This is a genomic window from Cryobacterium sp. TMT4-31 (genome assembly GCF_004403385.1).
Taxonomy (GTDB): domain Bacteria; phylum Actinomycetota; class Actinomycetes; order Actinomycetales; family Microbacteriaceae; genus Cryobacterium; species Cryobacterium zongtaii.
In genome coordinates this window covers 1-57,053 of record NZ_SOGI01000061.1, presented here as the reverse complement: position 1 = coordinate 57,053, position 57,053 = coordinate 1, and the positions used below count along the sequence as shown (strand labels likewise).

General features: G+C 69.5%; 52 protein-coding genes (1 of these 52 running past the window's edge). 19 read left to right on the top strand and 33 right to left on the bottom strand.

The window, feature by feature from the left end; translation table 11 throughout:
* Positions 1–134, top strand: partial view of a phosphotransferase gene (locus tag E3T19_RS14260; RefSeq protein ID WP_134409144.1) — the 3' portion only. Its footprint begins 1,333 nt before the window's first position; 134 of the gene's 1,467 nt are visible here — the last part of the coding sequence; the start codon falls outside the window, past its left edge; it ends in the stop codon at positions 132–134.
* A 19-nt stretch (positions 135–153) separates the two neighbouring features.
* On the opposite strand, the gene E3T19_RS14255 is transcribed toward E3T19_RS14260, so the two are convergent.
* Complete coding sequence (locus tag E3T19_RS14255) at positions 154–1,863, bottom strand: AMP-binding protein (RefSeq protein ID WP_088455917.1); 1,710 nt, start codon at positions 1,861–1,863, stop codon at positions 154–156.
* Positions 1,864–1,973: 110 nt separating this feature from the next.
* Between E3T19_RS14255 and E3T19_RS14250 the strand changes: the two genes are divergently transcribed.
* Positions 1,974–3,020: an ATP-dependent DNA ligase gene (locus E3T19_RS14250; RefSeq protein WP_088457950.1), complete on the top strand. Its 1,047-nt coding sequence runs from the start codon at positions 1,974–1,976 to the stop codon at positions 3,018–3,020.
* 55 nt (positions 3,021–3,075) lie between these two features.
* Positions 3,076–3,657 (top strand): dihydrofolate reductase family protein, encoded by a 582-nt coding sequence (locus E3T19_RS14245; protein ID WP_134409143.1) that lies wholly within the window; start codon positions 3,076–3,078, stop codon positions 3,655–3,657.
* 38 nt (positions 3,658–3,695) lie between these two features.
* Here the strand turns inward: E3T19_RS14245 and E3T19_RS14240 are convergent, their stop codons facing one another.
* Entirely contained in the window at positions 3,696–3,911 is a 216-nt protein-coding gene (locus E3T19_RS14240) for a PLDc N-terminal domain-containing protein (RefSeq protein ID WP_088455915.1), read from the bottom strand.
* A gap of 174 nt (positions 3,912–4,085) precedes the next feature.
* Between E3T19_RS14240 and E3T19_RS14235 the strand changes: the two genes are divergently transcribed.
* Positions 4,086–4,499: an ASCH domain-containing protein gene (locus E3T19_RS14235; protein ID WP_165787912.1), complete on the top strand. Its 414-nt coding sequence runs from the start codon at positions 4,086–4,088 to the stop codon at positions 4,497–4,499.
* Positions 4,500–4,538: 39 nt separating this feature from the next.
* Here the strand turns inward: E3T19_RS14235 and E3T19_RS14230 are convergent, their stop codons facing one another.
* A complete protein-coding gene (locus E3T19_RS14230) occupies positions 4,539–4,817 on the bottom strand; it encodes a hypothetical protein (protein ID WP_134409142.1) in 279 nt (92 codons plus the stop codon).
* A gap of 27 nt (positions 4,818–4,844) precedes the next feature.
* Entirely contained in the window at positions 4,845–6,335 is a 1,491-nt protein-coding gene (locus tag E3T19_RS14225; protein WP_166788887.1) for a PspC domain-containing protein, read from the bottom strand.
* A 113-nt stretch (positions 6,336–6,448) separates the two neighbouring features.
* Between E3T19_RS14225 and E3T19_RS14220 the strand changes: the two genes are divergently transcribed.
* On the top strand, positions 6,449–7,795 hold the full coding sequence (locus E3T19_RS14220; RefSeq protein WP_240632435.1) for an ATP-binding protein: 1,347 nt from the start codon (positions 6,449–6,451) through the stop codon (positions 7,793–7,795).
* A complete protein-coding gene (locus E3T19_RS14215) occupies positions 7,792–8,445 on the top strand; it encodes a response regulator transcription factor (protein WP_088455911.1) in 654 nt (217 codons plus the stop codon). The genes E3T19_RS14220 and E3T19_RS14215 overlap by 4 nt, the downstream gene beginning before the upstream one ends.
* 4 nt (positions 8,446–8,449) lie before the next feature.
* On the opposite strand, the gene E3T19_RS14210 is transcribed toward E3T19_RS14215, so the two are convergent.
* On the bottom strand, positions 8,450–9,184 hold the full coding sequence (locus E3T19_RS14210; RefSeq protein WP_088455910.1) for a glutamine amidotransferase: 735 nt from the start codon (positions 9,182–9,184) through the stop codon (positions 8,450–8,452).
* Positions 9,185–9,264: 80 nt separating this feature from the next.
* Here E3T19_RS14210 and E3T19_RS14205 point away from each other — a divergent pair, with 80 nt between their 5' ends.
* Both E3T19_RS14205 and E3T19_RS14200 read left to right on the top strand, forming a co-directional pair.
* A complete protein-coding gene (locus tag E3T19_RS14205; protein WP_088455909.1) occupies positions 9,265–10,089 on the top strand; it encodes a thymidylate synthase in 825 nt (274 codons plus the stop codon).
* Positions 10,079–10,603, top strand: coding sequence for a dihydrofolate reductase (locus tag E3T19_RS14200; RefSeq protein WP_241980246.1), 525 nt, complete (start codon positions 10,079–10,081; stop codon positions 10,601–10,603). Before E3T19_RS14205 ends, E3T19_RS14200 begins: the two co-directional genes overlap by 11 nt.
* Before the next feature lie 159 nt (positions 10,604–10,762).
* Here E3T19_RS14200 and E3T19_RS14195 read toward each other — a convergent pair whose 3' ends face one another.
* The 5 genes from E3T19_RS14195 to E3T19_RS14175 form a co-directional block, all read right to left on the bottom strand.
* The gene (locus E3T19_RS14195; RefSeq protein WP_134409139.1) at positions 10,763–11,770 is read right to left on the bottom strand and encodes a CPBP family intramembrane glutamic endopeptidase; all 1,008 of its coding nucleotides are present in this window, start codon (positions 11,768–11,770) and stop codon (positions 10,763–10,765) included.
* A 67-nt stretch (positions 11,771–11,837) separates the two neighbouring features.
* Positions 11,838–12,860 (bottom strand): non-homologous end-joining DNA ligase, encoded by a 1,023-nt coding sequence (gene ligD / locus E3T19_RS14190; protein ID WP_088455906.1) that lies wholly within the window; start codon positions 12,858–12,860, stop codon positions 11,838–11,840.
* A gap of 202 nt (positions 12,861–13,062) precedes the next feature.
* Positions 13,063–13,623 carry a hypothetical protein gene (locus tag E3T19_RS14185; protein WP_134409138.1) on the bottom strand — a complete coding sequence of 187 codons (561 nt, stop codon included), beginning with the start codon at positions 13,621–13,623 and terminating at the stop codon, positions 13,063–13,065.
* Between the two features lie 239 nt (positions 13,624–13,862).
* Positions 13,863–14,297 carry a VOC family protein gene (locus E3T19_RS14180; protein WP_134409137.1) on the bottom strand — a complete coding sequence of 145 codons (435 nt, stop codon included), beginning with the start codon at positions 14,295–14,297 and terminating at the stop codon, positions 13,863–13,865.
* Positions 14,298–14,425: 128 nt separating this feature from the next.
* The gene (locus E3T19_RS14175) at positions 14,426–16,156 is read right to left on the bottom strand and encodes a bifunctional diguanylate cyclase/phosphodiesterase (RefSeq protein WP_088455903.1); all 1,731 of its coding nucleotides are present in this window, start codon (positions 16,154–16,156) and stop codon (positions 14,426–14,428) included.
* A 221-nt stretch (positions 16,157–16,377) separates the two neighbouring features.
* Here E3T19_RS14175 and E3T19_RS14170 point away from each other — a divergent pair, with 221 nt between their 5' ends.
* A complete protein-coding gene (locus tag E3T19_RS14170; protein ID WP_088455902.1) occupies positions 16,378–16,674 on the top strand; it encodes a hypothetical protein in 297 nt (98 codons plus the stop codon).
* Between the two features lie 47 nt (positions 16,675–16,721).
* Positions 16,722–17,750, top strand: coding sequence for a glutathione S-transferase family protein (locus tag E3T19_RS14165; protein WP_134409136.1), 1,029 nt, complete (start codon positions 16,722–16,724; stop codon positions 17,748–17,750).
* 71 nt (positions 17,751–17,821) lie between these two features.
* Here the strand turns inward: E3T19_RS14165 and E3T19_RS14160 are convergent, their stop codons facing one another.
* Entirely contained in the window at positions 17,822–18,583 is a 762-nt protein-coding gene (locus E3T19_RS14160; protein WP_088455900.1) for an SDR family oxidoreductase, read from the bottom strand.
* A gap of 153 nt (positions 18,584–18,736) precedes the next feature.
* On the opposite strand from E3T19_RS14160, the gene E3T19_RS14155 reads away from it, so the two are divergent.
* Positions 18,737–19,648, top strand: coding sequence for a 3-methyladenine DNA glycosylase (locus E3T19_RS14155; RefSeq protein ID WP_134409135.1), 912 nt, complete (start codon positions 18,737–18,739; stop codon positions 19,646–19,648).
* On the opposite strand, the gene E3T19_RS14150 is transcribed toward E3T19_RS14155, so the two are convergent.
* Positions 19,645–20,364, bottom strand: a complete 720-nt coding sequence (locus tag E3T19_RS14150) for an NAD(P)H-hydrate epimerase (RefSeq protein ID WP_241980245.1) — start codon at positions 20,362–20,364, stop codon at positions 19,645–19,647. The two genes, E3T19_RS14155 and E3T19_RS14150, sit on opposite strands and share 4 nt — an antisense overlap.
* Before the next feature lie 333 nt (positions 20,365–20,697).
* Between E3T19_RS14150 and E3T19_RS14145 the strand changes: the two genes are divergently transcribed.
* From E3T19_RS14145 to E3T19_RS14130, 4 genes are read left to right on the top strand one after another with little or no spacing between them, the layout of a single operon-like run.
* Positions 20,698–21,660, top strand: coding sequence for a 1-phosphofructokinase family hexose kinase (locus E3T19_RS14145; RefSeq protein ID WP_198418794.1), 963 nt, complete (start codon positions 20,698–20,700; stop codon positions 21,658–21,660).
* A gap of 32 nt (positions 21,661–21,692) precedes the next feature.
* On the top strand, positions 21,693–22,010 hold the full coding sequence (locus tag E3T19_RS14140) for a hypothetical protein (protein WP_134409134.1): 318 nt from the start codon (positions 21,693–21,695) through the stop codon (positions 22,008–22,010).
* Positions 22,011–22,050: 40 nt separating this feature from the next.
* On the top strand, positions 22,051–22,509 hold the full coding sequence (locus E3T19_RS14135) for a hypothetical protein (protein WP_088455896.1): 459 nt from the start codon (positions 22,051–22,053) through the stop codon (positions 22,507–22,509).
* Positions 22,510–22,512: 3 nt separating this feature from the next.
* Positions 22,513–23,112 carry a TetR/AcrR family transcriptional regulator gene (locus E3T19_RS14130; protein ID WP_088455895.1) on the top strand — a complete coding sequence of 200 codons (600 nt, stop codon included), beginning with the start codon at positions 22,513–22,515 and terminating at the stop codon, positions 23,110–23,112.
* 151 nt (positions 23,113–23,263) lie between these two features.
* Here E3T19_RS14130 and E3T19_RS14125 read toward each other — a convergent pair whose 3' ends face one another.
* Positions 23,264–25,504: a UvrD-helicase domain-containing protein gene (locus tag E3T19_RS14125; RefSeq protein WP_088455894.1), complete on the bottom strand. Its 2,241-nt coding sequence runs from the start codon at positions 25,502–25,504 to the stop codon at positions 23,264–23,266.
* Between the two features lie 200 nt (positions 25,505–25,704).
* Between E3T19_RS14125 and E3T19_RS14120 the strand changes: the two genes are divergently transcribed.
* Positions 25,705–27,879, top strand: coding sequence for a glutamine synthetase III (locus E3T19_RS14120; RefSeq protein WP_134409133.1), 2,175 nt, complete (start codon positions 25,705–25,707; stop codon positions 27,877–27,879).
* A gap of 76 nt (positions 27,880–27,955) precedes the next feature.
* On the opposite strand, the gene E3T19_RS14115 is transcribed toward E3T19_RS14120, so the two are convergent.
* The 7 genes from E3T19_RS14115 to E3T19_RS14085 form a co-directional block, all read right to left on the bottom strand.
* A complete protein-coding gene (locus E3T19_RS14115) occupies positions 27,956–30,520 on the bottom strand; it encodes an ATP-dependent Clp protease ATP-binding subunit (protein ID WP_134409132.1) in 2,565 nt (854 codons plus the stop codon).
* A gap of 191 nt (positions 30,521–30,711) precedes the next feature.
* Positions 30,712–31,320, bottom strand: a complete 609-nt coding sequence (locus E3T19_RS14110) for a hypothetical protein (RefSeq protein WP_088455891.1) — start codon at positions 31,318–31,320, stop codon at positions 30,712–30,714.
* A 56-nt stretch (positions 31,321–31,376) separates the two neighbouring features.
* Positions 31,377–31,694, bottom strand: coding sequence for a carboxymuconolactone decarboxylase family protein (locus E3T19_RS14105; RefSeq protein ID WP_088455890.1), 318 nt, complete (start codon positions 31,692–31,694; stop codon positions 31,377–31,379).
* A 199-nt stretch (positions 31,695–31,893) separates the two neighbouring features.
* Entirely contained in the window at positions 31,894–32,691 is a 798-nt protein-coding gene (locus E3T19_RS14100) for an ATP-binding cassette domain-containing protein (RefSeq protein ID WP_134409131.1), read from the bottom strand.
* Entirely contained in the window at positions 32,688–33,746 is a 1,059-nt protein-coding gene (locus E3T19_RS14095) for an ABC transporter permease (protein WP_240632432.1), read from the bottom strand. The genes E3T19_RS14100 and E3T19_RS14095 overlap by 4 nt, the downstream gene beginning before the upstream one ends.
* On the bottom strand, positions 33,743–34,744 hold the full coding sequence (locus tag E3T19_RS14090) for a sugar ABC transporter substrate-binding protein (RefSeq protein ID WP_134409130.1): 1,002 nt from the start codon (positions 34,742–34,744) through the stop codon (positions 33,743–33,745). Before E3T19_RS14090 ends, E3T19_RS14095 begins: the two co-directional genes overlap by 4 nt.
* Positions 34,745–34,847: 103 nt before the next feature.
* Positions 34,848–35,429 carry a DinB family protein gene (locus E3T19_RS14085; RefSeq protein WP_134409129.1) on the bottom strand — a complete coding sequence of 194 codons (582 nt, stop codon included), beginning with the start codon at positions 35,427–35,429 and terminating at the stop codon, positions 34,848–34,850.
* Between the two features lie 35 nt (positions 35,430–35,464).
* Between E3T19_RS14085 and E3T19_RS14080 the strand changes: the two genes are divergently transcribed.
* A complete protein-coding gene (locus E3T19_RS14080; protein ID WP_088455885.1) occupies positions 35,465–35,974 on the top strand; it encodes a DNA alkylation repair protein in 510 nt (169 codons plus the stop codon).
* Between the two features lie 18 nt (positions 35,975–35,992).
* On the opposite strand, the gene E3T19_RS14075 is transcribed toward E3T19_RS14080, so the two are convergent.
* From E3T19_RS14075 to E3T19_RS14030, 10 genes are all read right to left on the bottom strand, one after another.
* Positions 35,993–36,961, bottom strand: coding sequence for an NAD(P)-dependent alcohol dehydrogenase (locus E3T19_RS14075; RefSeq protein WP_134409128.1), 969 nt, complete (start codon positions 36,959–36,961; stop codon positions 35,993–35,995).
* Positions 36,958–37,206 carry a helix-turn-helix transcriptional regulator gene (locus E3T19_RS14070; protein ID WP_088455883.1) on the bottom strand — a complete coding sequence of 83 codons (249 nt, stop codon included), beginning with the start codon at positions 37,204–37,206 and terminating at the stop codon, positions 36,958–36,960. The genes E3T19_RS14075 and E3T19_RS14070 overlap by 4 nt, the downstream gene beginning before the upstream one ends.
* Entirely contained in the window at positions 37,200–37,628 is a 429-nt protein-coding gene (locus E3T19_RS14065; RefSeq protein ID WP_088455882.1) for a hypothetical protein, read from the bottom strand. The genes E3T19_RS14070 and E3T19_RS14065 overlap by 7 nt, the downstream gene beginning before the upstream one ends.
* A gap of 215 nt (positions 37,629–37,843) precedes the next feature.
* Positions 37,844–38,125: an alpha/beta hydrolase gene (locus tag E3T19_RS19085; RefSeq protein ID WP_166788886.1), complete on the bottom strand. Its 282-nt coding sequence runs from the start codon at positions 38,123–38,125 to the stop codon at positions 37,844–37,846.
* Positions 38,122–38,733 carry an alpha/beta hydrolase fold domain-containing protein gene (locus E3T19_RS14055; RefSeq protein ID WP_134409126.1) on the bottom strand — a complete coding sequence of 204 codons (612 nt, stop codon included), beginning with the start codon at positions 38,731–38,733 and terminating at the stop codon, positions 38,122–38,124. Before E3T19_RS14055 ends, E3T19_RS19085 begins: the two co-directional genes overlap by 4 nt.
* 35 nt (positions 38,734–38,768) lie before the next feature.
* A complete protein-coding gene (locus E3T19_RS14050) occupies positions 38,769–39,677 on the bottom strand; it encodes an alpha/beta fold hydrolase (protein WP_134409125.1) in 909 nt (302 codons plus the stop codon).
* Between the two features lie 49 nt (positions 39,678–39,726).
* Positions 39,727–43,191, bottom strand: a complete 3,465-nt coding sequence (locus tag E3T19_RS14045) for an ATP-binding protein (protein ID WP_134409124.1) — start codon at positions 43,189–43,191, stop codon at positions 39,727–39,729.
* On the bottom strand, positions 43,188–43,931 hold the full coding sequence (locus E3T19_RS14040) for a DUF4194 domain-containing protein (RefSeq protein ID WP_166788885.1): 744 nt from the start codon (positions 43,929–43,931) through the stop codon (positions 43,188–43,190). The genes E3T19_RS14045 and E3T19_RS14040 overlap by 4 nt, the downstream gene beginning before the upstream one ends.
* Positions 43,924–45,450 (bottom strand): DUF3375 domain-containing protein, encoded by a 1,527-nt coding sequence (locus E3T19_RS14035; protein WP_166788884.1) that lies wholly within the window; start codon positions 45,448–45,450, stop codon positions 43,924–43,926. The genes E3T19_RS14040 and E3T19_RS14035 overlap by 8 nt, the downstream gene beginning before the upstream one ends.
* A gap of 121 nt (positions 45,451–45,571) precedes the next feature.
* Positions 45,572–46,153: a hypothetical protein gene (locus E3T19_RS14030; protein WP_134409122.1), complete on the bottom strand. Its 582-nt coding sequence runs from the start codon at positions 46,151–46,153 to the stop codon at positions 45,572–45,574.
* A gap of 175 nt (positions 46,154–46,328) precedes the next feature.
* Between E3T19_RS14030 and E3T19_RS14025 the strand changes: the two genes are divergently transcribed.
* Positions 46,329–50,153 carry an SCO7613 C-terminal domain-containing membrane protein gene (locus E3T19_RS14025; protein ID WP_134409121.1) on the top strand — a complete coding sequence of 1,275 codons (3,825 nt, stop codon included), beginning with the start codon at positions 46,329–46,331 and terminating at the stop codon, positions 50,151–50,153.
* A 190-nt stretch (positions 50,154–50,343) separates the two neighbouring features.
* Here E3T19_RS14025 and E3T19_RS14020 read toward each other — a convergent pair whose 3' ends face one another.
* The 3 genes from E3T19_RS14020 to E3T19_RS14000 all read right to left on the bottom strand — a co-directional run bounded on the left by E3T19_RS14020 (position 50,344) and on the right by E3T19_RS14000 (position 56,175).
* Positions 50,344–52,026 carry an FAD-dependent oxidoreductase gene (locus E3T19_RS14020; protein WP_134409150.1) on the bottom strand — a complete coding sequence of 561 codons (1,683 nt, stop codon included), beginning with the start codon at positions 52,024–52,026 and terminating at the stop codon, positions 50,344–50,346.
* Between the two features lie 222 nt (positions 52,027–52,248).
* On the bottom strand, positions 52,249–55,482 hold the full coding sequence (locus E3T19_RS19245) for a lamin tail domain-containing protein (RefSeq protein WP_198418793.1): 3,234 nt from the start codon (positions 55,480–55,482) through the stop codon (positions 52,249–52,251).
* 99 nt (positions 55,483–55,581) lie between these two features.
* A complete protein-coding gene (locus E3T19_RS14000) occupies positions 55,582–56,175 on the bottom strand; it encodes a hypothetical protein (RefSeq protein WP_088455873.1) in 594 nt (197 codons plus the stop codon).
* Between the two features lie 121 nt (positions 56,176–56,296).
* Between E3T19_RS14000 and E3T19_RS13995 the strand changes: the two genes are divergently transcribed.
* Complete coding sequence (locus E3T19_RS13995; protein ID WP_088455872.1) at positions 56,297–56,959, top strand: histidine phosphatase family protein; 663 nt, start codon at positions 56,297–56,299, stop codon at positions 56,957–56,959.
* Positions 56,960–57,053 lie beyond the last annotated feature (94 nt).

Sequence of the window (57,053 nt, the reverse complement as noted above, 5' to 3'; positions counted from 1 at the left end):
CGTTCGAACTCGACAAGGCCGTCTACGAGAGCATCTACGAGATCCGCAACCGGCCCACTTGGTTGCCGATTCCGCTGCGTGCGGTGCGGCGCCTCGCCCAGGAGGCCAACGCCGCCGCCCACAGCCCGGGCTGACCTCCCGCGAGTTTCCCCGCTAGGACCGCTTTTTCAGCTCGGGGAACTGGTCGTCGCGCCACTCATCGGCCAGGCGCACGTTCGCTGCCGCGGCCTCGGTCTCCCGCGCCCGCAGCTCCACCCGGCGGATCTTGCCCGAGTTGGTCTTGGGCAGCTCGAAGAACTCCACCCGGCGCACCCGCATGTACGGCGGCAGGCCGTTGCGGGCGTGCCGCAGCACCGCCAGGGCCGTCTCGGCATCCGGCGCCCAGCCCGCCGCAAGGGCCACATAGGCCTTGGCGATGTTCAGCCGGGTGTCGTCGGGGGCGGGCACGACGGCGGCCTCCATCACGGCAGGGTGCTCGATCAGCACGCTCTCCACCTCGAACGGCGAGACCTTGTAGTCGGAGGACTTGAAAATGTCGTCGGTGCGACCGATGAAGGTGAGGTAGCCGTTCTCGTCGCGGATGGCGACGTCGCCGGTGTGGAAGTACCCGTCGCGCAGCACCTCGGCGCTCCGCCGGGTGTCGCCGTGGTAGCCGGACATCAGGTTCGCCGCGGGCGTGCTGAGGTCCAGGCAGATCTCGCCCTCCTCGGTGAGTGCCCCGGTGACCGGGTCGACGAGCACCACGGCAACACCGGGCAGCGGCAGCCCCATCGAACCGGCCTTGAGGACCGAGCCGGGCACGTTGCCCACGATCGCGGTGGTCTCGGTCTGGCCGTAGCCATCGCGGATGGTCAGACCCCAGGCGCGCTGAATCTGGTTGATGACCTCGGGGTTGAGCGGTTCACCCGCCGAGAGGATCTCGCGCAGACTCGCCGGCTTGGCGCCGACATCCGCCTGGATCAGCATGCGCCACACCGTCGGCGGCGCGCAGAAGGTGCTGACGGCGGCGCGGTGCAGCTGGTGGGCCAGCGCGGCGGGGTTGAATCGCGAGTAGTTGTAGATGAACACCGTGGCCTCGGCGATCCACGGCGAGAAGAAGCAGCTCCAGGCGTGTTTGCCCCAGCCCGGTGAGCTGATGGCCAGGTGTACGTCATCGGGGCGGAGGCCCAGCCAGTACATCGTGGTGAGGTGCCCGACCGGGTACGAGGTCTGGCTGTGCACCACCATCTTGGGCTTGCTCGTGGTGCCGGAGGTGAAGTAGATCAGCGACGGGTCGGTGGAGGACACCGCGACGTCGACCTTGTCGGCTTCGGCGCGGTGCGACTCGGCGTAGTCGGTCCAGCCCGCTGCCGGCTCACCGACGCAGATACGTGAGTACTCCCCGGGCACGTCGGCGAACTTGGCGGTGTCCTGGGTGTTGGCGATCACGTGCTGCACGCCGGCGCGCAGCACCCTGTCGGCCAGGTCGTGGCTGCCGAGCACCGTGGAGGTGGGCAGGATGACCGCGCCGACCTTCAGGATGGCGAGCATGGTCTCCCACAGCTCCACCTGGTTGCCGAGCATGAGCATGACGTGGTCGCCCCGGGTGACGCCGTGCTGCACGAGCCAGGTGGCGACCTGGTCGGAGCGGGTGACCATCGCGTCGAAGCTGACCTTCAGTTCGCGGCCGTCTTCCTCGACGATCCACAGGGCGGTCTTGTGGTTGCCGGTGGCGATCACGTCGAACCAGTCGGTGGCCCAGTTGAAGCTGTCGCCCACGTCCGGCCAGACGAAGGCGGCGGCGGCGCCCTGGTGGTCGGCCCGCAGCTCGAGGAGCTGGTCGCGGGCGCGGCGGAAGTTGGTCGTACTCGGGCGCTCAGTCATGGTTCCATCTTCCTCACCCTGGATGCCTCCACGGGCATGGACACCCATCTGGCTGGGAATATGTGCACGAAGGGGTGTTCGGCCAGGCCGAAGCGGGCCAGACTGCGGGCATGGCAGTCGCAACAGCCGTCTCCCCCATGCTCGCCAGGGCCGTCGACACGGTTCCCGAACCGGACAGTGTGCCCGGCGGGTTGAGCTACGAGCCCAAGTGGGACGGCTTCCGCAGCATCGTCACCTTCGACGGCACCAGCAGCACGATCGCCAGCCGCGGATCCAAGATGCTCACCCGGTACTTCCCCGAACTCACCTACGCGTTCGAAGACCTGCTGCCGGAGCCCTGCGTCCTCGACGGCGAGATCGTGCTGCGCACCGGGGACCCGGGCAGCGAACACCTCTCCTGGGAGCAGCTGTCGCAGCGCATCCACCCGGCGGCCAGCCGGGTGCGCCGGCTCGCCGACGAGACCCCGGCCACCTTCGTCGCCTTCGACCTGCTCTCTCGCAATGGTCACAGCCTGCTCGACACCCCGTTCGTCGACCGCCGGGCGGCCCTCGAAGACCTGATCGGCGACCTCGGCGACCCCATCCACCTCACCCGAACCACGCGGGATGTCGCCCTGGCCCGAAGGTGGCTGATCGAGTTCGAGGGCGCGGGCCTTGACGGCATCGTCGCCAAGCCGCTCGCGGCCGTGTACGCGCCGGGCAAGCGGTCGATGTTCAAGGTGAAACACCACCGCTCGGCCGATGTCGTGCTGTTGGGCTACCGCACGCACGTGAGCGGCAGCGGTGTGGGATCGCTGCTGCTCGGCCTCTACGGCGACGACGGTGAACTGCACAGCGTCGGCGGCGCATCCGCGTTCAGCGATGCCTGGCGGCTGCGGCTGATCGACGAGTTGGAACCGCTGGTGCTCCGAGACGAGGAGGGCGCCGTGGTCACCGGGGAGACCGAGCGCAACCGGTTCTCGGCGAACAAGGACACCTCCTTCGTGCGGTTGCAGCCCAGCCGGGTGCTCGAGGTGCGGTACGACCACATGGAGGGCGAGAGGTTTCGGCACACCGTGCAGTTCGAGCGGTGGCGCCCGGACCGGGACGCCCGGTCCTGCACCTTCGACCAGCTGGAACGGCCGATCGACTACGACCTCGGCGACGTGCTGGACTGACCGGCAGGATGACCGGGTGTGACGTCTGGCGCACCCCCGACCAAAGGAGAGCCCCGTGAGCACGGTGGTCATGTACAGCTCGGTGTCGGTGGACGGCTTCATCGCGGACGAGAACGACCAACCCGGACCGCTGTTCGACTGGCTGTCCGGCGGTGACGTCCCAGTGGACGAGAGCGGCGCGGTGACGGTGTCGCAGACGTCCTACGACTACATCCGGCCCTACTGGGACCAGATCGGGGTGACGATCGTCGGCCGTCACGTCTTCGACATCACGGACGGCTGGGACGGGATACCTCCGGGCGGGGTCGACCACGTGGTCGTGGTGACGCACCGGCCGAAGCCAGAGGGCTGGGATGCCGAGGCGCCGTTTCACTTCGTCGACGGGGTGGAGGCGGCAGTGGCCATGGCGCGGGAGCTCGCGGGTGACCGCATCGTCGAGGTCGCCGCCGGCGATGTCGGTGGCCAGGTGCTCGCCGCGGGCCTGGTCGACGAGGTGCGCATGGACGTCGTCCCCGTCGTGTTCGGGTCCGGCAAGCGCTACTTCGGGTCGGTGCACGCACAGCATCTGTTGGAGGATCCGGACGTGGTGATTCAGGGCACCCGGGTGCTCCACCTGCGCTTTCGGATGCGCCACTGACCGATCACCGACACCGCGGGGTCACGATCGTTCGGTGGCTAGTCCTTGCGGCCGGCGATGAAGTAGGCGATCGGGCCGGCGTAGTTGATCGAGATCACGGCGGCCCAGACACCCTTGGGTCCGTTGACCTTCTTTGCCGGCCGGTGCGCCAGGTCGCTCCAGGCGAGTCCGGCCAGAACCAGCTGCACGAGACCGCCGGCGATGACGCCGGATTTCTGGCCCCCGGTCATCTCGCTCCACTTCCGTGATGCCATGGTTTTCTCCCATCGTTGCCGCGCAGGCACCGGAACTGGCGGAGCGCGTTAGTCGCATCATGCCACCGGCGCACCGCTCGCGCGACGCGCCGGGACATTGAGCTGTCAGTGCCGCTTATGCTGGTGTTCCCCTCTCGCGCGCGTAGACGCGGGCGCCCGCGTAAGAAAGCCACCATGATCGCCGATATCGACACCCTTCCCCCGCTCGTGTTCGGTGAACCGAGCGAGTTCCGCGAACTGATGGTGGCCCTGGTCATGACCGGGGCGAAGACCGGCTCCTCCAACCTGCGGGTCGCCTACGAGATGACCGATGAGGCGCTGCCCACCGTGGGCTCGCTCTACGCCCTGGTCGACTCCGCCAACACGCGCGTCGCCGTGCTCGAGATCCTCGAGGTGGTGGAGACCACGGTTCGTGAGGTCACCCTCGAGCAGGCGCAGCACGAAGCGCCGACGCTCGAGCACTGGCGCACCGTGCACCGCGACTACTGGGAGACCCTGGTTCCCGCCGTCCGCAAGCACCTCGGCGAGCCCGACTGGCAGCTGACGGATGATGAACCCGTGATCAGCAAGGTGTTCAGGGTCGTTTAGCTCGTCGGGGCTGGAAATGCGCGCGGTCCTGGGGCATCATCAGCCGGCGCGACGGGAAGCGGCGATGATGCCGGCCACTACGAGCAGGAGCCCAATGCCCACGACAGCCGTGAGAAGCCAGGTGACCAGGTCGAACCCACCCGGCACCAGCTCACGGGCCGCCATGAACGCCGCGAGCGCGAGCATCAGGGAGCCCCAGAGGATGGTCGCGAAGAGCGGTCGTTGTCTGGGCAGCCGGTCAGGCGTCGGGGAGGAAGTATCTGCCGTCGGTGAGGTCTTCAGCGGCGTGGTTTCGGTGGGGCTGTTCGGGTCGGTCATGGTGTTCTCCTACGAGCTCAGTGCCGGCTAGCGCAGTGCCGGTTGGTTGATGGTGACCTGGCCGAAGAGCGTCCAGACCCGGACTGTCGTGACGCCGGTGCCGCGGCCCTCGGCCACGACGCGGGAGTCGTGGAACAGCACGCCGCCCCTGTCGAGGTCGTCCATTCCCGTGTAATCCACGCCGCCGGCGAGGCTGCTGGCCTCGACGGCCACGGTGCGGTTGTCGGGCAGCAGCAGCTCAACGTCGCCGAACGCGATCCAGACGTCGACGGTGTGGTCGGCGCCGGCCGGCGCGGTGTCGACATCCGTCAGATCGATCACGGGTGCGCCGGCGAACATCGCGAAGCCGTTGGGGCTGCTGGTGCTGTACTGCCAGGTGGGATCGCCGACGGGGACCACATCGGTTCCCACCGGGATGACGGCGGTCCAGGCCATGGCGCCGGCCAGGACGATGCTGAAGAAGTTCAGCCAGCCGCCCTCCTTGCCCCGTACTCCGGCGACGACGATGCCCAGGGCGATCACGGCGAGCGCGGCGGAGGCACCCACCAGGAAGGCGCTGTTCGACCAGGCCCCGTCGGCAACGAAGGATGCCGCGACGGCTCCCGCGCTGAGGGCGAGACCGGCGACGACGGAGATGAAGCCGGCGCCGAGGTGCTTGCGGCGCTGGATCGCCCGGTAGCTGTGCGGGTCGAAGGTGGACGCCGGGGCAGACTGGCCGGGGTCCGTCCCGTAAGGGGCGGCGGACCCGTAGGGCGCAGATCCGTGCGGCGCTGATCCGGCCGCGCTGGTTTTGCCCGTCAGGTCGTCCCAGAGTGACGGGCCGGCGGCGGGCGGCTCCGGCACCGGCGGAATCGGCGGGATGAAGGTCGCGGTGGGGGTCGGCTGGGACGCACCAGCTGACTCGGACTGAGCGGTCGGCTGAGCCGCGCTCGGCTGCGCCGCTGTGCTGGGCTGGTACCCCCCGGCGGTCTTGCCCCCAGCCGGCTGGTTACGCGGCGACGGCACTCGCTTGGCGATGTAGATCACCAGCACGATGATGCCCGCGGTGAGCCCGATGGCCCAGCTGGTGCGCAGCAGCACCTCCAGCCAGCCGGGCATCCCCCAGACCTCCGGCGGTCCCTGCCACCAGATTCCCTGCATCCACGGGACGAAGGTGAGAAACAACAGCACACCGACGGCGATCATGGCAGGTTCGAAGATCTGCCGGGCGGCTTGCTCCACCAGGCTGCGACCGGACTCATCGGGCATCAACGCCCAGCCCACCGCGTACAGGAAGAAGATCGGGCCACCGAGGATGGCGACCACGACGGCGATGCCGCGCACGATCAACGGGTCGAGACCGGTACGTGCCGCGACGGCCCCGCAGACGCCGGCCAGCCAACGATCCTGTCCACGCACGAAGCCGAGGCCACGCACCCAGTCGAAGAACGCGGCGCCGCCAGGGGCCTGGGGCGGCCGGGTGGCGCTTGGAGCGCCGTACGGGGTCGGCGGCGGGTTGTAGGACGGTGTCTCGGTCATGACTCCATCTTGCTGCCGTGCGGCGCGGCCGACCATGGGGGAAGACCCTGATTGCACCCTGACGAAGCGGTTCGGGGTGCGAGCGAGCAGCCCATGGGTGCTTGGATGGTGCTGTGACCGACCTGCGTCCCACCGACACCCGTTTCACCGGGCACCTCGTGCGGCCACGCCTGCGCATCGTGGCCGGCGTGTGCGCGGGGTTCGCCCGGCACTCCGGCCTGCCCGTCACCTTTGTACGCACCGTGACCTTCGTACTGGCCCTCTGCGGCGGCGCCGGGGTGCTGCTCTACGGCTGGTTGTGGGCCACGACCCCCGACGAATCGGCGGATGGCGCGGCCGGCAGTGCCCCGCACCGGGACCCCCTGCCCAAGGCCGCGCTCACCGGCTCCACCGTGACCCTGCCCGATGCCCGCACCCCGCCGGGCGCCCCGTCCGCCGGTGCGACGTCGGGTCCGGCCGTAGCAACGGCAGGGCCGGAGGCGGATGCCGGCACCGCGGAGCCCCGTCGCGCGCCGGTCACCGAGATCCTGCTGGGGCTCGCGCTGGTCGGTACGGCCGGCGCGTTGATCGCCAACCGGCTCGGCGCCGACCTGCCGCTGGACGCCATCATCCCCGCGATCGTGGCACTGGCGGGCGCCGGGCTGGCCTGGCGCCAGTTCGCCGAGCTGCGCAGCGGCGCCGGTCCCCGCAGCTCCGGCATGCTGGTGCGAGCCCTCGGGGCGCTGGTCCTGGTGGCGCTGGGCATCCTGCTGTTCTTCGTCACCAGCGAGAACCCCAACGTCTGGACCGTCGTCGTGGCGGCCATGTCGGTGCTCGTCGGGGTCGCCGTGGTCGTGGCCCCCTGGGCGGTGCGGCTCACCCGCGACCTCTCCGACGAGCGGGCGGCACGCGAGAGGGAGGCCGGCCGGGCCGAGATGGCCGCGCACCTGCACGATTCGGTGCTGCAGACCCTTGCTCTCATCCAGCAGAAGGCGGGCCCGCACTCGGATGCCGCCAGGCTCGCCCGCGCCCAGGAACGCGATCTGCGGGACTGGCTGTTCACCGGGGCCGCGAACGGTCCGGTCGACCTGGCCGCGGAGCTGCGCGGTATCGCGACCACCGTCGAACGCGACTATGCGGTACACGTGGACGTCGTCGCGGTCGGCTCCGTCGACCGGGAGGTGCCCGAGGCCCTGCTCGCGGCCGCACGCGAAGCAATCCTCAACGCCGCAAGGCACGCCGGCGGCAGTGTGTCGGTGTACGTGGAGTCGTCGCCGACCGCCATCGAGGTCAGCGTCACCGACCGCGGGCCGGGCTTCACGATCGGTGACATCCCAGCCGACCGCATGGGTGTGCGCGAGTCGATCCTGGCCCGCATGCAGCGGGCCGGCGGCGCCGCCTCGGTAAGCCCAGGCCCGAGTGGTACCGGCACCGAGATCCGGCTCTCCCTCCCCCTCGACATCCAGGAAGACACCCCATGAATGACCTCACCGTCGTGATCGTTGACGACCACTCGATCTTCCGGTCCGGGCTGCGCTCGGAGCTGGACCCGGCGCTGCGGGTGCTCGGCGAGGCGGCGACGGTCGACGAGGCCATCGCGGTGGTCGTCGCCACCCAGCCGCGGGTGGTGCTGCTCGACGTGCACCTGCCCGGTGGCACCGGCGGTGGCGGCGCCGAAGTGATCCGGGCCGCCGCGCCGCTGGCTCCGTCGACGCTGTTCCTGGCCCTGAGCGTGTCGGATGCGGCCGACGACGTCGTCACGGTCATCCGTGCCGGTGCCCGCGGATACATCACCAAGAGCGCGTCAGGGACCGAGGTATCGGAAGCCGCCCGCCGGGTGGCCGGCGGGGACGCCGTCTTCTCGCCGCGCCTGGCCGGTTTTGTGCTGGATGCCTTCGGCGCGGTCGCCGGCGAGACCGCGGCGACCACCGACGAGCTCGACAGGCTTTCGGCCAGAGAGCAAGAGGTGATGCGGCTGATCGCCCGCGGTTACGCCTACAAGGAGGTCGCCAGTGCGCTCTTCATCTCCCCCAAGACCGTGGAGACCCACGTGTCAGCGGTGCTCCGCAAGCTGCAGCTCTCCAGCCGGCACGAGCTCACGGCGTGGGCCACGGCGCGCAAACTGCTCTAATGGGTTAGGCCGTGCCGAACCGCTCCACGAAGGCCTTCATGATGGTGGCCGGCTCGGTCACCGTCGAGGCATCGATGGCGGCGATGACCTCGTCATAGGCATCCGGCTCGAAGTAGCCGTTGTCGTGGTAGACCCGCAGCCTGGTGAGGATGCCGGCCTGGGTGAGTTCCGGGTGGAACTGGGTGGCATAGACGTTCCGGCCGATCCTGAACGCCTGAACCGGGCAGTCCTCCCCCGTGGCCAGCAGCTCCGCACCGGTCGGCAGCACCGTGCAGGCCTCCTTGTGGCCGACGAAGGCTTCGAAGGTCGGGGTGATCCGGCCGAAGAGCTGGTCGGCGCTGCCCTCGGGCGTGAGGCTCACCACGATGGGGCCGGCCACCTCCGACCAGGTGTCGTCGACGACGCCGTCGAGGTAGCTGGTGAGCAGGCCGATGCCGTAGCAGGCGCCGAGGAATGGGAAGTCCTGGGCGACCACGTCGTCGAGCAGGCCGGCGAGTTCACCTTCGACGCGGTGCTGCACCGCCGACTTGGTCTCGTCGGCGTCGCTCGCGTTGAACGGGCTGCCGCCCACGATCACGCCGGAGTAGTCGGCGAGGGTGATCGGCGGCATCGGGGCGGCCTCGAGGCGTACCCTGTGCAGCTGCTCGGGCAGCAGGCCGCCGGCGGCCAGGAAGCCGGCGTACTCGTCGTCGGCGGCTTCATCCTCGGAACGGGTCGCCAGCAGCAGAAAGGGCTTCACCGCCCCATGCTACCGAGTCTGGCGGCCAGGGCACCGGATGTGACTCCCGTCTTCTGGCATCGCCCTGTAGATTTGAGTCGATGAACACTCGAGCCGAGACCAGCCCGATCGCCACCCCGTACGAAGACCTGTTGCGTTTGGTTCTGGAAACCGGCGCCACCAAGGCCGACCGCACCGGCACCGGCACGCTGAGCGTGTTCGGCGCCCAGCTGCGCTTCGACCTCAGCCAGGGCTTCCCGCTGATCACCACCAAGCGGGTGCACTTCCCGTCGCTGGCCTACGAGCTGCTCTGGTTCCTGCGCGGTGAGAGCAATGTGGGCTGGCTCAAGGAGCACGGCGTGCGCATCTGGAACGAGTGGGCCGACGAGCAGGGTGAACTCGGCCCGGTCTACGGCGTGCAGTGGCGCTCCTGGCCCACCCCGGCCGGCGGCCACATCGATCAGATCGCCCAGGTCATCGAGACCCTCAAGACCGACCCGGACTCCCGTCGGATCATCGTCTCGGCCTGGAACGTCGCCGACATCCCCGAGATGGCCCTGGCACCGTGCCACGCCCTGTTCCAGTTTTATGTGGCCGACGGCAAGCTCTCCTGCCAGCTCTACCAGCGCAGCGCCGACCTGTTCCTCGGCGTGCCGTTCAACATCGCCAGCTACGCGCTGCTCACCCACCTCGTCGCCGCGCAGACCGGCCTCGAGGTCGGCGACTTCATCTGGACCGGCGGCGACTGCCACATCTACTCCAACCACCTCGAACAGGTCACCGAGCAGCTGCGCCGCGCCCCGTTCCCGGCGCCCCGGCTGAAGATCACCACCGAGCGCGACAGCATCTTCGACTACGAGTTCGAGGACCTCGAGGTCGTCGATTATGTGCACCACCCCGCGATCAAGGCTCCAGTTGCCGTCTGAGGACGCCCGGATCGGGTTGATCTGGGCGCAGGCGGTCAACGGGGTCATCGGCGACGCCGGCAGCATCCCCTGGCGACTGCCCGAGGACCTCATCCGGTTCAAGGAGCTCACCCTCGGCGGCGCCGTGATCATGGGCCGCCGCACCTGGGACTCGCTGCCGGAACGGTTCCGCCCGCTGGCCGGGCGCGACAACATCGTCGTCACCCGCCAGGAGGACTGGGTCGCCGAGGGCGCCACCGTGCTGCACTCCCTGACGGCCGCGCTGGACTGGGCCGCCCAGGAGTCCGCTGCCGCCCGCCAGCGCGTCTGGATCATCGGTGGCGGCGAGATCTATCGCCAGGCCATGCCGCTGGCCGATCATCTCGAGGTCACCGAGGTCGACGCCGAACCCGTCGGAGACACCCTGGCTCCGGTGATCGACGCCGCGTTCACGCAGACCGCCGTCACCGAATGGCAGACCTCCCGCACAGACCTCCGCTACCGCTTCGTGAGCTACCATCGCGAACCCGCCTAGCCACCAACACACGCCCGGTGAGTTGCCAGTTGGCGCCCCCTGGATGGGCTCGTAGGGGCCGGAACTGGCAACTCGCAACGGTGTGCCACAGTGAGTTGGCAGATGACGCCCTCTCGATGCGCTCGAAGAGGCCGCAACTGGCAACTCGGGAACGTGCGCCTAGCGGTCGGCCGGCGCCAGCTGACGCGCCCGACGCTGCAGGGCCGGCTGAATCCGGAACTGTCCGGTGAGCGCGAGCACCGCGATGACAACGGCCATCACGATCCAGGCCACCCAGCCCAGAGGGCCGAGCGCCACAGGGTCGGCGGAGGTGCCGTCAACGGCAACCAGGAACAGGAAGCCTGCGGCGGCATTGAATGCGCCGTGCGCGAAGACCGCCGGCCACACCGAGCCGGTGCGGAGCCGCAGCCAGCCGATCAGGACGCCATAGAACATGCAGCCCCCGATCATGAGGCCGACGCCGAGCAGGTTGGGCTGGGCGAAGTTGTAGCCGAGCAGGATCACCGGGCTGTGCCAGAACCCCCAGACCGCCCCGCTGATCAGCAAGGCCGGCCAGGTGCCCAACGGGCGCAGGGACGGCAGCAGCCAGCCGCGCCAGCCGATCTCTTCGCCCAGCGCGAAGAGACCGTTGAAGATCGCGGCCACCGGGAGCGTCAGCAATTGCAGGAGCACGATGACCCCAACCGGAACCGAGGACGGTGCGGCCGCCCCGGTGGGATCGGCGTCCTGCAGCACCTGCGCGAAGCCGGAGAAGGTCACAAGGTCAAGCTGCACGAGCCCGAGCGCCGCGGCGAGGAACACGCCCGTGATCACCAGCAGGGCACTGCCGAGAAGGCCGAACACGGTCATCCAGAGGGTGCGTTTGAGCGGGCGCAACGGCCACAGGCCGAGGTACTCCGGGATGGATCGGGGGCGGGGGCGCTGCACCACGAGCACCACAAAGAGCGCGGCGATGCCGGGGGTGAACATCATGACCGGCAGCAGGAGTGCGGCGAGCGGGTTGGCCAGTCCGCTGCCGTCCAGCCAGAGTGGGAGGGCCACCAGCCAGGCGAGGCCGCACGCCAGAATCACGAACACCGCCACCGCGGTCCACGGCACCCGATCCGGAAACGGCACCGCCGCCGCGGTGGTCGAGGGTTGTGGATCGCTGAGGGTTGGTGTGCTCATGGCTGCAACGCTAGTCAGCAACCGACCGGCCGACATCCGTCGCGCGGCGGAGATGCCGGGAGCCGCGCTACGGGTCGTGCCGGGCCCGGCTGGGTTGCACCCGCGGGGGTTCGCCGGGCATCTTGGGATAGTCCGGCGGGAAGGGCAGCTCGCCCAGCCCGGCGGCCAGGTCGCGTTCCCACCACTCAAGCAATACGTCGATACGGCCCGGCTTCTCGTGCATCTGCGCCCAGGGATCGCCGGTGCTCTGCAGGCGCTTCGGCACGGTCAGGATGGTGTGCGCCTTGGGGTCGGTGCGCCCCAGTTCGTCCCAGGTGATCGGGCACGACACCGGCGCATGGGCGAGCGCCCGCGGGCTGTAGGCACCGGCCATGGTGCGGTCCCGGTTCGCCTGGTTGAAGTCCACGAAGATGCGGGCCCCGCGCTCTTCCTTCCACCAGTTCGTGGTGACAGTCGTCGGCATCCGCCGTTCGACCTCGCGTGCGGCCGCGATCACCGCATGCCGCACCACCTGGAACTCGCGGTTCGGCTCGATGGGCGCGAAGACGTGCAGGCCGCGATTGCCGGAGGTCTTGACGAACGCGGTGAGGCCCGCCTCGGCGAGCACGGCACGCAGCTCGATGGCCACCGGGATGGCGTCGTCGAAGTCGGTGCCTGGCTGCGGGTCGAGGTCGATGCGCAGCTGGTCGGGGTTGTCGGTGTCCTCTGCCCGCGATGGCCACGGGTGAAAGACCACGGTATTCATCTGCACCGCCCAGACGGCACCGGCCGGTTCGTCGATCACGAGCTGCGGATGGGTGCGCCCGCTCGGATAGACCACCGGCACCGCCCGCACGAACTCGGGGGCGCCCTTGGGCGGGTTCTTCGAGAAGAACTGTTCACCGTCGATGCCGGCCGGAAACCGTTGCAGCGACACCGGGCGGTCGCCGTTGGCCGCGACGAAGGGCTCCCCCACCGCCACGAGGTACTCGGCCAGGTCGAGCTTGGTGATGCCGACCTCCGGCCAGAGCACCCGGCTCGGGCTGGAGATGCGCATGACTCTTTCGCCGTGTGGCCCTTGGACAACAAGCTCCGTCGCTTCACTCGCCATGCGCCCAACCTAACCCGGATCTCCCCCGCGAACCGTGAGTTAAGCCCCAGAAATTCGCGATTTCTGGGGCTTGTCTCCCAGCTCGCGGATGTCTTCGCGCGGCGCCGAATCCGACCTGATGCCCGGCGTCGACCTCGGCGGCGTCGCAACGTTGCTCGGCGAACCCTCGGAGCCGACCACGACACTGTTCATCTCAGCGAGGTCAGACGCCGTAGTCCTCGGCCGGCGAGGAGATGCTGGTGATCGTGCGCTCGGGATTGTCGGTCGACACCCACACCGAGATCGACGAGTTGTCTCGTGGATTCGCGTCGCTTCTGGGGATAGCGACCCCGCCGACGAACACGGTGAAGCTGTCCTCGTCGGTCACGGTGTGCGGATACTGATCGGCGAGCGCAAGTGCCGAGTCGCCGATCTGGATACCGTCTATCGTCGTCAGTGACACGCCGTTCAGTTCCGGCGCCTCGAGAACGACGTAGTAGTTCGAGTCCAGCGGCGCCGTGGCGGGCCAGTCCTCGTCCACTATCCGCAGCCCCGGCCAGTCGTAGCGGGTCTGGGGGCCGGGCTCGACGGTGGGATATTCCCTGTCCACGACCGGGTCGGCGCCGAAGGCCGCGGTCAGGGCGGCGACGACGTCCTCGATCGGGTCGAAGTAGCTGAAGGACACCACGCTTTCGTCGCTCGAGGTCACCTGCATGGCCTCGGGCGTCACAACGATTCCGGTGACGGTGGCGGCGGCCGCGGGTGCGGGTGTTTCCGTCGGCACCGGCGTTGCGGTCGGGCTGGCGACGGATGTCTGTGACGGCCCTGGCGAGGCCGCGGTGCCTGCCGATCCCTCCCCGGCGCAGCCCGTGAGCGCCACTGCCAAAGCCCCGATCAGAACGAATAAACGTGCACGAACCATGGATCTCCCCCGAGATGTCGTCATGTGCTTACGCTATCGACGGCAGCCCTCGAACGCCCAGAACCGACCACCCCAGTTCGGGGTGGTCGGACCGGTCGAGCCTAGTGCGCGACCTGTTGCGCGGCCCCCGCGATGTTGACCATCCAGGCCACTCCGAACTTGTCGACGCACATGCCGAAACTGTCGCCCCACGGCGCGACCTCCAGCGGCATCGTCACCGATCCGCCGTCGACAAGCCGGTCCCAGTAGACGCGCAAGACTGCGGCGTCGTCACTGTCGCCGCTGAGCGAGACCGAGTAGTTGTTGCCGGGCGTGTACTCCATGGCGTTCGGGGTGTCCGCCGCCATCAACGACAGGCCGTTCGGGGTGGTGAGCGCCGCGTGCATGGTCTTGTCCTGCTCGCTCGGGTCCTCGCTGGCCTGGTATTCCGCGAACGTGCTGCGCGTCAATTCGCCGCCGAAGATCGAGTGGTAGAACTCCATCGCCTCCTTGGCGTTGTCACGAAATCCGAGATAGGGGTTGAGCTTCGTGCTCATGATGTCTCCTCGCTGCCCGGACCTCGCTGCCCGTGCCATCGGTGGTGGAAGGTGCGTCTGCGTACGCTGCCGATTATCAACCGGACGGCGCAGATGCGCGAGGTGTACGCCGCATCAGCCCGTTCGGGTCAGCACGACTGCGCCGCCGGCAGCAGCTCGGCGGGCACCGGCCGCGAGATCAGGTAGCCCTGCGCGGTGTCGCAGCCCATGGCCCGAAGCAGGTGCAACTGGCCGGGACGTTCCACCCCCTCAGCGGTCACTCGCAGGCCCAGCGCGTGGGCCGTGTCGATGACCCCACCCACCAGAAGCGCATCCTGGGGCGAGTCCTCGATCGTGTCGATGAAGGTCTTGTCGATCTTCACGGTGGTCAGCGGGAGGTCACGCAACATCGCCAGCGACGAGTACCCGGTTCCGTAGTCGTCGAGCGCGATGCTCAGGCCCGCGTCCCGCAACGCCTGCAGCTGGCCGATCGCCCGCGGCAGGTCGGTGATCGCGGACCCCTCGGTGATCTCAACCTGCAGCAGCTCCGCGGGCACCCCATGGGCGGCGAGTGCCGCGAGCACCTGCGGAACCAGGGTGCGGGCGGCCAGCTGCAGGGGCGACACATTGATCGCGATGCTGCGTGGCTCACCCGCATCCAGCCACTGGCGCGCCTGGGCGCACGCCTGGTCGATCACCCACTCACCGATGCGGTGGATGTCGCCGGACAGCTCCGTGATCGGGATGAACTCGGCCGGCGACACCTCACCCAGCACCCTGTCGTTCCACCGCAGCAGAGCCTCGACGGCGGAGCAGTCTCCCGTGACCAGGTCAAGTTGCGGTTGATAGTTCAGTGCGAAGGTGCGGGATTCGAACGCCGCCGTGAGCCGACGGCGGATGAGCGCGTTCCGGGTGATCGGCGCGGCGCCCTGTCCGTCGAGCCTTGCCACTTGGCGTTTGCCGGACTGTTTGGCCTTGATCATTGCTCCGTCGGCGTGTCTGAGCAGCGCGTCGAGCTGGTTCAGCTCCAGTTCGTCGACCACGTCGACGGCCATCGAGACACCTACCGACGCGGATACGTGCAGCAGGTGGCCGTCGCTCGGGAACGGTGCGGTGGCACTGATCAGCACTCGGTCCGCGACGTCGAGGGCCTGGGCCTCCGTCACGTTAACCAGAAGCGCCGCGAATTCGTCCCCGCCCAGCCGGGCCAGAACATCCGTGGGACGCACCAGCCTGCGCAGCCGGTCGGCGAATTCGACGAGGACCTCGTCGCCGGCCCGATGTCCGAAGGTGTCGTTCACGGCCTTGAACCCGTCAAGGTCGATGAACAACACGGCCACGCCGGCCAGGTCATCCGCGGTGAACGTCGAGCCCCGCTCCTCAAGCTGGCGCCGGTTGGCCAGTCCGGTGAGGGAATCGTGCAGTGCGGCGTAGCGGAAGTCGGACGACAGCCGCTCGAACAGCTGGGAGACCGCGACAACACCGGGCCCGGCATCGGTGAGTACCAGCACGTCCCGATATCGGGACTCCTCCGGCAGGGCGAGGATGCGCTGGGCGGCGTGGCCGAGTTCGAGGTGTCCCGGCAGCGAGAAGGAATTCTCCGACACCATCTGCGCCGCGGTTGACCTCACGTGCAACCCCCGTCCGTAGCCGAGTCGCCCGGTGAGCGTGTACTCCACGTGCTCGCGCGACAACAGCGCGTATCGTTCACCCTCGTGCACGACCAGGGAGCGGAGCTGGCGCTCGGCCCGGAAAGTCCGGTCGATGTCGGCCAGCGGGGTGTCTCCCGGTACCAGTCGGGCGGGTGTGGCCAGTTCGCCGACGCTGACGGGCCGGTCAGCACGCAGGTCCCGGGCTACAGGCGGAAATTCTAAGCTCATACAAAATCAATACCGGAGCGACTGGGTGTCACGAAACCCGCTCGCCGCCGTTTGCCGCACGTTAAGGTTCCGCGCACCCCCAAAACGGCCACATCGAGGTGCAGGTCACCGGGCCGCTGAGCGATGACCAGGGAGTGACACCGACATCCGCAGCTACCGAAGGTCGGTTAAGCTGACGCTGAGCAGGCAGCGCCTGTGAGTGTCGATATCGAAGGACCCCCATGGACCACGTCGCCAGCATCGTCGCCGATATTCACCTGACCAAGCCCGAGGCGCTGGCCGTGATCGCCGCGACGCTGGATGCCCCGGTGCAGGGGGCGCGGACGGCCTCCGCTTTCGTGGGGCTACCGCAGGGCGGCTGGGTGGAAGTGGACATCCCGAAATTCGGTGAGGCCCCGCCCCTCACCCTCGATGTGCACGATCCCCGCGGCCAGGCTGAGGCCCGCGCCTCCGCCCAGTCGCTGCTGGACCTGCTCGCGCACGTCGCCGGCTGGCCGGTGCATCACCTGCACGAATGAGGGCAACTCTATGCGTACGCACGGGTTCTTTCCCGTAGCGTGGAGCCATGAGCAACGAGACCCTCACTCCCAGCACGCTGCGTCCCAGTTACGTGGAACCCGGCAGGGACTTCGATCGCGACACCAATTACATCGAAGACCGCATCACCCTCGACGGCCGCGACGGCTGGCCGGTGGAACCCGGCCGCTACCGCCTGGTGGCCGCCCGCGCCTGCCCGTGGGCGAACCGCACCGCCATCGTGCGCCGGTTGCTCGGCTTGGAGCGGGTCATCTCTCTTGGCATGCCCGGCCCCACCCACGACAAAAACAGCTGGACCTTCGACCTCGACCCGAACGGAGTAGACCCGGTGCTGGGCATCGAGCGCATCCAGCAGGCCTACTTCGCGCGCTTTCCCGACTACCCCCGCGGCATCACGGTGCCGGCGATCGTGGATGTACCCTCCGGCAAGGTCGTGACCAACAACTATCCCCAGATCACCCTGGACTTCGAGACCGAGTGGGCGGACTACCACCGGCCCGGCGCGCCCGACCTCTACCCGGTGGCCTTCCGCGCCGAGATCGACGAGGTCGCCAACCTGATCTTCCACGACGTCAACAACGGCGTCTACAAGTGTGGCTTCGCCGGCAGCCAGAAGTCCTACGAGCGGGCCTACGGCGCCCTCTTCTCGAGGCTCGACTGGCTCGAAGAACGCCTGACGAACCAGCGCTACCTCGTGGGCGATACCATCACCGAGGCCGACATCCGCCTGTTCACCACGCTCGCCCGGTTCGACGCGGTCTATCACGGTCACTTCAAGTGCAACCGCAACAAGCTCAGCGAGATGCCGGTGCTCTGGGCCTACGCCCGCGACCTGTTCCAGACCCCGGGCTTCGGCGACACTATCGACTTCGAGCAGATCAAGAAGCACTACTACGTGACGCACAGCGACATCAACCCCACCGGCATCGTGCCCGCTGGGCCGGATGCGTCGGGGTGGCTGACCGCGCACGGCCGCGAGGCCCTGGGCGGCCGCCCGTTCGGCGACGGCACCCCGCCGGAGGCGCCGCTCGAAAGCGAGCGAGTACCGGCGCTCTAGGCTGCACTGTGGTGCGGAAATCCCCCCTTGCCTGGCAACAGGAAGGGGGGATTTCCGCAATTCAGTCGCGCCTAGCGGGCGAGCCAGCCACCGTCGACCGGCAGGGTGATTCCGTTGACGTAGTCGGATGCGTTGCTGGAGAGGAAGACGGCGGCACCGACGAGGTCGGAGGCCTCGCCCCAGCGTCCGGCGGGGATGCGATCGAGAATCGCCTTGGACCTGTCGGCGTCCGCCCGCAGATCCTTCGTGTTGGCGGTGGCGATGTAGCCGGGTGCAATGGCGTTCACGTTGACGCCGGACGCGGCCCATTCGTTCGCCAGTGCCTTGGCCAGGCCCACGATGGCCGACTTGGATGCCGTGTAGCCGGGCACGTTCACGCCGCCCTGGAAGCTCAGCAGGGAGGCGGTGAAGATGATCTTGCCGTGGCCGCGAGCCACCATGTTGGCGCCGACGGCGCGACTCAGCACGAACTGCGACGACAGGTTCACGGCGATCACTTCGTCCCAGAACTCGTCAGAGTGCACGGCGGCCGGGGCCCGGCGGATGGTGCCGGCGTTGTTGACGAGGATGTCGGCGTTCAGGGCGGCCAGCTCGGTGCCGAGGGCGGTGATCACTGCACGGTCGGCGTAGTCGGCGTCGTAGGGGGTGAAGGTGCGGCCCAGTGCCTCAACCCGCTGGGAGACCTCGCTGCCGGTCATCGGCATGTTGACGCTCACTCCGACGATGTCGGCTCCGGCGGCCGCGAGTCCCTCGGCCATGGCGAGCCCGATGCCGCTGCTGGCGCCCGTGACGATGGCCACCTTGCCGGTGAGGTCGAAGGGGTTCGCGGTCATGTTGGTGCTCCTTTGTGAGTGTGCCGGGTCGCGTTCGATGTTCTGCTGGGCGGAACATCGTTCCGCCTAGTGACTACTCTACGGGGTGATCACGCCGCCGGGCGACCCGACCTGCGGATTGGACGGGCCCCGCACGGCCGCGAGTACCCTCGTATGGTGCACATCTCTCCCGCGACCGCGCTCACAGCGCTCACCGCCGGCGACTGGCGCGAACTGGAACGTCGGCACCAGGATCGGGCCGACGCCGCCACGCTGGGACGCCGGCAACGCGCCGGCACCGTACACACGCATCCGGTGGACGACTTTCTGTTCACCTACTACCCGTTCCGTCCAGGGTTGTTGCGGCGGTGGCACCCCGGTGCCAACGTGGTCCTGCAGGGCGCGGCGACCGAGGAGCGCGCCGGGTGGAAATGGTACCGCTCCGAGCGGGACGACCTGGTCGTCGACCACGCCTTCATCGAGAAGAACGCGCGGAGCATCCGCTTCATCGTGACACTGCTGGGCCGCACCGCCCAGCGAGCCGGCGATTTCGGCTGCTTCGGCCTGCACGAATGGGCCATGGTGTACAAACAGGGCGAGCACCGCCATGAATCGCCGCTGCGGCTCAGCCAGGGCGACACCGACACCGTGGTGGAATCCCACCGGATCGCCTGTACGCATTTCGACGCGTTCCGCTTCTTCACCCCCGCCGCCGTGGACCTCAACTCGGAGCAGGCCCGCCCCGTACTGCCGAGCCGGGAGAACCAGCCGCGTCTGGAGCAGCCCGGTTGCCTGCACGCGGGCATGGACGTCTACAAGTGGGCCATCAAGCTCGGTCCCCTGATTCCCGGGGACCTGCTGCTGGACTGCTTCGACCTCGCCCGCGACATCCGGGAACTCGACATGCAGGCATCCCCCTACGACCTCTCCGAGTGGGGCTACTCCCCTGTCGCCATCGAGACCCCGACCGGCAAGGCCGAGTACGTGCGGCGGCAACGCGGGTTCACCGAACGGAGCAACGGCCTGCGCGCCCGGGTGATCGCCGCGGTCGGCGCGCTGCCGGAGCCTGTGCTCCCGGCGCGTTAGCCCAGGTCACGTCGGCGGATGCGCTCCAGCTCGTCACCGATACCGATGTCGGCCACGACGACCCGGCCGACATAGTCGGCGGCCGGGCGGGTGACGAGCCCGGTCTTGCAACCGCCGAAGGTCACCGTCAGGTCGGCCGGCAGCACCGTGGGGTCGGGCACGCTGCCATCGTCCATGCCGATGCCGCTGGGCAGGTCCACGGCCACGACCAGGGGCGGATGCTCACCGGCGAGGGCCGGCAGAAGAGCCGCCACAGTGCCGCGCGCCACTCCGCGCAAGGCGGGATTGCCGGTGGCCCCGGTGCCCAGGATGCCGTCGAGGATCAGGTCGGCCGAACGAGCGAGGCCTGTGACGACCTCGGGAGGTTCGTCCACCGGGCGCAGGTCAGCTCCGTGCGCGAGGGCCGCCTCGAGCGCTTCCCGGTGTGGGCGGTCGCTGGTAGGCAGGATGCAGAGGGTGGCGCCCCAGCCGGCCAGCATCTCCGCGGCGTACAAGGCGTCTGCCCCGTTGTTGCCCGACCCGGCCAGAACCAGCACGCGCGCATCCTCAACCGCTCCGCCATCCGATCCGCCGCGCCGCGCCGTGAGAAGGGCCGCTGCCTCGGTTGCGAGCGCACGGGCCGCCCGGGCCATGAGGGGCACTCCCTGCTCGAGGAACGGGGCTTCGGCCTCGCGCACCTGGGCTGCGGTGTAGGTCGGCACGGGTGAGGGATGCACGCCGCCACCCTACGCCGCCGGGGCGGCCCGACCCCGCGACGCTCAGCATCCGGTCAGAGAAGTGGATACCCCATGGGGTATTGTTGGGTCCTCCAGGCCGCCCGGCCTGGCCAACCAGAAGGAGTCCCCCGTGTGCCGAGCCGTGACCTGTAGAACCTGCGGAAAGACCACCTGGGCCGGCTGTGGTCAACACGTCGACCAGGTCATGCGGGGCGTCCCCCGAATCGATCGCTGCGCCGGACACCAGAAGGAGCCCTCCGGGGGAGGCTTCTTCACCAGGCTGTTCTCCCGCCGCTGACCGGCGAAAAGCGCTCACAGTCCTACGCTGGGGTCATGGATGTTCCCAGGCCGACAACGCTGCGACCGATACTCACTCTCACGGTCAACCCTGCCCTCGACGTCAGCACCTCGACGGAAAACGTGGTCGGTGAGCACAAGATGCGCTGCGGACTCTCCAGGCTCGACCCGGGTGGCGGCGGCATCAACGTCTCCCGCGTCATCCAGCGTCTCGGTGGCCAAACCCTGGCCATTTATGCAGCCGGCGGGCCGACCGGCGACGCCTACCGCAAGCTCATCGAAGCCGAAGGCCTCCCCACCGTGGTGGTGCCCATCGCGGGCAGCACCCGGGAGAGCTTCACGGTTGACGAGACGACCACCGGCAAACAGTTCCGCTTCGTGTTGCAGGGTCCGGAAATCACCGAACCCGAGTGGCGTGCCTGCCTCGCCCGGGTGGCGGAGTCGATCCCGCACGGCGGCTACGTGGTGGCCAGCGGCAGCCTGCCGCCGGGCGCGCCCGACGACTTCTACGCCAGGGTCGCCCGCCTGGCCCGCGAGCACGACGCGCGCTGCATAGTGGATGCGTCCGGGCCGGCCCTGGCCGCAGCCCTCGCGGAAGGGGTCTTCCTGGTCAAACCCAGCGGACGTGAACTGGGCGAGCTGGTGGGCTCGACGCTCGACACCGAAGAGAGCCAGATCGCCGCGGCAAGCACCCTCGTCTCCCGGGGATCCGCCGAGTTCGTGGCCCTCACGCTCGGCGGCAAGGGTGCCGTGCTCGCCTCGGCGGCCGGCGTGATGCGCTTGGCCGTTCCGCAGGTCACGGTGCAGAGCACTGTCGGCGCCGGCGACAGTTTCCTCGGCGCGTTCGTGCTGCGCATCGCACAGGGCCACGACCCTGCCGCGGCCTTCAGAGCGGCGGTCGCGGCCGGCAGCGCCACCGCGATGACACCGGCCACCGAGCTCTGCCACCGGGCCGACGTGGAACGACTGGAAGCCGAACTCGCCCTGGTCCCGGCCTGAGCGCCTCGGGCGGCGAGATTAGTGTTGTTCCCATGAAGCTGACCAGAATCGACCCGCCCGGTCGGAGCTTTTCCCGCTGGCTGACCGACGAAGAGGTGGGCCAGGTGCTGGCCGCGAGCCGTGGCTGGCGACTCGGGAGCGACGGCAGCGTCGTGGCCGGCACTGTGCGCAAGACCGTCATCGCCCCTTCCCTGGTCGCCCTGGGCGCCGCGGCAACCGCCAATCGGTGGATCAGCCGCCCCGCCAGGGCGGGTAGCGACGGCAGCGGGCCGACCCACATGATGTGGGGCGTGTTCGAGGCCCGCACCGACGCCGAAGTGGCCGAACTGGTGGCCGCCGCCCCGCGGTAGGCCGAGTCATTGACCCAGTGATCAATGTAGGGTGGGAGCCATGACCCTCCTCGCCCCGCAGAAGACCCGCGCCACGATTGTCCGCACAGTGTTGCGCCTGGTGCTCGGCGCTTTCCTGCTGCTCGCCGGCATCAGCCACCTCACTGTCAACCGGGAGGCGTTCCTCGCCCAGGTACCTACCTGGCTGCCGCTGGAGGGCGACTTCGTGGTCGTGGCCTCGGGAGTCGTCGAGATCATCCTGGGTGCGGCGCTGCTGGCGCTGGGCAGGTTCCGTGTGCAGGTCGGCTGGATCGTGGCCGCGTTTTTCGTCGCGATCTTTCCCGGCAACATCTCCCAGCTCGTCACCCAGACCGACTCATTCGGGCTGAACACCGACCTCGACCGCACCATCCGGCTGCTCTTCCAGCCCGTGCTGGTGCTCTGGGCGCTCTGGTCAACGGGCGCCTGGAAGGCGTGGCGCGAGTATCGCACCGGCCGGCGCACCGACGGCGGCAACTGACCCATGGGCGGACCCAAACTGCCCGAACAGGAACGCTGCGACGCCATCCTGACCGCCGCCTACCAGATCGCCCTCACCGACGGTCTTGATGCCGTCACCGCCCGACGCGTCGCCACCGCAGCGGGCATCTCCCCTGGCCTGGTGTTCTTCCACTTCCAGTCCAAGGACGGCCTGCTCCAGGCCCTGCTCGCGGTGCTGCTCGACGGCACCCTCGACGCGCTCACCGACCCGAGCCTGGCCGCCCTGGCACCGTGGGACCGCCTCGAACGGATGGTCAGGGTCGAGCTCGAACGCCTGGTCGAGCACCACGCGGGCGTGGAGTTGCTCTTCGCGTTTTACTTCTCCCGCCACGCCGACCTGTTTCGCGACCGCATCGAGGCCTCATTTGGGCGCTACCTGGAGGCGTTCCTGCCGGTCTGCCGCGAGGCGGTCGGCGCGGCCGGGTCCCCTGCCGGCGGGGAGGGCGTCTCGGGCGTCGACCTCGCGGCCACAGTCGTGGCGCTCATTCAGGGCGCCTCCATCCAGGCGATCCGCAACTCGGCCTTGATCAATTCCGAAGCGCTCCTCACGACCATCAGGGCCCTGCGGCCGCGCGCCGCCTGACAAGCCGTCCTGAGGAGGCCGGCGCCGAGGCAGGCAGAGCGACCCGAGACAGGTCTCCCCCGACGTGCCTCAAAAACCCCTTCTGCACGCGTGAAGGGGACTAGTGCCCGGAGTGGGCGACGTCGGTGCGGCGAGGCAGCGCAGCCGGACGCTAGGGCAGGTCGCTCAGCCCGGCGGGCAGCGGACCGTCGCTCACGAGGTACAGGCGCTGGGTCGCGCGGGTCATGGCCACGTAGAGTGCTCCGGCTCCGCGTTCGGACGCCGCCACGATGGCGGTGGGGTCGACGACGATCACGGCGTCGAATTCGAGACCCTTGGAGTCGTGCGGGGTGAGCAACGCCACATCCCGCAGCAGACCGAGCGCCCCGCGGCCGACGATGTCGCCGAACTCGGCGTCGAGAGCCTCTGCGAGGGCATCGATGTGCTCCTCCACCACGATCACCGCGACAGTGCCGCCCACGCCCAGGGTGCGCTCCCGCCGCAGGGCGTCCAGGGCGTCCGTCACGATAACGACCGGCCAGTCGCTGGCGCGCACCGTGCGTGACGCCGTGATCGGCAGGCCGTGCGCCACCGCCATCTTCTCGGCGGCCTCGGCGATCTGGCTGGGGGTGCGGTAGTTCACCGTCAGCTCCTCCAGGCGCCACCTGTCGGCTTCGAACGAGGCCTCGAGCACGGGTGCGAGGGCCTCCCGCCAGCTGTCCGCCGCGGCGGCCGCGGCGGCCTGGGCGATGTCGCCGACGATGGTGAACGAGCGGCGCGGGCCGCGGCGCATGAGCAGCCGCCACTGCATGGGCGAGAGCTCCTGCGCCTCATCCACGATCACGTGCCCGTAGGTCCAGCTGCGATCCAGCGCCGCCCGTTCGGCCGTGGTGGCGCGGTCGCCGAGTTCGGCGAAGTTGTCGGCGAGGGCCTTCGCATTCACGAGTCCCTTGACGTCCATGTTCTTGATCGCCAGCTCGGCGTTCTCAATGTCGCGCTTGCGCTGTTCCTTGGCCTCACGCTTCTGGGCCGCGTCGACGGCGCTGTACTCGCCGAGGTGCTCGGCCGCCTCATCGAGCAGCGGGATGTCGGCGATGGTGAACTCGGCGTCACGCGGTCGGTGGAGCAGCGCGCGCTGCGCGGCCCGCCAGCGCGGCGTGAGCTCTTCCAGCCACTGCGGCCGGGCGTAGAGGTCCTGCACAAGCTTCTGCGGGGTGAGTGGCAGCCATGCGGTGTTCAGCGCCACCCGTACATCGTCGGCCAGCCGGAGGTCTTCGCGCAGCATCGGAAGGTCGGTGTCGTCCATCGACCGGCCCTGGCGCTGGAGCTGCTCGAGCCACTCGCGGGCCAGCGCGTTCAGGGCGTGCTTGACGAAGACGACGCGGGCCTCGTTGTGCGGCTTCCCGCCGGAGCGGGCGCGGTGGATGGCTGCCTCGATCAGCTGGGGCTTGAGCACCAGGGTGTCGCCGTTCACGAGCAGCTTTTGGGCGGCGGCCGGCACCTTCTGCCTGCTCTTCACGGCCCGAGCGATCAGGTCGGCCATGAACGTCTGGCCCTTGAGCGCGGCGACGGCGGGCGCGTCCTCGTGGCCGGCCTCGACGCCGGGGAACAGCTGGCCCACCGAGGCGAGCACCACCCCGGTCTCTCCGAGTGACGGCAGCACCGCCTCGATGTACTGCAGGAACGACGTGGACGGTCCGACGATGAGCACACCGGCGTTCTGCAGCCTGTCGCGGTGCGTGTAGAGCAGGTAGGCGGCGCGGTGCAGCGCCACGGCGGTCTTGCCGGTGCCGGGGCCGCCCTGCACGACAAGCACACCGTTCAGCTCCGAGCGGATGATGCGGTCCTGTTCGGCCTGGATCGTCGAGACGATGTCGGACATGTGCCCGGTGCGCTGGGCGGTCAGCGCCGAGAGCAGCGCCCCCTCGCCCTGATGCAGGTTGGCGGTGTCGCCCTCCAGCAGCGCCGCATCCAGAATCTCGTCTTCGATGCGGATGATGCGCCGGCCGTTGGAGAGCAGGTGCCGGCGGGAGCGGGCACCGAGCGGCGTCGCGGCGGTGGCCTGATAAAAGGCGCTGGCCTGCGGTACCCGCCAGTCGAGCAGGATCGGCTGCAGGTTCTCGTCGCGGAGGCCCACCCGGCCGATGTACCTGTAGACGGGTGCGCCGTCCTCCTCCGGGGCAGTCTCCAGCCGGCCGAAGGCCAGGCGGTCGTCCACCTCGCGCAACTGCACGATGCGGTCCTCGTAGGTGCGGGCAAAGGTGTCGCGCTCGGACCGGGACTGGTGGTTACCACCGACGTCGAGAATCCGCACGGCCTTCAGCTGGGCCTCGGCCTCCCGCTGCAGCGCGTCGAGGCGCGCGTACAGCGTGGCGACATAGTCCTGTTCGCGCGCGAGCTCCGTATCAACCACTCAAACACCCCTCAAATCAAACGACCAGTTTAGCCGCTGACGATGCTGCTGGGTTTCGACCCCCAACCGGGAGCACCGGCAGAGCGAATCCGTCACGCGGCCGAAATGTCCCCGGCATACACGCTCCCTAGGTTTGGGCTACCGGATTCCGCACCCCGTCGCGGACAGAGCCCGAATAGACCCGAATAGAGGGGTAAACCATGAGTGGAAATGCCATGCGCCTGCAGGCGATCAGGGATGTCGAGGCCTATGTGCCCCCGGCCGTCAGCTTCACCGACGCCGAAACCCCTGGCCAGATCTTCGGTGAGAACGTGTTCAGCAGCGTCGTCATGCAGAAGCGCTTGCCCAAGCTCGTCTACAAGTCGGTCATGGCCACCATCGAGCACGGTGCGATGCTGGATCCCCTGGTCGCCGACGCCGTCGCCTCCGCCATGAAGGACTGGGCGATGGAAAAGGGCGCATCGCACTACGCGCACGTGTTCTACCCGCTCACCGGCCTCACCGCCGAAAAGCACGACAGCTTCCTCGAACCCGTCGGCGACGGCACCGCGCTGGCCGAGTTCGCCGGCAAGACCCTCGTGCAGGGCGAGCCCGACGCCTCCAGTTTCCCCAACGGCGGCCTGCGCAACACCTTCGAGGCCCGCGGCTACACCGGATGGGACGTCACCAGCCCCGCCTACGTTCTGGAGAACCCGAACGGCAACACCCTGTGCATCCCCACGGTTTTCGTCTCGATGACCGGCGAAGCCCTCGACCACAAGACGCCGCTGCTGCGCTCGCAACAGGCGATGGGCGAACACGCCGAGCGTATCCTGCGCCTGTTCGGCCACGTCAAGCCGGCCAAGGTCGTCGCGTTCTGCGGCCCTGAGCAGGAGTACTTCCTCGTGGACCGGCACTTCTTCCTGGCCCGCCCCGATCTGCTCAACTCCGGCCGCACCCTGTTCGGCGCCAAGCCGCCCAAGGGCCAGGAATTCGACGACCACTACTTCGGTGCCATCCCCGAGCGGGTGCTCGGTTTCATGATGGACACCGAGCGGGAGCTGTTCAAGCTCGGCATCCCCGCCAAGACCCGGCACAACGAAGTCGCGCCCGGCCAGTTCGAGATCGCGCCGATGTTCGAACGCGGCAACATCGCCGCAGACCACCAGCAGCTGCTGATGACCACGTTCAAGACCATCGCCAAGAAACACGGCATGGAGTGCCTCTTCCACGAGAAGCCCTTCCAGGGAGTCAACGGCTCAGGCAAGCACGTCAACTTCTCGCTGGGCAACAACCAACTCGGCAGCCTGCTCGTCCCCGGCGACAACCCGCACGACAACGCCCAGTTCCTGGTTTTCTGCGCCGCGGTCATCCGTGCCGTGCACAAGTACGCCGGTCTGCTGCGGGTCTCCGTCGCCTCGGCGACCAACGACCACCGTCTGGGCGCCAACGAGGCCCCGCCGGCGATCATCTCGATCTTCCTCGGCGACCAGCTGGCGGATGTCTTCGAGCAGATCGCCAAGGGTCCCGCGACCTCCTCGAAGGACAAGGGCACCATGATCATCGGCGTCGACACGCTGCCCCAGCTGCCGACCGATCCCGGCGACCGCAACCGCACCAGCCCGTTCGCCTTCACCGGCAACCGGTTCGAGTTCCGCGCGCCGGGCTCGATGCAGACCGTGAGCGGCCCGATGGTGACGATCAACACGATCATGGCGGAGTCGCTGGACTACATCGCCACCGACCTTGAGGCGGCCGTCGCGGCCGGCACCGACTTCGACACCGCCGTGCAAGCCCTGCTGACCCAGATCATCACCGAGCACGGCGCCATCGTGTTCAACGGCGACGGCTACGCGGACTCCTGGCCCATCGAGGCCGAAAAGCGGGGGTTGGCGAACCTACGGACGACGCTGGACGCCCTGCCGGAGCTGATCACCGAGTCCGCCCTGGAGCTGTTCGAGAAGTACCGGGTGTTCAACCACCGGGAGATGCACAGCCGCTATGAGATCGGTCTGGAGCAGTACGCGCTCACCATCGGTGTTGAGGCCCGCCTCACCCTCGAGATCGGCTCGACGCAGATCCTGCCGGCCGCGATGCGGCACCAGACCGAGGTGGCACTCAACATCGGCGCCGTCAAGGCCGCCGGCGGGGATGCCGACTTAGCCGCCCTGTTGGAAGTGAGCGCTCCGATCGCCAAGCTGCGCACCGCCCTGGCCGTGCTCAAGGACGTCCTGGCTGCCGAGTCCGGCAGCGCGCTGGCCGAGGCAGAGCACGCCAGGGATGACCTGCTGCCGGCCATGAGCGCCGTGCGCGCGGCGGCCGACGTGCTGGAGGGCATCGTGGCCGATGACCTGTGGCCGCTGCCGACCTACCAGGAGATGCTCTTCATTCTGTAGCTTCCACGAACAGGCCGAACGCAGAAACGCCCCGGCCGGACCCGTCAAGGTCCGGTCGGGGCGTTCTCATCCGCGGCTACGCCGCCAGCGGCATCCGTGCCGGTTCGGACGCCACGTGCAGGGCACCATCGGCCACGGTGACGGCCACCACTCCCGCGACGCCGAGCTCTGAAGCCACCAGCAGGTCGGCGATTCTGTCGTCGAGCTGACGCTGGATGACCCTGCGGAGCGGCCGCGCGCCGTACTCGGGCTCGTAGCCGTTCTCGGCAATCCAGTCCACGGCCGCGTCGCTCACGGTGAGCGCGTGTCCCTGGGCGTGCAGCCTGGCCTCGGTCTGGTTCAGCAACAGCCGCACAATCTGGCGGAGCTGGGGCTGATCGAGCTTCCGGAACAGCACGACCTCGTCGATGCGGTTGAGGAACTCGGGCCGCATGGCCTCACGGAGCTTGGCCATCACCCGGTCCCGCAGGGCCTTCTCCGACCCGAAGCCGTTGTGCGCTCCGTCGAGGTCGGCGGTGAAGCCGAGCGCGCCGCTGCGGCTGGCGAGCACCTCGGAGCCGATGTTGGACGTCATGATGATCACGGTGTTGCGGAAGTCCACAGTGCGGCCCTGGCCGTCAGTGAGGCGGCCGTCGTCGAGCACCTGCAGGAGCAGGTTGAAGACGTCGGGGTGCGCCTTCTCGATCTCGTCCAGCAGCACCACCGAGTAGGGGTTCCGCCGCACGTGTTCGGTCAGCTGGCCGGCCTCGTCGTAGCCGACGTACCCCGGAGGAGCACCGACCAGGCGGCTCACGGTGTGACGTTCACCGAACTCGCTCATGTCGAAGCGCAGCATCGCCTTCTCGTCACCGAACAGTGACTCGGCCAACGATTTGGCGAGCTCGGTCTTGCCCACCCCGGTGGGGCCGAGGAACAGGAAGCTGCCGACAGGCCGGGAGGCATCGCCCATTCCGGTGCGGTTGCGCCGTACGGCCTTGGCGATCACGGTCACCGCGTCCTCCTGCCCGATGACCCGCTGGTGCAGGTCGTGCTCGAGCGTGGCGAGGCGTTCGCGGTCGCCCGCGGTGAGGCGGCTGGCCGGGATGCCGGTGGCGCGGGCGATGATCGCGGCGATCTCGGCCTCGTCGACCACGGCGGACGGTGCCGGCTGTGACGCATCCTGGGCGGCCTCGGCCGCGGTGATCTGCTCCGCCAGCTGCTCGGTCTCGTCCCGCAGGCGGGACGCCTCCTCGTAGGCCTCGGCGGCGACCGCGATGGTCTTGGCCGTTTCGAGGCCGGCCCGCTGTTCGCGCAGGCCTTCGATGTCGACCCTCGAGCCGAGCGCTAGACGCGCTCGGGCGCCGGCCTGGTCGATCAGGTCGATGGCCTTGTCGGGCAGGAACCGGTCTGGAACGTACCTGGCGCTCATTTCGACGGCCGCGCGGATCGCGGCATCCGTGTAACGCACCGAGTGGTGCTCGGCGTAGCGGCCCTGCAGGCCGGCGAGGATCTGCACCGCGTCGTCGATGCTGGGCTCATTCACCCGCACGGGCTGGAAGCGCCGTTCGAGGGCGGGGTCCTTCTCGACCTTGCGGTATTCGTTGAGGGTGGTGGCGCCCACGACGTGCAGCTCACCGCGCGCCAGGCGCGGCTTGAGGATGTTGCCGGCGTCCATTCCGCCCTCGCCGGCGCCGCCGGCACCGACCACGGTGTGCAGCTCGTCGATGAAGACGATGATCTGATCGCTGCGCTCGCTGATCTCGTCCATGGTCTTGGTCAGGCGTTCTTCGAAGTCGCCGCGGTAGCGGGTGCCGGCGAGCATGGCGGGCAGGTCGAGCGCGATGACGCGCTTGCTGCGCAGCTGTTCGGGCACCAGGCCGTCGACGATGGCCTGGGCCAGGCCCTCGACCACGGCGGTCTTGCCCACGCCGGCTTCGCCGATCAGCACCGGGTTGTTCTTGGTGCGGCGGGAGAGGATCTCAACGGTCTGTTCGATCTCGTCGCTGCGGCCGATCACCGGGTCGAGCTTGCCGGAGCGGGCACGCTCGGTGAGGTCGATGCCGTAGGTGTCGAGCATCGGGGTGTCTGAGGCGCTGTCGGCGGCCGAGCTGCCGGCCTGGGCCTCGTCGTCCTCGGCCTGCTGGGCGCCGGCCTGCAGTGACTCGGCCGTGACGCCGGACTCTGCGAGCACGCGGGCGGCGGGTGAGTCCTGGTTCACCACGAAGGCGAAGAACAGGTGCTCCGGGTCGATGTAGGTGGAGCCGAAGGCGCGGGCCACCTGGTGAGCATCCAGCAGGGCGCGCTGTGCCGAGGGCGTCAGACCGGGCGCGGACTGGGACTCACGGTCGCCGGACTCCGGCAGGCGTTGGTCGGCGGCGGCCGCGATGGCGGCGGGGTCACCACCGGCACGGCGGATGGCCGAGGCGGCGGGTTCCTGTTCGACCATCACCCGCAGCAGGTGCAGGGCGTCAACGTGGGCGTGACCGTGGGCGACGGCGAACTGGGCCGCCTGCACGAGGATCTCGTGGGTGCGGCGGCTGAGGAGCCGGGTGATCTCGATGGGGCGGCCGGACTGCGCGGCGCGCTGGCCCTGCAGGTAGCGGGCCAGGAACTCGTCGAACGAACCGTTGTCGGAACCGGTCGGGCCGAAGTATGTAGGCAAGGAAACCTCCTGGGAATCTGAACGAGGAGGAAACCCAAAACTTGAGTGACCTCGACTCAAGTCAACGTTTGGGCGCGCGTTTCATTCCCGCGGCATCCTGAGATTTCCCTGAATCCGCGCTCGCAATGCGTCCGGCGGACGCCGAAGTCACTGCCACCGGGCGCACGACACACGGGCCGGGTCACCGGGTTTCAGGAGGTGAGGTCGGCGCACTCGGGTGCAGCTCGGAAGGCCTGGCCGAGGGTGCTGGAGGTGTCCTGGGTTGCCGTGGTGATGGTCTGAGCGGCGGCACCCACGTCGGAGAGCACTGTACCGGTGTCACCGACGAGCGTCGCCAGCGCATCGACCAGGGTGGCCCCGCTGGTGCCCTCCACCGCACTGGCGCTCGCCCGCAAGGTCGTGAACGACTGATCGACGGTGTCGATCGACTCCTGCACGGCCAGGAGCTCCGGGTCGTCGCCGAGATTCTCCGGGGGTGACTTCACAGTGTCGACCAGGGCGCTCACCGAGGCCGACACGGTATCCATCTGGTTGGACACCGCGGTACCCACCGAATCGCCCCCGGTGACCGCCGCCGTCGCCAGCCCCTGAACGTCGGTCTGCACGGTCGATACGTCGCTGCAGACCGTGCCCGCCCAGGTGATCTGTGCATCTGTCGGAGGTGACGCCGTCTGACCGGGTGACGGGGTGGCCGTTGCGGCCGATGGCGACGAACTGCTCGGTGTCGGATCGGTGCCGTCGGCGGGCGCGCATCCGGCAAGGAGCACCAGCAGGGCCATGAAGACGATGGGCTTTCTCACTGGGGGTGCTCCTCACTGGATCTGCCGCACGACGCGGCTGCGGTGGACTCTGGGCGTTACTGGGTGTCGCCCTCGGAGTCGAGTTGGATCGCGAGGTCGAAGGCCTCGACGATCTTGCGAGCCGATGACAGCAACCGTGGCGTGCCCACGATCGGGGCAACGGCGATGAGAACGTCCTCGATGTCGTCGGCGGTCAGCCCGACCTCCGCTGCCGGTCCGACGTGCATGAGGTACGAACCGACCGGTGCATCCACGGCCACCAGGGCCGCGATCCGGGCGATCATCAGCGTGCGCGGATCGAGGTCGGTGCGGGCCAGCGAGACAGCGTTGATCTCGGCCGCCGCATCCAGCACCGGGGTTGTTCCTGTGGCCATGGGTATCGCTCCATTTCCAGGGTTGGGCCCTGTTGGTGTTCGCGTTTTCCGGATTCTTCGGTGTTCGACGGGCGCACCACGACGGCACGCCGGTCTCACGCCGCAGACGGTAGCAACCAATCCGCGTCCCGCCGATAGCGCCGTTCCGGAATCGTCCGAAACGGATGAGGCGTGCCCGACCCCGCGCTGGCCTGGCGGATCAGTCCCGCTCGAGCTCCCGGGCCAGGGACTCCAGTTCGGCCCCGCCGGCCATCAGCCGGGTCAGCTCGTCGATGGTGATGCCTCTCCGGTCGAACTCGCCCAGGCTGGCCCCGCGGTTGAGCACCAGGAACCTGTCCCCCACCGGGTACGCGTGGTGCGGGTTGTGGGTGACGAACACCACGCCGAGGCCGTGGTCCCTGGCTTGCGCCACGTAGCGCAGCACCACCCCGGCCTGCTTGACGCCCAACGCCGAGGTGGGCTCGTCGAGGATGACGACCCTGGCACCGAAGTAAATGGCCCTGGCGATGGCGACGGATTGCCGTTCGCCGCCGGACAGGGTGCCGATGGGCTGGTCCACGTCACGCAGGTCGATGCCCATCCGGCCCAGCTGCGCGAGCGTGATCGCGCGCATCTCGGCAACCTGGAGGCGGGAGAACGGGCCGATCCCGGCGCTGAGTTCGGCGCCGAGGAAGAAGTTGCGCCACACCGGCATCAGCGGCACAATCGCCAAGTCCTGGTAGACCGTGGCGATACCGGCGTCGAGAGCGAGGCGCGGTCCGGTGAAGCGCACCGCGGCCCCGTCGAGCTGGAGTTCGCCGGAGGAGTGCGGGTGCACACCGGCGAGGACCTTGAGCAGGGTCGACTTGCCCGCGCCGTTGTCGCCCAGCACGCAGAGCACCTCACCGGCGCCGACCGAGGTGGAGATGTCGCTGAGCGCGATGACCGACCCGTAGACCTTGCCGATGCCGCGCACCTCGAGGATGGGCGTTGGCCGGGTTGCTCCTGCGGCGCTCATGCGCGTACCCCGGCTTGGCGGCGCACCGAGAGGTTCACGAGCACGGCGAGCAGCAGCATCCCGCCCAGGAAGGCCTTGAGCCAGTTGTTGTCCCACTGGGCGAACACGATGCCCTGCAGGATCATGCCGTAGATCAGCGCGCCGAGGGCGGCGCCGATCGCGGACCCGTAACCGCCGGTGAGCAGGCAGCCGCCGACGACGGCGCAGATGATGTAGATGAACTCCTGGCCGATGCCCGTGGTGGCTTGCACCGTGGCCACGTCGAAGAGCGAGAGCATGCCTACCAGCCAGCCGGCCGCCGCCGTGCCCATGAACAGGCCGATGCGGGTGCGCTTGACCGGCACGCCGGTCTGCACGGCGCTCTGCAACTGCCCGCCGATGGCGAAGATCCAGTTGCCGTACCGGGTGCGCAGCAGCAGCCAACTGGCCACGGCGGTGATGCCGAGCCACCAGAAGACCGACACCTTGAGGTTGACGCCGAAGACCGGGATCGTCGAACCGAAGATCGCCTTGCCGGCGTCGAAGCCGGGCACCAGGGTCATGCCCTGGATGGCGACCTGGCCGGTGACGAGCTTGGTGCCGGCGAGGTTGAGCCCCTGCAGGATGAAGAAGGTGCCCAGCGTGACGATGAAGCTGGGGATGGCGGTCTTGACGACCAGGAACCCGTTGAAGGCGCCGACGGCGAGGGCGATCAGTAGGGCGAGCAGCATCGCGAACCACAGGTTCATGCCCCATTGGGTGGTGAACGCGCCGACGAGCAGCCCGGTGGTGCCGGTCATGGCTCCGGCCGAGAGGTCGAACTCGCCGCCGATCATGAGCATCGCCACGGCGACGGCCATGATGCCGAACAGCGACGCGGAGTAGAGCCAGGTGGCCACGCCCGCCGTCGACAGGAAGGATGTCGTCGCAACGGAGAAGTACCCGAAGATCGCCAGGGCGGCGACGAGGGCGCCGATCTCCGGCCGACGCAGCAGCCGCACCATCGGATGCGTGCGCGTCAGGCGCTCGTCCGGCGACGCATCCGGCGCGGCGCCCGGTGCGGTCAGCATCGTCATCGGGTGCCGTTGCCGGCGAACGTCGCCACCTGCTCGGCGTTCTCCTTCGTCACGAAGCCCGGCCCGGAGTAGACCGGCTGGCTGCCGCCGACGACGTTGCCGTTGGTGTAGAACAGCTCGAAGAAGTCCACCGGCAGGTAGCCCTGCAGGTAGGGCTGCTGGTCGACGGCGAAGAGGATGCTGCCGTCCATGATGAGGCTGGTGACGTCGGCGGAGACATCGAAGGTACCGATCTGGGCGTCGCTGCCGGCCTCGGCCACGGCCTGCGCGGCGGCCACACCCACCGCGGAGTTGAGGGTGAGCACACCGTCGATGCCGGGGTCGGCCAGCAGGGCGCTCGTGATGGTGCTCTGGGCCTCGGCGACGTTGGCGATGTCGACCTGCACGTTGGTCAGGCTGCCGGCGAGGGTGTCCGCGGCCCCACGGCAGCGGTCCTCGAGCCCGGCGTTTCCGGCCTCGTGGATGACGCAGATGACCTTTTTCGCCGACGCCTCGGCGAGCTGGCGGCCGGCGCCCTGACCGGCCAGGTACTCGCCCTGGCCGATGTGGGTCATGGCGCCGAGCGCGGCGGACTCCTCGGCTCCGGAGTTGATGGTGATCACGGGAATGTCGGCGGCCACGGCAGCCGTGACGGCACCGCGCAGGCCCTCGGGGTTGGCCATGGACACGATGATGCCGTCGACCTTGGCGGCGATCGCCGTCTCGATCAGCTGGCTCTGCTTCTGCACATCGGGGTCACCCTGGTAGGTGACGGTGGCGCCGTAGCGGTTTCCGGCGGCCTCGGCGCCGGTCTTCACGACGTCCCAGAACGCGTCGCCGGGAACCGAGTGCACCACGAGAGCGTACGTGCGGCCGGAGTCGTCGGCCGGGGCTGCGCCGGCTCCCGAGCCGGCTCCGGCGACGGGCTGGCCGGTGCAGGCGGTGAGGGCGAGCAGGGCGAAGCCGGCGCTCGCGCCCAGGAGGGTCCGGCGGGCAGAGATTCTCGACACGAGTGGCATCGTCCTTCGGGTTCGGGCGCGTAAACAGCTTGGCCTTTTCAGGCGCAGTCCACTTTAGGCGTCCGAACGGCGAACACCGCAGTCGGGCTGCAGCCCGACGGCCTCAGGCCGTGCGGGCGGCCTGCTCCACCCGGTCCCGGTAGCCGGCCCACCAGCCGGCCTCTCCCGACGGCAGGTTCTCGTTTCCGGCCCGCAGCCCGGCAGCCCCGTCGATCAGTTCGCGCACGATATCGGCGTGGCCGGCATGCCGGTGGGTTTCGGCGATCAGGTGCAGCAGGATGCGGTGGAGCGTGACCACATTGCGGTCGGCGGGCCACCAGGCCACCCGGCCGGTGGCATCCAGCGGCACCTCGGTGATCGTGGTCTCCGAGTGCGCCCAGACCCGCCGGTACAGGTCGACGATCGCGTCACGGGACTCATCCGGGGTCGCCCACATGTCGGCGTTGTCCTCGGCAGCGTCGCCCATCCAGGACAGCTCTTCCGGGAAGGTGCGGCCGAAGGTCTCACCGAGGTACCCGGCCTCGACCCCGGCCATGTGCTTGATCAGGCCCAGCAGGTTGGTGCCGGTGGGCACCACGGGCCGGCGAATGTCGTACTCGCCGAGACCCTCGAGCTTCCAGACCAGGGCTTCCCGGGCCTCCTGCAGGTAGCGGCGGAGATCTGCGGTCATGTCGGCGTCGGTCATGCCGACCAGCCTTGCAGATCGGCGAGAATGGAGCCATGAGTGCTGCCGGCGAGTTCATCGACGCCACCCTGCAGCGGGAGAGCTCCTGGGAGCGCGCCGACGCCGATCGGGCCCGGCTGGGCGGCAGCCTCACCTTCTATGGCGCATCCGTCGGCGCGATACGCGGCACGATCCGCGATGCCGGGCGGCGCTACCCCGGCCTTGGCCACGACGAGATCACGGCCCTGAGCTCCGAACTGTGGGCGGTGCCGGTCTACGAGCGCCGGCTGGCGGCCGTGGTGCTGCTGCAATCCCACGTGCGAATGCTGCGCGCCTCCGACCTCACCCGCATCGAGGGTTTCCTGCGGACCGCACAGCTGCCCGCTCTCCTGGACCCGCTCACAGCGGATGTGGTGCGGCCGCTGGTCGATGCCCTGACCGGTCCGGCGCGCAGCCGGGCGCAGATCGTGCTCGACCGGTGGGCGCAGGATCCCAGCGCCGAACTGCGCCGTGCCGCCGGCCTGCTCGGCGTCTGCGGCGGCGCGGCCCAGCGTCAGGAGTACTAGTCATCAGGAGCGCGCGCGTCAGGGTATGACGACGACCTTGCCCCGGATGCTGCCATCGGTGAGACGGCGCATGGCTGTCGCGGCCTCGGCGAGCGGATACACCCGATCGATGACGGGCCTGATCGCGCCGCTCTCGAGAAGGCCCGCGAGGGTGTGCAGGTCATCCTGACGCACGACCGAGACCAGACCGGTGAGCTTCTGGGATACGAACGGCGACAGCAGCAGGGCCCGCAGGGCCCTCTCGAAACCGCCGGTCACCCGGCCGCCGCCTTCGCCGCCGACGAGTACCAGGGTGCCGCGGGGCGCGAGCAGTTTGCGCAGCGAGGAGATCGACCGGTTGCCGCCGGTTTCGAGCACGAGGTCGTAGCGCTCGCCCGACCGGGTGATGTCCCCGCGGGTGTAGTCGACGGCCGCATCCGCCCCGAGCGAGAGAACGTAGTCGAGCTTCGCGGTGCTGGCGATGCCCGTCACGTGCGCCCCGAAGGTCTTGGCCAGCTGCACGGCATAGCCGCCGACGGCGCCGGAGGCCCCGATTACGAGCACCCGCTCCCCCGGGCCGGCGTCCCGCAGCGGGGCGAGGGCCTGCAGGGCGGTGACGGCCGAGGTCGGCACGGCCGCGGCCTGCTCGAAGCTCAGGGCCGCCGGCTTGGGCTCGAGTTTGTCGGCCCGGGCGGTCGTGTATTCGGCCAAGGAGCCCTCACCGACACCGAACACCTCATCGCCCGGTGTGAACCGGGTGACGTTGGCGCCGACGGCCTCGACGCGACCCGCGACATCCATGCCCCGCACCCGGCTTTTCGGGGCGCGCAGGCCGACGGCGGGCCGCACGAGGTAGGGAAGCCCCGCCATCAGGTGCCAGTCACCGATATTGAGGCTCGCGGCCTCGACGCGCAGGAGAACGTCGTCGGCGCCGACGGCCGGCCGCTCGATCTCGGCGGGGTGTAGAACGTCGGCCGAGCCGTAGCTGTCGTGGACGATGGCCCTCATGATGTGCCTCCAGGTCGAGTGAGGATGGGAGTTGCCGGGTACTGGAACACGTCGTCGAGTGGTCGATTGAACACCCGGGCGATCTGGAACGCCACCTCGAGAGAGGGCGAATAGCGGCCCTGCTCGATGGCGATGATGGTCTGCCGGGTCACGCCCACCAGGTCGGCCAGCGCGGCCTGAGTCATCTCTCCGTGCGCGAAGCGGAGCCCGCGGATGTTGTTGGTCACGCTCGTCGCCTTCACCATGACTGGAATCCCCGGCGGTAGGCGATGATCTTGGCGATGGAGGCCAGGATCGACGAGAGCACGAAGGCCAGGTAGATCACGTTGGCGATCCAGAACGCGTCCAGCCCGGTGATGGCGAAGACCAGCGCGAGTACGGCCCCGAGAATCACGAAGGACTGGCCGATGTGTTCGCCGAGCCGGTTGATCTCCTTGTCGCGCTGGTCCTTCCGGCCGGCCTCGTGGGGCGACAGGATGGCCGCGATGATGTTCAGCAGGATCCCCGCGACGATCGAGCCGACGATGGTCCACAGCATCGCGGGAATGTAAGCCGCCTGCTCGAGAGGGGCGCCGTCTGCGCCACCCAGCACCAGAACCAGATAGATGCCGTACGCCACTATCGCGACGACGACCATGATCCAGGCGCGTTGTTCTTCGCGTGCCATCTGCGGCTCCCTGCCTCGATGCCGGTCCGTGCCGGCGTGTAAAAAATTGTTGACACGATGAATGTATGCCCGACCAGACACCGTGTCAAGTATTTTTTACTTACCTTTTCGCGACTTGCCGAGAAATGCCCCTTGCCGGGGCGTGAAGGAGTCTTGTGCGGCAAGTCGGTGAGCTGAGCGGCTGGTGGTGGTGCCGGCGGCTACGGCGAGCCGCGCTAGAGCCGGCGGGCCCAGTCGACGATCAGGCGGATGCCCGCGGCGAAGTCCGGTGACTTCGGCCGGTTGAGAAAGGCGTGGGCGGCATCCGTCAGTACGTGGTACTCGACGGGAACCCGGGCCGAGGCGAGTTCCTTGGCGAACTGCTCGCCGGAGGCCCGCATCGAATCGCTGTCGGCGTCGATGAGTAGCGCGGGGGGAAAGTCGGGCAGCGAGTGGCCGCCGGGGAACGCATACGGATCGGCCAGTGCGGCCCGGCTCCCGGCGTAGATGCGGTTCACCGCGTTGAGCAGCAGGGGGGTGTGTGTGTGAATCTGCGCCGGCCGCGCAGTCGGCTGCGCAGCTCGCGCGAGCGCTCGGGCAGGCTCGCGTGAAAGAGGCCGTAGGCGAAGAAGACCCCGCGCAGGGGCTCGGCGCCACCGTGGGCCAGCCGGAGCACGGCTCCCGCCGACAGGCAGGCGCCCGCGCTCGCTCCGCCCAGGATCACCCCGTCGCCGAACTCGCCCTGTACCGCCCGCACCACCGCGACAACGTCATCGACCGGCACCGGAAAGTGGATGCGTCCGGTCGACGCTGCCGTCCGCCCGAATCTGCTCAGCCCCGGGATCGACGTGAGCCTGTAGTCGACGGTGATCACGGTGAATCCGGCGGCGGCCAGTGCCAGGGCCACCTCGTGGGTTTCCGGCAGGTCGAGGCCGCCCTTGACGAAGGCGCCACCATGCACCCAGACGATCGGCGCCGGCTCGAGCGACACCGATCCGACCAGCGCCGTACTGACCGGCGGGGCATACCGGCGCACCGGAACGGGGCCGTGCGGGCCCTGAATGACAGCGTCAACACCGACATCCGCGTTCTCGGCCTCAGATGCACCGCGAGTTCTCCCGATCATCTGCACAGGCTACGGCCTGTGGACCCGTGCCGGGCTCAGGAGTGCGCGAGCAGCCAGTCCAGCGCCGGCGCGCACTCGGTGAGGATCGAGATGTGGCCGTCATCGGCACAATCCCAGAGCTCGGCGTTCGGGATGGCGTGGGCCAGCCAGGCCCCGTGCGCGGGCGGCACCACCCGGTCGCGGCCGCCCTGCGCGATGAGCACGGGCACCGAGATAGCCGTCACGTCGAATCCCCACGGCACCACGAACGCCATATCGTCGTCGATGAGCCCGTCGGGGCCGGCCGCCGAGGCCTCCCCCACGTCCGCTCCCAGCGGCGCCCAGTCACCCTTCAGGGCGGCGTAGTCCCGCTCGACGAAGCTCGCCGGATCGAACTCCGCGGTCGCCTGGTAGTGCTCGCGGGCGGGCCGGCCGGAGCAGGCGGCGCGCAACGCGCCATCCGACGCCATGCCGGCGAAGAAGTCGAGGCCGTCGGCATCGAAGGGCGCGATCGCGGCCAGGCACGCGGCGGCGGTCACCCGCTCGGGCAGCAGTGCTGCGCAGGCCAGGGCGTGCGGGCCGCCGCCGGAGGCGCCCATCACCGCGAACCGGTCCAGCTGCAGGGCGTCGGCGATGGCCGCCACATCCGTCGCCGCCGACCCGACGGTGCGGCTGGGCAGCGGCGTCGACCCGCCGTAGCTGGGCCGTCCGTACGAGATCAGCCGGATGCGCCGCTGGGCCGCCGCCGCGAGCAACGGTTCGAGCAGGGCCCCGGTCTGTGGCGAACCGTGGTGCCACAGAACGGTGAGCCGGGCCGGGCCAGGTTCGCCGACGGGGTCGTAACCGTCCAGACCGCCGTATTCAGCCGTCGCAGCGGACGCCCCGGCGAGGCCGGTACTCCCAGCACTGTCGTGCACCCTGAGCACACGTCCGTCGGAGCGCCGCAGATCCTGCACTGACACCATCGGGCCAGCGTAAGCCGGATTCATGCGCCCGGCCGGCACGGCGCGCGGGTCAGGCCACGCTTCGGTCAGATACCGCCTGGTCCGGTTCGGCGTGCTCGGCGTCCCTCGGTTCCGGCGACATCAGCGGGGTGATGTAGGAGAAGCCCGTCGCGGTGTTCTTGGTCATCGACAGGACGAGGTCCATGTACGGTTCGAGCGCGGTGACCTTGTCGAGCGGCGATCCCACGATGAGCTGGAAGCCGAGGCCCTTCCAGGCCGCGACGGCCCGGCCGGCGAACTCGGAGTCCGACTTCACGAAGCCCTCGTCGAGGAAGACCGGGGCGAACCGTGGCCGGGTGCGGCTCTCATCGCCGAGCTGGAACCGCAGGGCGGCGCCGACGACGAACGCGACGAGCTCCTGGGATTCGCCACCGCTCTTGCCGCCGAGCGACGAATAGGTGCTCACTTCCACCCCGTCCGGTGTGGTGCGCACGGCGGTGATCTCCACGTGCCTGCGCACGTCCAGGAGCAGGTCGCGGTCCGAGTCGGCCCTGGCGGCGTGGCGGGCGGCGCCGGCACGCCCCGGGCCGGCGATGTCGAGCTCGTCCGGCCGGCGGATGAGATTCATGAACGCCTGCAGCCTGGTGAACCGGCTTTCGGTCTGCTCGTCGGTGAATTCCTCGGTCGACCCCGATGAGAGCAGCTTGAGCTCCTTGCGGAACGCCGAGGCATCGTCACGGTGCAGCCGGCGCAGGGAGATCTGCAGCCGGTCGCGGCCGGCGCCGAACGGCAGCGTCCGCAGGATGTCGTTGATCGGCCGCAACCGGTCTTCGATCTCCTCGATCGAGGTGGTGAAGGCGCCGACGAGAGGAACGAGGTCCTGTCCGCTCCACGCGGAGAGGCGCCGCTTCCATTCCTGTCGGCGCTCGTAGAGGCCGAGCGTGTAGACGGCGTCGAGGATGTCGCTGTAGCTGGAGTATGACTCCATCGCCACGCCGATGTTGGGGTCGGGCCAGCGACTCTGGAAGGTCTCGAAGATGCCGATCAGGGTGTCCCTGGCACTGCGGGCGGTGTCACGGTCCTGGCTGGACTGCTCGGTGAGCCGCTCGCGGAGGCGCTTCACGCCGTTGGCGAAGGTGGCCAGCTCGGCGCTGTCGCTCACGGCGGCGAACTGCGCGTCGAGGACGGCGGCGTGTTCGTCCGGCAGACTGACCGATTCGTCGGCGGTGAGGCGCTCGAGCCTGTCGTTCACGATGTCCTGGCGGTCCACGATCGCGGCGTGCTCCTCACCGAGCACCGCGGCCTCCCGCTCGGTCTCGTGCTTGTGCTTCTGGGCGGTCTCCAGTTCGGCGGACAGCCGCGCCTCTTCGTCCTGGAGCCCGCGCAGCACGTCGCTGCCGGCGAGCAGACGTTCCCGCTCGGCCTCCTTGGCGCCGATGCGTGCCTGGGCGCCGGCCACGTCGATGGCCGCCCACACGGTGTCGAGCACGTGCTGGTGGGCATCCTTGAGGCGCCGCAGGGCGATGATCCGGCCGGCCATGGCGGAGGCCTGCCCCGCCAGGTCGTCGGCACGTTCCTTGAGCGCGGCGAGCTCGTCGGCGATCTCGGCCAGGCGCACCCCGCTGGAGAAGCCGATGATCGAGCGCTGGTCCTTGTTCCAACCGTGTGCGCCGCGCTTGCCGTTGCGGGTCTGTCCGCTCTGGGTGACCCTGGACCCCTCACCGGCGAGGTCGGCGGGGCCGGTGACGCAGAGTGCGTCCAGTCTCGGTGTCTGCACGCGGTCCTGCACCCAGCGGCTGAACAGGGAGTCCTTGAAGACCAGCTTGCCGGAGACGTAGCGGGGGTCGGGGCGCACCTGCTGGTGCGGGTGCAGCGGCACGCCTTCGAAGTGGATGCGCACGGGAATGTGCAAAGGGTCGATGGCTGCGCCGAGGGCGGCGAGGCGCGTCTCGTCAACGAGCAGCACCCGAACGACAGAGGCGAGGGTGACCTCGGCGGCCTGTCGCCAGGCGTCCTCGCCGGGAGCGATGTCGATGAGCTCGGCCACGAACGGCAGCTCCTCGGCGGGGATCCCGGCGGCCTCGGCGATCATCAGGCGGGCGTTGTGCAGGTGCTGGGGAACGAGGCTGGCCCGGCCCTTGAGGAAGCTGTGCTCCTGCTTGAGGGTGCGGATCTGTTCCTCGAGGGGGTAGGCGGTGCGCTGCAGGCCGACCCTCTGCAGGTCGAGTTCCTGCTCGGTGGCGGTGAACCCGGCGAGGAACGACTCAGCCTGTTCTTGCGCGGCGGAGAAGGTATCCGCCGACTCGATGGGCGTGTCGATCAGCGCGATGCGCTCATCGAACCTGGCGCGTTCGGCGGCCACGTCGTCGCGCTTGCTGGCGAGCACGTCGAGGTCGTTCTGCAGGCCGGCGAGGGCGTCGCCGCCGTTGTCGCGCTGCTGGTGCACCAGGTCGGCGATCCGCACCTTCAGGTCGGTCTCGGCATCCCGGGCGGCACTGTGCTTGGCCTGGTTGTCGCGCCGGCGGGCGCGGTTGGTGTCGGCGGCGGTATCGAGCAGACCGTGCTCGGTGAGCAGCTGCCAGAGCACGAAGGGGGTGTCACCGTCGCGGTGCACGCCGAAACGGTCGATGAGGTCGGCCTTCTCGGTCGCGGTCTCGTAGTCGCGGTGCAGTTCGGGGAGGCGTTCGAGGACCTTGGCCTTCTGCGCCTCGGTGACCATGGCGCCGTAGGAGCGTTCGAGGTCTTCGAAGTGGTCGACGGCTTTGTCGGCGGCGGCGTAGGTGGCGGGCTCTTCGAGCACCATCGACTTGTACAGGCCGTCGACGGTCTTCACCTGCTGGCCGGCCTGGATGCGGGCCAGCAGTCGCAGCGCCTTGCCGCCCTCACCGTTGGCGCCGATGCCGAGCCGCGTGTACAGGGTCTGCGAGAACGCGGCATAGGTGTCGAACACGTCGAGGTCGGCAAACCGGTTTTTCAGGGCGCGCTTGTCGAAGCGGGCCTCGGTGACGTCGGCGAGGTCGCGCAGGTCGAGCCGGCCGTCTCGGGTGGCCATCTTCATGGTCACGTCGGCGAATTTGGTGGCGCCGCGCGGCACGAAGTAGGCGCGCAGCACCGTGAACCGGCGCTGGTTGTCGTCGATGAAGGTCATCGCTATCGCACCCCAGGTGGCCGAGTCGGCGCCGCGCAGCACCTGATCGTGCATCTGCCCGGTTTCGGCCTCGCGACTGGAGTCGGTCTTGCCGCGCAGGTACGTCATCAGGTTGCGCTGGTCGACGCTGCGGGCCCGCCCGGAACCGGCGTCGTTGGACGCACCGTTGAACGGGGTGTCCGAGGGCATCATCAACGCCAGGTAGGCGTCGAGCAGGCTCGACTTGCCGGTACCGGATGCGCCGGAGACCAGGGTGGCGCTGGCGGCGAAGTCCACCTCGTGGTGACCCTGGAAGCCACCCCAGTTGACCATCTGGAAGGACTCGGCACGCCACTGGGTGGTTCCCTCGGTGGCACCGTCCATGTGGAACAGCGGGGAATCGGTCATGAGACGGCCTCCAGGGCGGGGTCGGCAGGGTCGGATGTCTCGGGTTCGGGCTCACGGAATTCCTGGCCGTTCTGCTCCACCAGCCATTCCCACAGCTCGCCGAGTCGCTCGATGGGCAGCAGCACCTCGATCACGGCCGAGATGCGGAACCGGTCCGGATCGCTGGTCTTGAGCAGCACCCGCGCCTTCGCCAGGCTGTCCACGGCCGCCGCGGCGCGACGAGCGTCACCGAACCTGTCGGTGGCGTGCTCCGGCCGGAAGTGCGCGACGTTCTCGACCAGGTTGTCCCGGTCGACGATGACGATGTCGACGCCGCTGGCGCGTTCGCTGCGGAACCGCTGGCGCAACAGCACCAGCAGGATGGTCTCCTCGCGGGTGTACGCCACGTCGTGCAGCAGGGTCGGGAATCTGTCGCCGCCCTCGCCGACGGCCTGGCGCTTGAAGGCCACCTCGTAGTGCAGGTCGACGTGCAGATCGAGGAACAGATCGTTGAGCCGCGACTTGAGCAGGCTCTGCGAGGCGAGCAGGGTGCGCCACTCGGCCGGCTGCAGGGCGGCGGAGATGTAGCGGTGCTTGAGCAGCAGCACCAGGGTGCGGCGCTGCTCAACGGTCAGGCCGCCCTCGTCCCCCTCGAACAAAGAGAAGCTCGGGGCGCCGTCCTGCTCCTCGGCGGTCTCGGCGCCTTCGACAGTGTCGTCGGTCAGGTCGTCGGTCACGTCAGCGGTCACGTTGTCAGTCATGATCAGATCCATAGTTCAGGGCGGCCAGGGCCGCGGTGTCGTCGTCGGTCAAGATGATGCGCGGCACCCTGAAGGTGCGGCGGGAGCCGTCGGGCCGTACGGTTTCGAAGGCCTCGGTGTCTGACCCCGCTGTCGCGGCCGCGGCATCCGTGCGGTCGATGGCGTCGACCTGAGTGGCGATCTGCAGCAGCCCGAGGATCTCGACAGGCCGGCGCATCGCCGGGTCGAGGCTGTTGAACGCGTCACCGACGGAGGCGGCGCCGTCGATGCTGAAGGCCGTCACCATGGCATCGCGAAGCTCGGCCAGCAGCGGGCCGCCCTGGGTGCGCATCGCATCGAGGGTGGGCGGCTCCGGAGCGAACGCCGAGACGTCTTCCAGCGGCGGCGGCGCCCTGTGGGCGCCGGGGTCGTAGAACCGTTCGCGCAGGTGCTCGAGCTCCAGGGTGCCGGGCATCAGCTCGGCGGTCACCGTGGAGCGGGGCCCGGCGGTCTCCATCCAGATCGCGAGTTCCTTGTTGATCTCCCGCAGCAACCGTTCCAGTTCGCGGTCCTTGACAACGTCGTGGTTCACGATGTGCTCGCGCAGGGTGGTGGTCAGGCCGTTGCGCTGGGTGAGCACGTCGTCCACACCCTTGCGGATCAGGCTGACGGTGCCCATGAAGCTGCGCCGGTCGGCGGCGCTGAGCTGGAGGGCGAACGGGTGCAGCATGATCGACTCGAGGTCGTTTTTGAGTTCGGCAAGCAGGGCGTCGTTGCGCAACAGCACGAACGCGCCCTCGAATGCGCGGCCCTCCGCGGTCGACGACATCAGTGTGTCGGTCTTGGAGAGGTACTCGTCGAGCACCTCGCTGATCGGCCGTTCCTCGGCGCGGAAGTCGTTCACGATCTGCCGGTGCATGCCGGCGACGGACTCCTCGACACGCTTGAAATCACTGGGCAGCTGAGTGATCAGGTCGATCAGGTTGGCGTAGCCCTCGTGCATCGCATCGTTCGAGGCCGCTGCGATCTCTCCGCCGGTGGCGAGTCGGTCACGTTCGGCGGTCTTCTGGGCGATCTCCAGGTCGAGCCGGCGGATGCGTTCGTCCCGGTCCGGATTCGCCTGGGTGGCGCGGTGCCGCACGGTGTCGACGATGGTGGTGAGGCGGGATTCGCTGATCAGCGCCCGGTCGCGGGAGAGCCCGTCCACGAGCAGCAGGGCCTCGAGGGCGTGTGAGGTGAGCGAGTACTGCTCCTCACCGTCCTCCCCGGTTTCGCGGTAGAGCCACTGGTCGTTCATCCACTGCACGCACAGGGCGCGACCGTTCTTGCCGGGTACATCGCTGCCCACGGAGCGGAGGTCGGCGAGGTAGGCATCCACCTGGGTGTGCAGCCTGTCGGCCTGAACGCTGCGGCGGTCCCGGCTGAACGAGGACTTGAACACCGCGAGCACAAACGGCGCCCACTTGCGGTCGAGTAGCCGCAGGGTTGGTCGGTCGAAGGCGCTGTGCACCCGCGCTAATTCGGCCGCTATGTCGCTCACTCGTGCCCGATCCTTTCTCACCGGTCCGTCCCCGGACCTCCTCAACCGTAGTCGCCCCGGCGACCGCGAATCGGCGGCGTGGGTGTGCCGTGCGGTGGCCTGGCCCGGCCGGCCGAGACGCTCAGTAGTCGCTGAGGCCCTGACCGGCTGCTTCGTCGGCCTTGAGCTTGAGCAGGGCCAGATCGACGAGAACGAACATTTCGGTGCGTTCGGCCCGGCGGAGCTGATACTCGGGGTCGAGTGCGTCGATCGACAGGCGCATCAGGCGGGTGTGCATGGCGTCCTGGAGCTCATCGCTGGCCGCGTGCTGGGCGTCGCGCACGAGGCGGGCCACCTGGTCCTCGTCGTCGGCCACGGCGACCAGGGCGAGGGCGAGGAGTTTGTGCATCTTCCGGCGCAGCTTGAGCTTGTGGAGGTCCATCAGCTGGTCCTGGGTGAGGTCGTACCGCCAGGTCGACGAGGTCAGCTCCTTGCGCTGCGCGCGCACTCTCTCGCCGGACTCCTGGTTCTCCCGGGAGAGGGCGAGCATCTCCCGGCGGGCCGAATCGGCGAACCTGGCCAGGTCGTAGTCGGCATGCTCGGCCAGGCCCGCGACGATGATGTCGTTCTTGACGGCCATCCGGACCGAGGACAGCGCGATGAGCAGCCCCTCATCGACGATGCGGGATATCGGCACCCTGGCGTGCTGCGTCGCATCCGTCACAGGCCCATTTTAGTGAGTGAGAGCCACTTAGACTGCGGCCATGGGGAAAATCTGGAACGATGCTGCCGTTCGATATCTACAGGACCGGCGGATTTGCCCCCGATGTGACGCGCGACTGACCGGCGAATGGTGCCCGGGCTGCGGGGCGGACCTGAGCGGTCCGCTCGGCGGTGAGATGGTCTCGGCCACCGGACGGGTGGTCAAGGCGTTGCAGGCGCGGGACCGCCTGATCGAGCGGATACCGACGGTGGGGCCGGCAGGCACGACGGATGGCACCGCGCCGGCAGGTACAGCTCCGGCACGTACGGCGTCGGCTGTTGCTCCGTCACAACCGAAACCGTCAGACTCGCCGCGGGTCCCCGCGGACCCGGCCCGTGCCACGGCCGTCCCGGATGCGGGCGCCCAGGTGAGCGTGCAGTCGGTGCTCGCCTTCGCCGGAGCGGCCCTGCTCGCCGTGGCCGCCCTGGTCTTCACCTTCTTCAATCCCGACCTCACGAGCTTCGCCGTGCGCACGAGTATCGTCGCCGTCATCACGGTGGTCTTCCTCGGCGGCGCCTGGCTGTTCGCCCGGCGGGGCCTGCGCTTCTCGGCCGAGTCCGTGGCGGCCCTTGGCGTGGTGTTCATCGCCCTCGATGTCTGGGCTCTCGTGCAGCTGGCGCCGGCGTCCGCGAGCGGCTGGACCTTCGCCGCGCTCGGCACCCTGCTCGGCTCCGCGCTGCTGTTCGGGCTGGGCGCCCGCTCCGGCGTGCGGGTGTGGCTGTGGGCGGCGGTCGTTGGTCTGGCCCTGTCCCCCGGGCTGTTGGGCAGCGGCGGCGGCACCTGGAGCGCGCTCCTCGGCAGCCTGGGCGTGGCCGTCGTGGCGCTCGGCCTGCACCCCGTGCTCGCGCGCCTTTCCTCCGGGCTGGGCTCCGCGCTGGGGTTCGAACGCAACACGATGACCACCCTGCAGGCGGTGGCGGTGCTCGCCGCCCTGCTGCAGTTACTGCTGCTGTCGCTGACCACGATCACCTCGCAGATCCTGGGTTATGCGGGCATCCTGGCGGTGCTGTCCGTGGTGGCGGCGCTGGGCAGTCGCAATGGGCTGCCCCGGCTCTGGAGCTTCGCGGCGGGCGCCTTCGCGGTGGCCGCGGTGGCGATCCTGCCGCTGGCCGTGCCCTTCGGCGATTCCGCCTGGTACCTGGCGTTGATCCCGGTGGCGGCCGGGGTCGCCCTGGTGGGGCTGGCCGCGTTGCGCTCGAGCCCGGTCGCCCGCCGCAGCGCCCTGACGTCCGGCGCCGTCACGGTGCTGGCGTTGGGCGCGAGCCCCGCCCTGGTGACCGCGGTCACGCAGCTGTCCGGCGCGCTGTTCGCGCCCCTGCGCTGGGCCAGCTACCGCACCGGCGGCTACCCGGGCAACGCCTCGCCCTACCCGGCCAGCGGTGACTTCGCCTTCGTCGCAGGCTCGGCCACCCCCTCTGGGTACGGGGCGGGCCTCGTCGCCCAGAACCTCGGCCTGGCCTCGATTGCCGCGCTGGCCGCCCTCGCGCTGACGGCCTGGGCGGTCGCGCTGGTGAGCCGCGAGAGCGTCGCAGCCGAGGCGTCCGTGCCCACAGCGGCCCAGACGCCGGCGCCCACGCCCGCGAGTGCGCCGTCGACGCCGATTCGACTGGCACTGTGGATGGGCGTTTTCACCCTGCTCACCGTCGCCGGTTGGGCCGGCTTCTCGCTGACCGGCCAGGCCGTCGTCGGCCTCGTTCTCGCCGGCCTGCTCATCGCAGGTCTGCTGTTCGTCCCCGCGCTCGCCGCGGCACCGGCGACGATCAGGAGTGTGCCGGTCATCGGCGCCCATCTGCTGTTGCTGCTGGCGGCGGTCACCGGCTGGCTGCAGGAGTCGACCACCGTGTGGGTCGGCGCGGCCGCCGTGCTCACCCTCGCCGCGCTCGCCCACACCCTGCCCGCACGGTGGCGCCCGGTGTACCTCGGTCTCGGCTACGCGTACGCGTTGGTGATCGTGGCCACCGCGCTCACTCTCGCCCGCGTCGACGGCATCGCGGTGCTCTGCCTCACCGCCACCCTCGGCCTGCTCTGCGCCCTCGCCGCCACCGTCACCACCTGGCTCACCCCGCGCAGCTGGTACGCGGTCCTCCTGGTGAGCGCGGTGCCGTTCGTCGCCGGGGTGGTGGGAGTACTGCTGGTGCGCAGCGGCTGGACGGCGCTGTCGACCGGCGTGGCCTTCGCCCTGGCCCTGACCCTGATGACCAGCCGGCGGCCGGGTCTGACGTTACCGCTGCGATCCTTCGCGGCCGGCCTGCTGGTGCCCTCGCTCGCGGTCGTCGTGGTCTGTCTCGGCGCGCAGCTGTTGGCCACCAGCGGATCACCGGTGGTCCTGCCGCTGATCGCACTGATCGTCGCCGGCACCTTCGCGGCCACCGGCCCGATCACGCAGGCGCTCGAGAGGCGCGGCCTGGCGACCCTCGAAGCGGATGCCTGCCGCCGCTGGATCGAGGCCTCCGCCGCAGTCACCGGTGTGCTGGCCGTGCTACTCGCCCTCGTGCGCACCGCGGCGGGCCTGTCCACCACGGTGCTCGTGCTCGTGATCCTCGGCATTGGGGCGGCCGTCAATGCGCTGCAGACCGGCCGCCGGTCCGCCTGGTGGGCGGCCGGCGCCAGCTGGACCGGCGCCCTCTGGTGCATCTGGGCCATTCGTGGCATCGAGGTGATCGAACCGTACGTGCTGCCGCCGGCGCTCGCGATGGTGATCGTCGGCGCGATCCTCGTGACCAGGGGGCGGGCCGGCCAGACGCTGGCCACCACCGGTCTGGCCCTGGCCGTGGTGCCGAGCCTGCTGGTGCTCAGCACCAACGGGTCCGCGGGTTTCGGAGCGGCCGGTTTCGGGGCCGCCGCGTTCGGGCCGGTCACGCCGTGGCGGGCGTACGGCCTGCTGGCCGCTGCCCTGGTACTCGTGGTGATCGGGTACACGATTGTCCGCGCCACCGCAGTGAGCGGAGCGGCTTCGACCGCAACGACTCCGGCTAGCCAGGCACAGACCGGCCAGGCACAGACCGGCCCGGCCCCGACAGGTCTGATCGGGCTCCGCAGCCTCATCGGCGCCACTGCGGTGGTGGCCACCCTGGCCGCGGCGGCGGGCGCCGTGCAGGCCATGCGCTGGGGCCTCGGCCTCGACGACCTCACCGCCACCGCCCAGACCGGTGTCATGGTGCCCGTGCTGTTGGCCAGCGCCACGGCCACCCTGCTCGCGGTCTTCGCCGGACTCCTGGCCCAGGGAGACGCAGCACCGCACCCGAACGCCCCGTCGCGGTGGCGCTACGCCGCGGCCACGGCGTTCCTGGTCGCCGGCCCGATCACGGCTATCCGGCCCGACGCCTTCTCGATCGGCACCCTGGTGCTGCTCATGGCGATGATGCTGGGCTTCATGCTCGTGGTGTCGGCCAGGGCCCGCTCCGGTGCGATGTCGTTGCCGCCGGTGTGGTTCCTGTTCGTGCTGGCCTGGTGCACCGCCGTGGCGGGCTGGAGCGAACGGGAGCTGCGCGTCGAGGCATTCTCGATCCCCCTGGGCCTGGCCCTGCTCGGTGCCGGCGTCATCGGGATGCGCTCGGGCGCACGCGCCGTGCCGGCCAGCCTCGGCTCCTGGCCGGCCGGTTTTGCCGGCTCGTGGCGGCTGCTCGCTCCGGGCATCATCGTCACGTTCCTACCGTCGGTCCTGGCCACCGGCACCGACCCGCAGACCTGGCGCGCCATCCTGGTGATGTCCCTCGCACTCACAGCGATCCTGATCGGCTCGACCCGGCGCCTGGCCGCCCCGTTCGTGATCAGCCTGGCCGTGCTGCCCATCGAGGTCATCGTGGTGTTCACGGTGCAGATCGGGCAGACGATCAACCCGCTGCTGTGGTGGATCACCCTGGCCACCATCGGTGCGGTGATGCTCGTGATCGCGATCACCTCCGAGCGGAAGGGTGCCGCGGGAGGCGGCTTCTCGGCCCGCCTGCGCGACCTCACCTGACTCCGCGCCGGTGAGAAGCCAGTTGGGGCCCTTCACACGCCCTGAAGGGGCCCCAAGTGGCAACTCACCGCGTCGCGCACGAGTGAATTGCCAGTTGGGGCCCCAACCAGCGCTTCGTGGGGGCCTCAACTGGCAACTGGGTGCGGTGCGGTTTCAAGTTCTCTGAATGGATTGTTGGCGGTGGGGGTGGTCAGGCCTTCAGCAGGGCGGCGGCGCTGTCCCGGGCGGTGCGCGCCGCATCCGTGCCCGCGGCCCAGGTGAGGTAGCCGCCGTCGAGATTCACGGCGTCTCGGCCCAGCTGGGCGAGCAGCCGCACGGCGGTGTGACCGCGCTGGCCCACCTTGCAGTGCACGATCAGCCGACCCTCGGGCAGTTCCGCCTGGCGGGCACGGATGTCGTCGAGCGGGATGTTGACCGAGCCGGGGATGGCGGCCTCGGCGTACTCCCCCGCCGTGCGCACGTCGATCAGGGTGGCACCGGCCGCACGGGCCGCGGCGAGTTCGTGCCACTGCACCGACGTGGTCAGCCCTTCTTCGGCGTTGAGGGCCACGTAGCCGAGCATGTTCACCGGATCCTTGGCCGAGGAGAACTGCGGTGCGTAGGCCAGTTCGAGGTCGGCGAGTTCGGATGCCGTGATGCCGCCGGCCATGGCGGTCGCGATCACGTCGATGCGCTTGTCAACACCGTCGCCGCCCACACCCTGGGCGCCGAGGATCGCGTCGGTGTCGGCGTCGACGACGAGCTTGAGCGCCATCGACTCCGCCCCGGGGTAGTAGCCGGTGTGCGAGGCCGGGTGGGTGTGCATCACCCGGATGTTCCGGCCGCGGGCCGCGAGCAGCTTCTCGTTCCAGCCGGTGGCGGCGATGGTGAGTCCCATCATGCCCACGACGGCGGTACCGAGGGCCGGGCGCACCCGAATTCTCTTGCCGGTGATCACGTCGGCGACCAGGCGGCCGTGGCGGTTGGCCAGGCCGGCGAGGGCCACCAGGCGCTGCTCGCCCGAGATCGCGTCGGTCTTCTCCACGGCGTCGCCGATGGCGTAGATGTCGGGGTCGCTGGTGCGCAACTGGTCGTCCACCGCGATGCCGCCACGTTCGCCGATCGTGAGGCCGGCGGCCTGGGCCAGCGCGGTGTCCGGCCGCACACCGATGGCAGCGAGCACGAACTCGGCCGCTACGACGCTGCCGTCGTTGAGAGTGGCGGTGTCCGCGCCGATCTCGGCGACCTGGGTGCCCAGACGCACGCTGACACCCGCGGCGCGCAGCCGTTCGGCCACCGGGCCGGCCATCTCGGGGTCCAGCGGCGGCAGAACCTGGTCACCGAGCTCCACCAGGGTGACGTCCAGGCCCCGGTGCACGAGGTTTTCCACCATCTCGAGGCCGATGAAGCCGGCGCCGATGACGAGGGCGCTTCGCGGCACCACGGACAGGGCCGACATAGCCGCGTCGACGTCGTCGATGTCGCGCAGGGTCAGCATCCGCTCGCCACCGGGCAGCGGCGGGCGCACGGGCGAAGCGCCGGGCGAGAGCACGAGGGCGTCGTAGCCCTCGGTCGACTCCCGGCCGGTGGCGAGGTCGCATACGGTGACGGTCTTGGCCGCGCTGTCGATGCCGATGACCTCCGTACGCACCCGCACGTCAAGGTTGAAGCGGCTGGCGAGCGAGGCCGGCGTCTGCAACAGCAGGCTGGAGCGTTCTTCGATGACACCACCGAGGTAGTACGGCAGGCCGCAGTTGGCGAACGAGACATGGCCGCCCCGTTCGAACACCGTGATCTGGGCGTTCTCGTCGAGGCGACGGAGGCGGGTGGCGGCGGACATGCCGCCGGCGACNGCGTTCTCGTCGAGGCGACGGAGGCGGGTGGCGGCGGACATGCCGCCGGCGACGCCGCCGATGATGAGATATCGGTTCTGGGTCATGATTCCAGTGTGCTATACCCCATGGGGTATGTGCAAGTCGGGGGTTGAGGGTCGCGCCGCCGCCGGCACGAAAGCGTCCGGCGGCCGCACCTCATGGGTGCGGCCGCCGGACGGATGTCTCTGCTCTGCCCGGTCTCACCGGCCGCCGTCAGCGGATGTTCGCTCCGCGCACCGTCGTTACGCCGTCACACCGCGCCGCCGCAGCACCAGAACGGCGCTGCCGGTGAGCACGAGGAGTAGCGCGAGCAGTCCCGGCAGGGCGGGGTTGACGCCCGTGCTCGCCAGGGTGCCCGGCGCGTCCTGCGATGACGTCGCCGCAGCGCTGACGAGGATGTCGTCCCAACCGATCAGCGTGCCGTCCTCGGCCACCACAACCACGCGGTGTGCGCCGGGCGCCGTGCCGTTCGGGATAGCGACCTGCACGGTGCCCGCGGCGATGACCGTCGTGGATGCCAGCAGCGTCGGAGTCGAGTGCAGCCACACGCGCACCGCGTCACCCGCGAACGCGCGGCCGACGGTGACCGTGATGGTGTCCCCCGGCTTCGCGGTGGCGGGCACCGATACCGGTCCCCGCGCGGACTCGACCAAAGCGGCCGTCGCCACCGGAGCCGGTGCGGCCGGCCCGGTCGTCGGAACCGGGGTCGGCTCGGTCGTGGGAACCGGAGTCGGCTCGGTCGTGGGAACCGGAGTCGGCTCGGTCGTGGGAACCGGAGTCGGCTCGGTCGTCGGAACCGGGGTCGGCTCGGTCGTGGGAACCGGAGTCGGCTCGGTCGTCGGAACCGGGGTCGGCTCGGTCGGTGTCAGCGGGGTGCACTCGATGCTGCCCACCCGGATCGCATGGCCGCCGGTGTTGGAGTCGTCGGCCCAGAAGACGGGCTTGGCTCCGGAGACGCAGGCACTCTGCGGGGCAAGGGCGAAGCCCTCGTTGTTGAGGTTGGGCATCGACGCCGGTCGCTCGTACACCGTCGTGACTCCGAATCGCCCGTCGGAGGCGCCGGACTGCGCGATCTCCAGGACCGCGGAACGTCCCGCGCAGGTGTCATCGCAGACGGCCCAGAACCGGCCGGTCGAGGCCTCGAACTCCAGGTCCATCACACCGGAGAATCCGCTGGCGATGGTGGCGACGCGGGTGTATCCGCCGGTGGCCTGGTCCAGCGCGTAGGCGTAGATCGCACCGTTGGCCTCTAGTCCGACGAAGAACAGGCCGGTGCCGTGACCGGCGTAAACAGCCGGGTCGTAGGCGGCGTTGGTGCGCTCGTCGAGCATCCCCTGGGCCACCAGAAAGCTGTCCGGCACCCAGGCGATGGCCTCGAGGCCGGCGTTGGCGCCCACGACGGGCAGGTCGGCGGTGAGGTTCCATTCCATGCTCGCGGTGAGCTGGGTTCCGGTGGCGGATGCGTCATAGCGCAGCACCGCGGGCCGGCTGACGCCGCTCACGGCGTTGTTGCGCTCGCTGGCGATGAACAATCCGCCGTCAGCGCCTGCCGAGGTCAGAGCGACGCCCTCGGCGTCCACGTCGCCGGTGCCGTCGGTGTAATGCAGCGGCTTGCCCGCGCCCCAGCCGGCGGTGGTGTCCGGCACCCAGCCGGCGCCGTCGGCGACGAGCTTGTAGAGCGCGCCAGTACCGTTCTTGGCGGCCCAGAGCACGTCACCGGCAGTGCCGGCAGCGCCGGCAGCCTCATAGGCCAGTCCGCTCAGGTTGCCGCCGAGCACGCCGGCCGGGTCCACGGTGCGGACCTCGGCCGAGCCGGGCCAGGCCGCGGTGACCAGGTCGCCGGCGCAGCTGTTCGCGGCGCCCTTGGTGCTGGCGGTCGTCGCGCCGAAGTCGCCGGTGCCGTCGGCGCAGCGGCCGTAGCTGGTCGCGGCGTGCGCGGTCCATGTGTAGCTGTCGAGCAGGGTGCTGCCGTCGGCTGCGAAGAGGCGGGCGGTGTCGGCGCCGCCCAGTCCGAATCCGCCGTCCGCGTCTACGTCGATCGCGAGGTATCCCCCGGCCGCAATGCTCGTGCCGGTCGGGAGGATGACGGAGTGAGTGTCGTCGTTGTCCTTCAGGACGAAGCCGGAGACATCCGCGGCGGTCGAACCGTTGTTGATCAGCTCGAGCCAGTCGCCGGGCGTGCCGCCGCTCGACTCGATCTCGTTGAGGCGAACGGGCGAGCCACAGTCGTTCGCGGCGCCCTTGGTCGAGGAGGTCATCTGGGTCAGCAGGGTGCCGCCGGGGCAGATACCCCAGGTCGTGACCGCGTGGCTGGTCCAGCTCACCGAGCTGACCAGGGTGAAGCCGTCCGGGGCGAACAGGCGGGCGGAGTCGGCCGAGCCCAGGCCGAAGCCGAGCAGGCCCTCCTCGACCACGAAGTAGCCGCCGGCGACAATCACGGAGCCGGACGGCAGCACGGCCGTGTGGGTGTCGTCGTTGTCGCGCACGATCCAGCCGGTGAGGTCGACATCACTCGCGCCGGGGTTGAACAGCTCAACCCAGTCGCCGGGCGTGCCGCCGCTGGACTCGGTCTCGGTGATGCGCACATCCGCTGTCTCGGGCACGACGCAGTCGTTGGCCGCTCCCTTCGTGGCGGTGGCCGTGTCGGCGAATTCGCCGACGCCGTCGGGGCAGCGGCCATAGGTCGATGCGGCGTGCACGGTCCACGCGTAGGAGTCGATCAGGGTGACCCCGTCGGTGTCGAACAGTCGGGCGGCGTCTCCGCCGCCGAGGCCGTAGTCCATGGTGGGTGCCTCGACGACGAGGTAGCCGCCGGCGGCGATGGTCGAGCCGACGGGCAGCACGGCCGCGTGCGTGTCGTCACTGTCCTTGAGCACCAGTCCGGAGGCGTCGACGGGAGCCGTGCCCAGGTTGACGAGCTCAATCCAGTCACCGGGGGTGCCACCGTTGGACTCGACCTCGTTGAGGCGCACGTTGTCGGCGACGGACACGTCGCAGTCGTTCGCCGCACCGCGGGTGGCTGCCGTGGTCTCACGGAACTCCCCGGTGCCGTCGGGGCAACGGCCCCAGCTGGTGGTCGCATGCGCGGCCCAGGCATAGGAGTCGACCAGGGTGGTGCCGTCAGCCAGGAACAGGCGGGCGATGTCGGCCTTTCCGAGGCCGAAGCTGGTGGCGCCGTCGCCGTCCACATCAACGGCCAGGAACGCGCCGGGTTCGAGAACCGTGCTCGCCGGCAGCGCGAAGGTGCGCTCGTCCTTGTCGTCCTTGACGACCCAGCCGGAGACATCCGTCGCCACCTGGCCGATGTTGGTCAGTTCGATCCAGTCGCCGGGCGTGCCGCCTTCGGACTCGACTTCGTTGATGCGAACCGAGGGTGCCGGGGCCGCCATGGCCGGGCTCAGGGTGGCGGCGAGTGGAACCGCCAAGGCGAGGGTGAGGATGGCGGCCAGGCTTGGCCGACGCCAGTGAGTGCGCACAGGGATGCCCCTTCGAGGCTGTGGGTGACGAGCCTCGGATGGGCCCGGTCCACTGTGGCGATGCCAGGAAAACTCCCGGTGAACGTCGAGCGAACGCTCCTACCCGGCACTCTGCCGGAGCACCCGGCGGAACGGGATCGACGATGCGAGGACCAGCACGAGAAGCAGCGAACCGGCGAGCACGGACACCCAGGCGCCGCGTGGCTCGGTGACGGTCAGCCTGGCACCGCCGATCGCGGCCGGCATGAGCGCTATCGCCGCCAGCGCCGCACCGCTGAGCACACCGGCTACGATCCGGCCCCACAGCCGCCCGCGTCCGGAGATGGCGTAGCCACCGCCGATGCCGATCAGGGCCACGCCCACCGCAGCACCGCCGATCCCCGTCGTCACCAGCTCCACGACCGCTCCCGGCCTCAGCAATGGCGCCACCGCGAACGCGAGCGGCGCCAGGGCGAGCCACCGCCAGCCTCGGGCTCCCCCGGACCGCCGCAGCGCTTCCGCCCAGCCGAGCAGCGCGCCGGCGAGGGCGCCGGGCAGCAGGATGGCGCCGAAGGTGCCGTCCCATTCGAAGGTCGAGGCGATCCCGACCAGCTCGACCATGTAGGCGCGGAACCCAGCCGCCCACGCGATCCCGCAGATCGCACCGATCACGATGAGGGACGCGGCCGCCGGTTCGGCACTCTTGTCGTCCACGCTCGCCTCCACCCAGGTTGCCCCGGTCAGGTGTTCGCCGCCGACTCTAAGAGGCTTCCGGGCAATCGGCAAGGCCAACCGGCTATTGCTCCGTGCGCCTCGTGCCTATGCTGGAACGACCATGCGACTCCTCCTGATCCGTCACGGCCAGACGCCCGCCAATGTGCTCGGGCAACTCGACACCGCCCACCCGGGCCCGGGCCTGACCGAGCTCGGCGAACGACAGGCGGCCGTCATCCCCGAGGCCCTCAGGTTCGATTCCATTGACACCATATTTGCGTCGACACTGCATCGCACCCAACTCACCGCCCGTCCCCTCGCGCTCGACCGCGGCCTGGACATCCAGGTGGCCGACGGACTGCACGAGATCGAAGCCGGCGCGCTCGAGCGACGCAGCGATCACGCCTCCATCCGCACCTACATGGAGACAGTGTTCGCCTGGGGAGCCGGCAACCTCGATGTGGGCATGCCCGGCGGGCCGGATGGCCACGCGTTCTTCGCCCGGTTCGACGCCGACATCGCCGTGGCGGCCGCCAGCGGAGCGACGGCGGCGGTGTTCAGCCACGGCGCCGCGATCCGGGTCTGGGCCGCCGCTCGGGCAACCAACGTGCCGCCGATGTTCGCCGGGCTCCACGACCTGGACAACACCGGCGTGGTCGAGCTGATCGGCTCACCCGACGAGGGCTGGACGCTGCTGTCCTGGGCGGGGGTGCCGCTGGGCGGGATGCCGCTGGTCGACACGTCCGCCGTGGATCCGACCGGCGAAGCGCTCGACGCCTCCTAGCTGTACTGCCCAGGCAGGTTAGTTAACCGCGTGATCGGTGGCTTGCCTCCGATGGCGGTGTGGTGCCTGTGGTGATTGTATTCGTGGAGCCATG

Coding starts and splice junctions, on each gene's coding strand:
- E3T19_RS14255 (WP_088455917.1), bottom strand. CDS start 1,863: ATGACTGAGCGCCCGAGTACGACCAACTTCCGCCGCGCCCGCGACCAG.
- E3T19_RS14250 (WP_088457950.1), top strand. CDS start 1,974: ATGGCAGTCGCAACAGCCGTCTCCCCCATGCTCGCCAGGGCCGTCGAC.
- E3T19_RS14240 (WP_088455915.1), bottom strand. CDS start 3,911: ATGGCATCACGGAAGTGGAGCGAGATGACCGGGGGCCAGAAATCCGGC.
- E3T19_RS14235 (WP_165787912.1), top strand. CDS start 4,086: ATGATCGCCGATATCGACACCCTTCCCCCGCTCGTGTTCGGTGAACCG.
- E3T19_RS14230 (WP_134409142.1), bottom strand. CDS start 4,817: ATGACCGACCCGAACAGCCCCACCGAAACCACGCCGCTGAAGACCTCA.
- E3T19_RS14225 (WP_166788887.1), bottom strand. CDS start 6,335: ATGACCGAGACACCGTCCTACAACCCGCCGCCGACCCCGTACGGCGCT.
- E3T19_RS14215 (WP_088455911.1), top strand. CDS start 7,792: ATGAATGACCTCACCGTCGTGATCGTTGACGACCACTCGATCTTCCGG.
- E3T19_RS14205 (WP_088455909.1), top strand. CDS start 9,265: ATGAACACTCGAGCCGAGACCAGCCCGATCGCCACCCCGTACGAAGAC.
- E3T19_RS14195 (WP_134409139.1), bottom strand. CDS start 11,770: ATGAGCACACCAACCCTCAGCGATCCACAACCCTCGACCACCGCGGCG.
- ligD (WP_088455906.1), bottom strand. CDS start 12,860: ATGGCGAGTGAAGCGACGGAGCTTGTTGTCCAAGGGCCACACGGCGAA.
- E3T19_RS14180 (WP_134409137.1), bottom strand. CDS start 14,297: ATGAGCACGAAGCTCAACCCCTATCTCGGATTTCGTGACAACGCCAAG.
- E3T19_RS14175 (WP_088455903.1), bottom strand. CDS start 16,156: ATGAGCTTAGAATTTCCGCCTGTAGCCCGGGACCTGCGTGCTGACCGG.
- E3T19_RS14170 (WP_088455902.1), top strand. CDS start 16,378: ATGGACCACGTCGCCAGCATCGTCGCCGATATTCACCTGACCAAGCCC.
- E3T19_RS14165 (WP_134409136.1), top strand. CDS start 16,722: ATGAGCAACGAGACCCTCACTCCCAGCACGCTGCGTCCCAGTTACGTG.
- E3T19_RS14160 (WP_088455900.1), bottom strand. CDS start 18,583: ATGACCGCGAACCCCTTCGACCTCACCGGCAAGGTGGCCATCGTCACG.
- E3T19_RS14155 (WP_134409135.1), top strand. CDS start 18,737: ATGGTGCACATCTCTCCCGCGACCGCGCTCACAGCGCTCACCGCCGGC.
- E3T19_RS14145 (WP_198418794.1), top strand. CDS start 20,698: ATGGATGTTCCCAGGCCGACAACGCTGCGACCGATACTCACTCTCACG.
- E3T19_RS14140 (WP_134409134.1), top strand. CDS start 21,693: ATGAAGCTGACCAGAATCGACCCGCCCGGTCGGAGCTTTTCCCGCTGG.
- E3T19_RS14135 (WP_088455896.1), top strand. CDS start 22,051: ATGACCCTCCTCGCCCCGCAGAAGACCCGCGCCACGATTGTCCGCACA.
- E3T19_RS14130 (WP_088455895.1), top strand. CDS start 22,513: ATGGGCGGACCCAAACTGCCCGAACAGGAACGCTGCGACGCCATCCTG.
- E3T19_RS14120 (WP_134409133.1), top strand. CDS start 25,705: ATGAGTGGAAATGCCATGCGCCTGCAGGCGATCAGGGATGTCGAGGCC.
- E3T19_RS14105 (WP_088455890.1), bottom strand. CDS start 31,694: ATGGCCACAGGAACAACCCCGGTGCTGGATGCGGCGGCCGAGATCAAC.
- E3T19_RS14100 (WP_134409131.1), bottom strand. CDS start 32,691: ATGAGCGCCGCAGGAGCAACCCGGCCAACGCCCATCCTCGAGGTGCGC.
- E3T19_RS14095 (WP_240632432.1), bottom strand. CDS start 33,746: ATGACGATGCTGACCGCACCGGGCGCCGCGCCGGATGCGTCGCCGGAC.
- E3T19_RS14090 (WP_134409130.1), bottom strand. CDS start 34,744: ATGCCACTCGTGTCGAGAATCTCTGCCCGCCGGACCCTCCTGGGCGCG.
- E3T19_RS14085 (WP_134409129.1), bottom strand. CDS start 35,429: ATGACCGACGCCGACATGACCGCAGATCTCCGCCGCTACCTGCAGGAG.
- E3T19_RS14080 (WP_088455885.1), top strand. CDS start 35,465: ATGAGTGCTGCCGGCGAGTTCATCGACGCCACCCTGCAGCGGGAGAGC.
- E3T19_RS14075 (WP_134409128.1), bottom strand. CDS start 36,961: ATGAGGGCCATCGTCCACGACAGCTACGGCTCGGCCGACGTTCTACAC.
- E3T19_RS14070 (WP_088455883.1), bottom strand. CDS start 37,206: ATGGTGAAGGCGACGAGCGTGACCAACAACATCCGCGGGCTCCGCTTC.
- E3T19_RS14065 (WP_088455882.1), bottom strand. CDS start 37,628: ATGGCACGCGAAGAACAACGCGCCTGGATCATGGTCGTCGTCGCGATA.
- E3T19_RS14055 (WP_134409126.1), bottom strand. CDS start 38,733: ATGATCGGGAGAACTCGCGGTGCATCTGAGGCCGAGAACGCGGATGTC.
- E3T19_RS14050 (WP_134409125.1), bottom strand. CDS start 39,677: ATGGTGTCAGTGCAGGATCTGCGGCGCTCCGACGGACGTGTGCTCAGG.
- E3T19_RS14045 (WP_134409124.1), bottom strand. CDS start 43,191: ATGACCGATTCCCCGCTGTTCCACATGGACGGTGCCACCGAGGGAACC.
- E3T19_RS14040 (WP_166788885.1), bottom strand. CDS start 43,931: ATGACTGACAACGTGACCGCTGACGTGACCGACGACCTGACCGACGAC.
- E3T19_RS14025 (WP_134409121.1), top strand. CDS start 46,329: ATGGTCTCGGCCACCGGACGGGTGGTCAAGGCGTTGCAGGCGCGGGAC.
- E3T19_RS13995 (WP_088455872.1), top strand. CDS start 56,297: ATGCGACTCCTCCTGATCCGTCACGGCCAGACGCCCGCCAATGTGCTC.